This is a genomic window from Acidovorax sp. MR-S7 (genome assembly GCF_000400995.2).
Classification (GTDB): Bacteria; Pseudomonadota; Gammaproteobacteria; order Burkholderiales; family Burkholderiaceae_C; genus MR-S7.
In genome coordinates, this window is sequence record NZ_DF238900.1 from 55915 (window position 1) to 112501 (window position 56587).

The window sequence follows — 56587 nt, forward strand, 5'->3', positions numbered from 1 at the left end:
GTCAATCCAGCTCGCGCGCGAGGCGCTGCGCGACCTGCTCTCCATCCAGAACCGCCAGATCAGCGTGGAGAACATCCAGAAGACCGTCGCCGACTACTACAAGATCAAGGTGGCAGACATGTACAGCAAGAAGCGCCCGGCCAGCATCGCGCGGCCGCGCCAGATCGCCATGTACCTGGCCAAGGAGCTGACGCAGAAGAGCCTGCCCGAGATCGGCGAGCTGTTCGGCGGGCGCGACCACACCACCGTGCTGCACGCGGTGCGCAAGATCGCCGGCGAGCGCCAGCAGTTGACCGAACTCAACCAGCAGCTGCACGTGCTGGAGCAGACGCTGAAAGGTTGACGCCCGGTGAGCCGCCACCCCAGCAGGAGCCGCCCCTTTCAAAGGCAAAATGGCGTGTTGGACGGCTCGCAGAGGGCGCCGTCTGCGCACTCCTCCCAAAACCACCAAAGGTTGACGACATGATTGTCCTGAAGGCCACACAAGACAAGGTTCTCGCGGTTTTGCAATCGGTGTCCGGCATCGTCGAACGCCGGCACACGCTGCCCATCCTCGCCAACGTGCTGATCCGCAAGACGGGCAACGCGATCCAGCTCACCACGAGCGACCTGGAGATCCAGATCCGCACCACGGCCGAGCTGGGCGGCGACACGGGCGACTTCACCACCACGGTGGGCGCGCGCAAGCTCATCGACATCCTGAAGACCATGCCCGCCGACCAGACGGTGAGCCTGGAGTCGAGCCAGTCCAAGCTGATCCTGAAAGGCGGCAAGAGCCGCTTCACGCTGCAGAGCCTGCCGGCCGAGGACTTCCCGCTGGTGCAGGAGTCGGCCGCGTTCGGCCCCGCGTTCAGCGTGCCGCAGAAGGTGCTCAAGGCGCTGATGGGCCAGGTGTCGTTCGCCATGGCGGTGCAGGACATCCGCTACTATCTGAACGGCATCCTCTTCGTGGCCGAAGGCAACACGCTCTCGCTGGTCGCCACCGACGGCCACCGCCTGGCCTTCGCCAGCGCCACCCTCGAAGTCGAGGTGCCCAAGCAGGAGGTGATCCTGCCGCGCAAGACGGTGCTGGAGCTGCAGCGCCTGCTGTCGGACGCCGAAGGCGCCATCGAGATGCAGTTCGCCAACAACCAGGCCAAGTTCAGCTTCGGCGGCATGGAGTTCGTCACCAAGCTGGTCGAGGGCAAGTTCCCCGACTACAACCGCGTGATCCCCAAGAACCACCACAACAGCGTGACCCTGGGCCGCGCGCCGCTGCTGGCCAGCCTGCAGCGCACGGCCATCATGACCAGCGACAAGTTCAAGGGCGTGCGCCTGAACATCGAACCCGGCCTGCTGCGTGTGGCGTCGAACAACGCCGAGCAGGAAGAGGCCGTGGACGAGCTCGACATCGACTACGGCGGCGACGCCATCGAGATCGGCTTCAACGTCACCTATCTCATCGACGCCCTGGCCAACATGGGCCAGGACATGGTGAAGGTCGAACTGGCCGACGGCAACAGCTCCGCGCTGATGACCATCCCCGACAACGAGCACTTCAAGTACGTCGTGATGCCCATGCGCATCTGACCAATTTTTGTTTTGATAGCTGCCCGCGCTTGCTGGACAAGCGCTAGCGGCCCATTTGGCTATATACCGCCATCCGCCCATCCGGCGGATGCGCCCGGATCGAAGGCGACCCTTTCATGACCGCAGAGCACACGCAGCCCGCACCCGACGCGCCCATCCCCGCACCCGCCGACCAGCCCACCGCATCGGTCGCCGGCAGCGACGGCTACGGCGAAGGCGCCATCCAGATCCTGGAGGGCCTGGAGGCCGTGCGCAAGCGCCCGGGCATGTACATCGGCGACACGTCGGACGGCACGGGCCTGCACCACCTCGTGTTCGAGGTGGTGGACAACTCCATCGACGAGGCCCTGGCCGGGCACTGCGACGACATCGTCGTCACCATCCACACCGACAACTCCATCAGCGTGACCGACAACGGCCGCGGCATCCCCACCGGCGTGAAGATGGACGACAAGCACGAGCCCAAGCGCAGCGCTGCCGAGATCGCGCTGACTGAGCTGCACGCGGGCGGCAAGTTCAACCAGAACAGCTACAAGGTCTCGGGCGGCCTGCACGGCGTGGGCGTCTCGTGCGTGAACGCACTCTCCAAGACGCTGCGCCTCACGGTGCGCCGCGACGGGCAGACGCACCAGCTCGACTTCTCCAAGGGCGTGGTGCAGCACCGGCTGATCGAGGTGGTGGACGGCTTCGAGGTCTCGCCCATGAAGGTCGTCGGCCCCACGGAAAAGCGTGGCACCGAAGTGCGCTTCCTGCCCGACACCGAGATCTTCAAGGAGAACAGCGACTTCCACTACGAGATCCTCGCCAAGCGCCTGCGCGAGCTCTCGTTCCTGAACAACGGCGTGCGCATCCGCCTGATCGACGAGCGCACGGGCAAGGAAGACGACTTCTCCGGCGCCGGCGGCGTCAAGGGCTTCGTGGAATTCATCAACGGCACCAAGAAAGTGCTGCACCCCACGGCCTTCCACGCCACGGGCACGCGCCCGGCCGAGACCTATGGCGGCATCCCCGGCACCGAGATCGGCGTGGAAGTCGCCATGCAGTGGAACGACGGCTACAACGAGCAGGTGCTCTGCTTCACCAACAACATCCCGCAGCGCGACGGCGGTACGCACCTGACCGGCCTGCGCGCGGCGATGACGCGCGTGATCGGCAAGTACATCGAGAGCAACGAGCTGGCCAAGAAGGCCAAGGTGGAAGTCAGCGGCGACGACATGCGCGAGGGCCTGTGCGCCGTGCTGTCGGTGAAGGTGCCCGAACCCAAGTTCAGCAGCCAGACCAAGGACAAGCTGGTCTCCAGCGAAGTGCGCGCGCCGGTGGAAGACATCGTCGCCAAGGCGCTCACCGAATACCTCGAAGAAAAGCCCCAGGACGCCAAGATCCTTTGCGGCAAGATCGTCGAGGCCGCGCGCGCCCGCGAGGCCGCGCGAAAAGCCCGTGAAATGACACGCAGAAAAGGGGTTCTCGACGGCATGGGCCTGCCCGGCAAGCTGGCCGACTGCCAGGAGAAAGACCCGGCGCTGTGCGAGATCTACATCGTCGAGGGCGACTCCGCCGGCGGCTCCGCCAAGCAGGGGCGCGACCGCAAGTTCCAGGCCATCCTGCCGCTGCGCGGCAAGATCCTGAACGTGGAGAAGGCGCGCTACGAGAAGCTGCTGTCCAGCAACGAAATCGTCACGCTCATCACGGCCCTGGGCACCGGCATCGGCAAGGCCGCCGTCGAATCGGGCAAGAGCGGCGCGGACGATTTCGACGCCGCCAAGCTGCGCTACCACCGCATCATCATCATGACCGACGCCGACGTGGACGGCGCGCACATCCGCACGCTGCTGCTCACCTTCTTCTACCGCCAGATGCCCGAGCTGGTCGAGCGCGGTCACATCTACATTGCCCAGCCGCCGCTCTACAAGGTCAAGAACGGCAAGGAAGAGCTGTACCTGAAGGACGGCGCCGCGCTCGACAGCTTCCTGCTGCGCGTGGCGCTCAAGGACGCGGCCGTCCACACCGGCAGCGGCGCCGAGCCCCTGGCCGGCGACGCGCTGGCCGACCTGGCGCGCAAGCACCAGCAGGCCGAGCGCGTGATCGACTGCCTGTCCGCCTTCATGGACGCCGAGGCCCTGCGCGCCATCGCCGACGGCGTGGCCGTCAACCTCGACACCGTGCAGGACGCCGAAGCCAGCGCCGTGCAGCTGCAGGCCAAGCTGCGCGAGCTGAACGTGAACGGCGTGCCCGCCGACGTGGCCGGCGAAGTCGACGCCCGCACCGACAAGCCCATCCTGCGCATCAGCCGCCACCACCACGGCAACGTCAAGAGCAGCATCATCACGCAGGACTTCGTGGCAGGCGCCGACTACGCCGCTCTGGCCGACGCGGCCAACACCTTCCGCGGCCTGATCCAAGAAGGCGCCAGGGCCACGCGCGGCGAGGGCGAGCGCCAGAAGGAAGAAAAGGTGGGCGACTTCCGCCAGGCCATGCAATGGCTCATCAGCGAAGCCGAGCGCACCACCGCCCGCCAGCGCTACAAGGGCCTGGGCGAGATGAACCCCGAGCAGCTGTGGGAAACCACGATGGACCCCGAGGTGCGCCGCCTGCTGCGCGTGCAGATCGACGACGCCATCGAGGCCGACCGCGTGTTCACCATGCTCATGGGCGACGAGGTGGAGCCGCGCCGGGACTTCATCGAGACCAACGCCCTGCGCGCAGGCAATATCGACGTGTAATCACCCGCCCCTTTGCGCCCGAACGCCCAACCCCGGTTGGGCGTTTTCATTGCAGCCCGGCCATCCATGCGCTCCCCCATTGCCATCGTCGACGTCGACCGCCCCGACACCTGGACCCGCTACCGCGCGGGCCTGTGCGCTGGCTGCGCGGCCAACTGCTGCACGATGCCGCTCGAAGTGCGCCTGCCCGACTTGGTGCGCCTCGGCCTGGTGGACGCTTTCGAAGCCGAGCACAACGAGCCCCGGCACATCGCCAAGCGGCTGCAGAAGGCACGGTTGATCGACCACTTCAACCACAAGCACGCGGTTTTCACCATCGCGCGGCGGGCTAGCGGGGACTGCCACTTCCTGGACCCCAGGACGCGGCTGTGCACGGTGTACGACCAGCGGCCCGAGACCTGCCGACTGCACCCGCTGCAGAAAAGCCCCCGGCCCGGCTGGTGCGCCTACGGCGCGCGCCGCGCGTAGGACGCGACCCACACCGCAAGGCCGCCGCGGCCCACCTCGGATGCGCGCGGGGCGTGGTGTCATGGGCGCTTTCCTTGCACACCGTGGAGATTTCGCATGCCTGAAAAGAAAGCCAGCGTTCACTGGGAAGGTGCCGGCAAGGCCGGCCAGGGCCAGATCAGCACCGAAACGGGTGCGCTGGAGAAGTACCCCTACGGCTTTACCAGCCGCTTCGGCGACGACCGCAAGGGCACCAACCCCGAGGAGATCCTGGGCGCGGCGCATGCGGCCTGTTTCACCATGGCATTCTCGTTCGCGGCGGACAAGGCCGGCATCGCCACCGAGCGCCTCGACACCACCGCCAGCGTGCGCCTGGCCAAGGACGGCGACGGTTTCGTCATCGACCGCATCGCGCTCACGCTGAAGGCCAAGGTGCCGGGCATGGACGAGGCCGCCTTCCAGAAGATGGCGCAGGAGGCCAAGGCCAACTGCCCGCTGTCGAAGGCCCTGGCGTCCGTGCCCGAGATCACGCTTGAGGCCACGCTGGTGCAGTAGCGGCCCGGCCGTGGCAACCACTGCAGACGTTCGCGTCGGCATTGGCGGCTGGACCTTCGCGCCCTGGCGCGGCAGCTTCTACCCCGAGGGCCTGGCGCACAGCCAAGAGCTGCACTACGCCAGCCGCCGGCTCACGTCCATCGAGGTCAACGGCACGTTCTACAGCACCTTCCGGCCGGCCACCTTCGCCAAGTGGCATGGCGAGACGCCCGACGGCTTCCTGTTCTCGCTCAAGGCCCACCGCCTGGCGACGCACCGCCGGGTACTGGCGGAGGCGGGCGATTCGGTCACGCGCTTCGTGGAGAGCGGCATCGCGGAGCTGAAGGACAAGCTGGGCCCCATCGTCTGGCAGTTCATGCCCGCCAAGCTGTTCGAGCCGGGGGACTTCGAGGCCTTCCTGGCGCCGCCTGCGCCATGCGCTGGACGTGCGGCACGCGAGTTTCGCCACGCCAGCGTTCCTGGCGCTGGCGCGGCGCTACGGCTGCGTGCCGGTGTGCACCGACTCGGAGAAATTCCCCGCCATCGCCGATGCGCAGGCCGGCTTCGCCTACCTGCGACTGATGCGCGGCCAGGCCGATGTGTCTACGGGCTATACGCCCGAGGCCATCGCACGGTGGGCCGAGGGCGTGCGCGCCTGGACCGGCGGCGCGCGGCCGCGCGACGTGTTCGTGTATTTCATCAATGGCGCCAAGGAGCGGGCGCCGGCCGGCGCCATGGAATTGCTCCGGCAGCTCGCGTGAGCCAATAGCTCCTGTTTCAATAGCTGCTTGCGCTTTCTGGATAAGCGCTGGAGGCCGATCTGGCTTAAACCGTCTCGCGCTGCACGAAGCCCTGCGACTCGCCGGCGGGCGCCTCGGCGACCTCCACCCGCTCCACGCGCGCGGCGGGCGGGCCCTGGCGGGCCCAATCCATGAGCGCCTGCACGGCGGAGGCGGGGCCGGTGGCCAGGGCTTCGACGCTGCCGTCGTGCCGGTTACGCACCCAGCCGTGCACGCCCAGGCGCTGCGCGGCTTCGATCATGGATTGGCGGTAGTAGACGCCCTGCACGCGGCCGTGGACGCGCAGGTGGCGGGTGATGGAAGCATCGGAATCGGGCATAGGCCCCGCACTGTAGCGCCCGCCATGGCATGCTGCGGCCATGACCGCCCCGCGCAAGGCCCTGCCCGTGATCGACCCGCAGCGCTGCACCGGCTGCGGCTGGTGCGTGGGCGTGTGCCCTCCGCACGTGCTGTCGCTGCAGGTGAAGGCAGGGGCGCGCTTCGGCCCCAAGCGCTCAGTGCTGCACGATGCGCCGGGCTGCACGGGGTGCGCGCTGTGCGCGGTGCGCTGCCCGTTCGACGCCATCCGCATGGTGCGCACCGCCACCTGATTCATGCAGGCGGCGGGGCCGGCAGCCAGATGCGCGCCTGCATGCCGGGGTGGGTGTTGGCGAATTCCAGGCGGCCGCCGTGCAACTCCACGATGGCCCGCACGCTCGACAGCCCCAGGCCGTAGCCCTGCCCGTCGGTGCAGGCGCGGAAGAAGCGCGTGCCCAGCTGCTCCAGCGCCTGGGGCTCCACGCCGCGGCCGTGGTCGCGCACGGTGACGGCGATGCCCGGGGCGCCGCCCGGGCCCTGGGCGGGAGCGGCGTGCAGGACGATGTCGGCGCCGCGGCCGCCCTGCGGCGCGCGGCCGTACTTGATAGCGTTGTCGATCAGGTTGGCAATGGCGCTGGCCAGCAGGTCCGCGTCGCCCAGGGCGGCGGGCGCGTCCTGCACCTGGGCGCGCAGGCTGCCGCCGCTGTCTTCGAGCACGGGGGCGTAGAGGTCGGCCACGTCCAGCAGCAGATCGCGCACCTCCACGCGGGCGAAGCGGGTGCGGCTGGTGCCGCTCTCCACTTCGGCGATCTGCAGCAGCTTGTCGAACACCACGCCCAGCTCCTCCACCTCGCGCGCCACGCGCGCGAGCGTGGCCGCCTGCTCCGCGGCCGGGGCCTGCTCGGCGCCGCGCAGCTGCAGCAGCATGCGCGTGAGCGGGGTGCGCAGGTTGTGCGCGATGGTGTTGGAGACGTGGCGTATGCCCTCCATCAGGTGCTCCAGCCGGTCGAGCATGCCGTTGATGTCGCGGCCCAGCAGGGTGAATTCGTCGTCGCGGCCGGCCACGGGGATGCGCTGGCGCAGGTCGCCCGCGGCGACGCGCGCCATGGTGCTGCGGATGTCGGCGGCGCGGTCGTCCACCACGCGGCGAAAGACCAGCGCGCCGACCACGGCCATGACCAGCGCGATGAAGGCCGCCATGAGGCTGGCGCGGCCGATCAGCTCCTCCATGTGGCGCTGGGCCTGCAGGTCGCTGCCCACGGCCAGCAGACGGCCGCCGGGCAGCTCGGCCACGGCCACGCGGCCGGCGACGAGCGCGCCGGCGCGCCGCACCTTCACGTCGCGCACGCCCACGGTGCTCAGGCGGCGCGGCGGCCAGGGCGCGGCGTTGCCCAGCAGCACGTGGCCCTGGGCGTCGGTGAGCATGAGGATCTCGGTATCGGTGTTCACGCCGTCCTGCAGCATCCAGCGGATCTCGCCCTCCAGCGCCTCCTGGCCGTACTTGGCGCCGTGCTCCACCAGGCGGCGCAGGTGGTTCTCGGCCTGCCGGTCCATGCGCGCGCCGAGCACCCCCACGGTCTGCACGTAGAACACCGAGAGCACGATGGCCATGGTGAGCACCAGCAGGCCGCCGTAGTACAGGGCCAGGCGGAAGGCGACGGAGCTCCAGGGACGGGCGGCAGCCATCACGCGCCCTGGGGCAATGCCTGCGGCCGGTCGGTCAGGCTGTAGCCCACGCCGCGCACGGTGTGGATGAGCGGGGGCTCGAAGCCCTTGTCCACCTTGCCGCGCAGGCGGCTGATGTGCACGTCGATCACGTTGGTCTGCGGGTCGAACCGGTAGTCCCACACGGATTCGAGCAGCATGGTGCGCGTGACGATCTGGTGCGCGTGCTGCGCCAGGAAGGCCAGCAGGCGGAACTCGCGCGGCTGCAGCGCCAGCGGCTGGCCGGCGCGCTCGGCGCTGCGGCTCATGAGGTTCAGGCGCAGGTCGGCCACGCGCATCTCGCGCTCGGGCGCGGGGATGCGCGCGCGGCGCACCAGCGCCTCCAGCCGGGCGGAGAGTTCGGAGAAGGCGAAGGGCTTGGTCAGGTAGTCGTCGCAGCCGGCCTTGAGGCCGCGCACGCGCTCGTCGGTGGCCGACAGCGCGCTGAGCACCAGCACCGGCGTCTGCCGGCCCATCGCGCGCAGGGTCTGCAGAATCTGCAGGCCGTCGAAGCCGCCTTCGAGCATGCGGTCGAGGATGATCACGTCCCACTGCTCGCCCACGGCCAGGGCGATGCCCTGCACGCCGTCGCCGCACACCGCCACCTGCGCGCCCTGCTGGCGCAGGCCGTCGGCGATGTAGCGCGCGTTGAGCGCGTCGTCTTCGATGATGAGGTAGCGGTACATGCCCCCGCAAGTATCAGGGATCGACGGCCGGCAAATTCCCCGTGGCCACGCGCAGCTGCCATTCGGCGTCGAGCATGTCCTTGACCAGCTCCAGGTGCTCCAGCCGGTGCTCGGCAATCGACCCGAGCGCGTCGATCAGCTCCAGGATGCCGCCCTGGCCCAGCTTGTAGGCGTCCTGCGCCATCTGGTGCAGCGGGGCGACGCGGGACAGGCCTTCCTTTTCGTAGGCGAGCACGCTGGCGCGCTTGAGCTGCACCTGCTGCAGGGCCAGGCGCAGGCTGGATTGCGCGGCAAGCACGGCGGCATCGAGGCGCAGCGCGGCCTGGTCGGCCTCGACCAGCGCGCGGTCGATGGCGCCCTGGTGGCGGTCGAACAGCGGTATTTCCACCGACACGCCCCACTGGGTGTAGTTGCCGTCGTTGCGGTTGCGCACGCGCGCCACGCCCACGCTGGGCGTGGGCAGGGCCTCGCGGCGCGCCAGCGCGACCTTCTGGCGCGCCTGGTCCAGGTCGGCCTGGGCGGCGCGCACGGCGGACAGGCGCGCGCTGGCCTCGTGCCAGAGCAGTTCGAAGTCCTGCGCCTGCGCGGCGGGGCCCGCCTGCAGGCTGCCCTCGGCGCGCGGCGCCCAGGCGGGCAGCGCGGCCAGGGCGGCGGCGCGGGCGGCGGCCTCCTGCGCGGCGGCGTCGGCCTTGGCGACCTGCATGGCCATCTGGGCCTGGCGCAGGTCCAGGCGCGCGCCGTCATAGCGGCTGCGCGCGCCGGCCTCGATCTGCCCGCGCACGATGCGGCCGGCACGCTCCAGCTCCTGCGACGCCTCCTGCCACACCTGCAGGCGGCGCTGGGCCACGAGCAGCTCGTTGAAGGCGTGGGCGGCCTCATCGAGCGCGGAGGTGACGGCCGCCTGCGCATGGGCCGCCGCGGCCGCCTCGCCCCGGCGCGCGTTCTCGATGCGCGCGCCGCGCTGGCCGAAGATCGGCAGCGGCTGGTCGATGCTCCACTGCCGCTCGCTGGGCTGGCGCGAATAGCCCACGGTGGGGTTGGGGAAGGCGCGCGCGCCGCGCGTGTCGGCGCGGGCCGCCTCCACCTGGAGCTGCTCGGCCGCCAGCGCAGGCTGGTTGCGCGCCACCAGGCGCAGGTATTCCTCCAGCGTCACGGGCTGCGCGGGCGCAGGCGCGGCAGGGGCGGCGGCCACGGCCTGCGCGCAGCACAGCAGCGCGGCGCCTGACAAATGAAGCCAAATCATCCTCCAGCGCTTACCAGACAAGCGCAAGCAGCTATCAAAACAGGAGTTTTCGTGCCGCATGTCAGGCCTCTCCATCGGGGAGTTCATCGAGTTCTTCCTGGGTCTTCATGGTCTTGGGGCCCAGCAGCACGTAGAGCACCGGCAGCAGCACCAGGGCCACGAGCGGCAGCACGACCATGCCGCCGACGATGACCGAGGCGAAGGGCCGCTGCGTCTCGCTGCCCACGCCGGTGGACAGGGCCATGGGCAGCAGCCCCAGCAGGGCCAGCAGCGCCACGAGCACGATGGAGCGCATGCGCTCGGCCGTGCCGGCCACCAGCGCCTGCAGCATCGGCATGCCCTGGCGGCGCAGTTCCTCGACGGCCGACACCACCAGCAGCCCCGCCAGCGCCACCTGCCCCAGCAGGGCGATGAAGCCGATGGCCGCGCTGATGGACAGCTCGATGTGCGCCAGGTGCAGCGCGGCGATGCCGCCCACCATGGTGAACGGCGCGCACAGCAGGATGACGCCGGCGCTGCGCGCCTGGCCCAGAGCGCCGAACAGCAGCGCGTAGACCACCAGCAGCGACAGCGGCACCACCACCTTCAGCCGCGCGGCGGCGCGCTGCTGGTTCTCCCACTCGCCGCCCCAGATGGCCTGGTAGCCGTCGGGCACCTGCACCTTGTCCTTGAAGGCGGCCAGCGTGTCCTTGACCACGGAGCCGATGTCGCGCCCTTCCACGTTGAACTTGAGCGCCATGTAGCGCGCGTTGCCCTCGCGGAAGATGGAGGAGTTGCCGATCTGGATGCCCACGCTGCCCACGGCGTGCAGCGGCACCGAGCCGCCCGAGGGCAGCGGGATGGCGATCTGGCGCACCTGCTCCTCGTCCATCCGGTCGGCGTAGGGCAGGCGCACGCGCACGGGCACGGGGTATTCGCCCTCCCACAGCGTGGTGGCCACGTCGCCGGCCAGCGCGCCGGCCAGGGTCTTCTGCGCGGTTTCCATGGCGATGCCGTGGCGCGCCAGGGCCTGGCGGTCGAACTCCACGTGCACCTGCGGCGCGGGCGCGTCGCGGTACAGGCCCAGGTCCACCACGCCGTCGATGTCCTTCACCGCGGCCACGGTCTGCTCCAGCACGGCGCGCAGCTGCGGGATCTCGGGGCCGAAGACCTTGAGCACCACCTGACCGCGCGCGCCGGAGGTGGACTCCTCCACGCTGTCGCGGATGGGCTGGGCGAAGTTGAAGGACACGCCGGGGATCTCGCCCAGCGTGGCGCGCATCTGCTCGATGAGGCCGGGCTTGTCCAGCCCCGCGCGCCACTGGCCGTGGGGCTTGAGGCGCACCAGCACCTTGGCCAGGTTCAGCGTCTCGTTGTCGGTGCCCGACTCGGGGCGGCCCTGCTCGGAGGTGACGGAGATCACCTCGGGGAACACCTTGAGCCGCGCGCGCACGTCGCGCAGCACCTCCTGGCCCTTTTCCAGCGAGATGGAGGCGGGCATCTGCACCAGCACGTAGGCGTCGCCCTCGTCGAGCTCGGGCAGGAACTCGGTGCCGAGGAACCTGGCGGACACGCCGCCCACCGCCAGCACGGCCAGCGCGGCCAGCAGCACCAGCAGGCGCTTGCGGCCCGCCCCCAGCACGGCGCCGATCCAGTGCTGGTAGCCGTGCTCGGCGCGCTCGAACACCTTGGGCTCTTCCACCATCACGTGCCTGGGCTTGAGCAGCAGCGCGCACAGCGCGGGCACCAGGCCCATGGCGAACACCAGCGCGCCCAGTAGCGCGAAGCTGTAGGTCATGGCCAGGGGCCGGAAGATGCGGCCCTCGATGCTCTGCAGCGAGAACACCGGGATCAGCGCCGCGATCACGATGGCCATGGCGAACAGCGTCGGCTTGGCCACGGCCACGGCCGAGTCCACGATGATGTGGCGCATGTCCACCGCGTTCTGGGGCTTGCGCAGGCGCGCGTTGCGGATGATGTTCTCGGCCAGCACCACGGCGCCGTCCACCATGATGCCGAAGTCGATCGCGCCCATCGAGATGAGGTTGGCCGGCATGCCCAGCCAGTGCAGCCCGATGAAGGCCGCCAGCAGCGACAGCGGGATCACCGTGGCCACGATCAGCGAGCCGCGCAGGCTGCGCAGGAACAGCCACAGCACCGCCACGATGAGCGTGGCGCCGAACAGCAGGTTGTGCTGCACCGTGGCCAGCGTGTGGCCCACGAGGTCGGAGCGGTCGTAGTTGGTGGTCATGCGCATGCCCTCGGGCAGGCCGCCGCCGTTGAGCGCGTCCACCTTCTCGTGGATCGCGTCCAGCACCACCGAGGGGTTCTCGCCGCGCTTGAGCAGCACGATGCCCTGCACCACGTCGTCGTGCTCGTCCATGCCCACCGAGCCCTGGCGCGGCGTGTGCGACTGCAGCACGCGCGCCACGTCGCCCACGGTGACGGGCGCGCCGCCGCGCATGGCCACCACCACGCCCTGGATGTCCTGCGGCGAGCGCAGCAGGCCGATGCCGCGGATGATGAGCGACTGCTCGCCCCGGCGCATCAGGCCGCCGCCCACGTTGCGGTTGGACTGGGCGATGGCCTGGCTCACGTCCTCCAGCGTCAGGCCCATGGCGTAGAGCTTGTCGGGGTCGGCCTCGATGTGGAATTCCTTCACGAAGCCGCCGATGCTCACCACGTCGGCCACGCCCTGCACCTGCTTGAGCACGCGCACCACGCGCCACTCCTGCGCGGTGCGCAGCTCGGCCAGCGTGTGGCGGTCGCTGTGCAGGCGGTAGTAGAAGATCTTGCCCAGCGGCGTGTAGTCGGGCGCCATCTCGGGCGTCACGCCGGGCGGCAGGTCGGCCTGGGGCAGGCGCTGCGAGACCTCGGCACGCGCCTTGAAGCTCTGCGCGTCGTCGTTGAAGACGAGGTTGACCATCGACAGGCCGAAGTAGCTCTCCGAGCGCAGCGAGACCAGGCCCGGCGTGCCGTTGAGCTCGCGCTCCAGCGGCTGGGTGATCTGGCGCTCGACTTCCTCGGGCGCGAGGCCGGGCGCCTGGGCGATCACGCCCACCTGCACGTTGGTCACGTCCGGGTAGGCCTCGATGGCCGTGTGCAGATACGAATACACGCCGTACAGCGCGATGCCCAGCGTGGCGCACAGCGCCAGCAGGCGCCGGTGCACCACGAACGAAATCATGGAATGCAGCATGGGAGGCTCACAGAAGCTGGCTGGCGGCGCCGTCGAGCAGCAGCCCGCCGCGCACCACGATCTTCTCGCCCGGCTGCAGGCCGGAGACCACGGGCACCAGGCCGCGCACGGGGCGGCCCAGCGTGACGGCGCGCGCCTCGAACGCGGCATCGCCCGCACCTTCGCTCTTTTGCACGAAGACCACGCTGCGGCTCTCGTCCTTGATGAGCACCGCCGTGATGGGGATCAGCATCTCGCCCTGGCCGGACACCTGCACGCCCACGCGCGCCTGCATGCCGGGGCGCAGCAGCGGGTGCTGCGCATCGAGCGCCACCACCACGCTGGCGCGGCGCGACTCCTTGTCGAGCGTGGCGCCCAGGTACTGCACCTTGCCCTTGAGCGGCTGCGGCAGCTGCGGCACCACCACCTGCACGGGGTTGCCCTTGCGGATGCCGGGCAGCTCGGACTCGAACACCTCGGCCACCACACCCAGGCCCTGCGGGTCGCCCACCGAGAACAGCTCCGCGCCCGCCTCCACCGTAGCGCCGGGAACGGCCTTGCGCTCGGCCACCACGCCGGCGCGCGGCGCGCGCACCACCACGCGGTCGCCGTCGCCGCCACCCAACAGCTGCGCCGCGCCCTGCGCGCGCGCCAGCTCCTGCGCGGCCTCGCGCAGCTTGGCCTGGGCGGCGCGCAGCTCCACGTCCACGCCCACGCCCTTGTCCACCATGGTCTGCTGGCGCTGCGCCTCCGCGGCCGCCACGTCGCGCGCCGAGCGGGCGGCAGCCACCTCGTGGCGCACGCGCAGCGCGTCGGCGCTGACCAGCACGGCCAGCACGTCGCCGGCCTTCACCTCGTCGCCCACGTGGGCCTGCACGGTCTGCACGCGCGCCGCCACGGGCACGGACACGGCCGCCATGCGGTCTTCCATGAACGCCACGCGCGCCGGCGCCCAGGCCGTCTGCGCGCCCTGGGGGTCCGCCACGGGCTGGATGTCCAGCATCTTCAGCGACGCGCCCTGCAGCCGCACCAGGCCGTCGGCCGGCGGCGCGCTGGCCGGAGGGGCCACGGCCTCGTTCGCGCCGGACAGCCCGCACCCGGCCGCCACCACCGCCGCGGCCACGGCCGCCACGGCACCCATCCATCGCCCGGCAGCCCGGGGCTGCAGCTTGCGCGCGTTCATCGCGTTCCCTTTCGACATTCGACGCGCGCATCCTAGGAACGCGTGCCCTGCCTGCGGGTGACGCTTTCATTACCATTCGGTAAGCCTGGACCGGAAGGCCTGCAGCGCTTTAACAGCAAGCGCAGGCAGCTATTGAAACAGGAGCGCTATGGCCTGCGCTACACTGCAGCCCATGTCGCGCCTGTCCCCCTGCCGCACCGCCACCGCCGCCCGCCCGGGCCGCGCACCGGCCTGCGTGCGGCGGCTGCCAGGCGCATCCATGATTACCACCATGACCACCGCGGCTACCTAGCGCACGCGGGGTGGCCGTACCGGCGGCCACCTGGTGTCTCTTCCCTCCGAACGAAACCCAGCCCAGGCCGCTGGGTTTTTTTCATTGGCTTGACCGCCTTGTTTGGAGAGTGAACCATGTTCGTAGAACCCCCGCCGGCCCTTTCGCCCACCGCGTGCGCGCACGCCCCGGCCCAGCCCCCTGCCCTGCGCGTGGGCCTCATCGGCACCGGTACCGTGGGCGGCGGCGTGTGGCGGCTGCTGCGGCGCAACCAGGCGCTGATCGCCGCGCGCGCGGGGCGCGGCATCGAGATCGTGGCCGTGGCCGCGCGCAGCCCGGCCCGCGCCGCCGCGCTGCTGGGCGACGCGTCCGGCGTGCGCCTGCTGGCCGACCCGCTGCAGCTCGCCGCCGACCCCGGCGTGGACGTGCTGCTGGAGCTGGCGGGCGGCACCGAGGCCCCGCGCGCCTGGGCGCTGGCCGCACTGGCCCACGGCAAGCATGTGGTGACCGCCAACAAGGCCCTGCTGGCCGAGCACGGCGAGGCGCTGGCCGCCGCCGCCGCGCGCCACGGCCGCGTGCTGGCCTACGAGGCGGCGGTGGCGGGCGGCCTGCCCGTCGTGAAGGCACTGCGCGAGGGCTTGGCAGCCAACCGGGTCGAGGCGCTGGCCGGCATCCTGAACGGCACCAGCAACTACATCCTCACGCGCATGCAAGCCGACGGCCTGGGCTTCGCCGCCGCGCTGACCGAGGCCCAGGCCCTGGGCTATGCCGAGGCCGATCCGGCCTTCGACGTGGACGGCGTGGACGCCGCCCACAAGCTCGCCCTGCTGGCCGCCAACGCCTTCGGCCTGCCCGTGCAGCCCGGCGCGGTGCACGTGGAGGGCATCCGCGCGCTGCAGCACGGCGACGTGGCCGCCGCCGCGCAGTGGGGCTATGCCGTGAAGCTGCTGGCGCTGGCACGCCGCGGGCCCACCGAGGACGGCGCCGCCGTGGAGCTGCGCGTGCACCCTGCCCTGCTGCCGGCCGGCCACCCGCTGGCCCAGGTGCACGGCGTGTCGAACGGCCTGCTGGTGCACGGCGATGCCACCGGCCCCCTCTTCTTCAGCGGCGCAGGCGCGGGTGCGCAGCCCACGGCCAGCGCCGTGGTGGCCGACCTGGTGGACCTGGCGCGGCGGCCCGAGGGCATGGCCTGCCTGCCCGCACTGGGCCCCCGCGCCGCCACGCCGCCCCGGGTGCTGCCCCTGGCACAGGTGCGCACACGGCACTTCCTGCGCCTGCTGCCGGGCACGGCGCTCTGCGAGGCCCAGGTGCTGCGCGCGCTCGCGCGAGAAGGGCTCGCCGTGCAGCGCCGCGCCTGGGGCCCCGCCCAGGCGCCGGGCGGCGCACCCACGCTGGCGCTGCTCACCGCCCCGGCGCCCGACGGCGTGGCCGCGCGCGCGGCCGAGCGGCTTCAGCAGCACACGGGCGCACTGGTGCGGCGCCTGCGGGTAGAAGAATGAGAGCCCAAAACACCTCCAGCGCTTGTCCGATAAGCGCCAGCAGCTCCTGCTTTGATAGCTTAGCGCTTGAGCTTGCGGTAGGCCTCGCCCGCGGGAGGCCCGCGGTCTGTGTCCTGCAGGCCGCGCTCCAGGTCGTCGTAGGCCTGCTTCACGACCGGGTCGCGTTTCTCGTCCGTCATGTCCACCGACTGGTCGCGCTCATGGGGCAGCAGCGGGGCCGGGGGCTCGGCGGCCTGGGCGGGCTGCCCGGGCGGATGGCGCAGGTCCACGCCGCGCTGGCGCGTGCGCTCGGAAGACGGGGAAGGTGCTGGCATGGCGGTACCTCGTGCAACGGTATGGCCCCATGCTAGGCCGGCACCCGCGGGCACCGCGTAGGCCGGAGCCGCCGGCCGCCATCGGACGCGCGGCGCGGCGATCCGTTACCATGGCTGGATGAAAGCACAGTGCTCCGCCCCCCGTTCCTGAATTCCATGTCCGCGCAAGAATGGGCCGCACAGGCCCTGCAATCGTTCGAGGCGGCGGTGCAGTCCACCGCCGGCTTCCGCCCGCGCGAGGGCCAGCGGCGCATGGCCGAGCAGGTGGCGCAGACCTTCGCCCAGGCGCAGCTCGGCAAGCTTCAAGATGAGGACGACGAGCCCCAGCGCGCCATTGCCGTGGTGCAGGCCGGCACGGGCGTGGGCAAGTCGCTGGCCTACAGCGCTCCGGCCATCGCCATGGCGCTGGCGCGCGGCACGCGGGTGCTGATCTCCACCGCCACGGTGGCGCTGCAGGAGCAGCTGGTGCACAAGGACCTGCCGCAGCTCGCCGCACGCATGGAGCAGCCCCTGCGCTTCGCACTGGCCAAGGGGCGCGGGCGCTACGTGTGCAAGCTCAAGCTGGAGCGCCTGGCCGGCGGCGCGGCAGCCGGCGAGGACGGCGTGGAGGACGACGACCTGTTCCCCGACGAAGAGGCCGAGCGGCGCAGCCAGCGCCCGCGCCACGAATCCGAGGCGCGCATGAAGTTCTACGCCACCATGGCCGACGCGCTGGCCACCGGCGGCTGGGACGGCGACCGCGACACGCTGGCGACGCCCCCCGAGCCCGAGGCCTGGGGCCCCGTGGCGGCCGAGGCCAACTCCTGCACCGGCAAGCACTGTCCCCTGTTCAGCCGCTGCACCTACTACGACCGCCGCAAGGAGCTGGTGGCGGCGCAGGTCATCGTGGCCAACCACGACCTGCTGCTGTCGTCCATCGGCGCGCGGCTGCTGCCCGAGCTGGACAACTGCCTGCTGGTCATCGACGAGGCCCACCATCTGCCCGCCACGGCGCTCGACCAGTTCGCCTGCGAGGCCGACCTGTCGCGCCTGACCTGGATCGACCGCCTGGCCAGCCGCGCGCTGCGCATCGGCCAGCTGGTGGAGGTGGAGGAGATCGCCGACATCCCCAACCACGCCGCGCGCCTGCGCGCCGCGCTGCAGGACGCGGCCCGGCTGGTGATGGACGTGTACGGCGAGCAGCTGCGCGCGCCCGCGCGCCGCGCGTTCAACGCCGCCGCGCCCACGCGCGCCCGCGTGCCCGGCGGCGTGCTGCCCGAGGCGCTGACCGAGCCCTTCGCCCAGGCCGCCCACCATGCCGACGGCTTTCTGGCCGCGCTGCGCGCCATCTCCAAGGCGCTGCGCAGCGAGATGCGCGACAAGCCCGACGAGGCGCGCCGCCTGTCCCAGCTCTACGCGCAGATCGGCGCGCTGGCCCCACGCCTGGAGGGCCTGCACGCCGCCGCGCAGCTGCTGCTGCAGGACACGCCCGAAGGCGCGGCGCCCGCCGCCAAGTGGTTCACGCTGGAGGCGGACGGCGACTTCATCGCCCTGCGCGCGCACGCCAGCCCGGTGCTGCCCGGCAGCGCGCTGCGCCACCACCTGTGGTCGGCCGTGCGCGGCGCGGTGCTCACCTCGGCCACGCTCACGAGCTGCGGGCAGTTCGACTTCTTCCTGCGCGAAAGCGGCCTGTGGGACGACGAGGCCGTCGCCACGCTGGCAGTTCCCAGCCCGTTCGACTACGCGCTGCAGGGCACGCTGGTGGCCAGCGAAACCCGCGCTGAGCCGCGCGACGCCCAGGCCTTCACGGCCGAGATGGTCGATGCGCTGCTGTGCGACCTGGCCCAGGTGGAAGCCGGCGCGCTGGTGCTCTTCACCTCGCGCGAGCAGATGCGCCAGGCCGTGGACCTGCTGCCCACCGCCATGCGCGCCAGCGTGCTGGTGCAGGGCACCCTGCCCCGCCCGCAGCTGCTGGCGCGCCACCGCGAGCGCGTGGCCGAAGGGCTGCCGTCCATCATCTTCGGCATGCAGTCCTTCGGCGAGGGACTGGACCTGCCGGGCGCGCTGTGCGAGTCGCTCTTCGTCACCAAGCTGCCCTTCGCCCCGCCCGACGACCCCGTGGGCGAGGCCCGCGCCGAATGGCTGCGCGGCGCGGGGCGCGACCCGTTCAGCGAACTCGTCGTGCCCGCCACCGCCATCCGCCTCGCCCAATGGGTGGGCCGCGCCATCCGCACCGAGGAAGACCGGGCGCGCGTTTATTGCTACGACAAGCGCCTAGTGCGCACGGGCTACGGCCAGCGGCTGCTCAAGGGCCTGCCGCCGTTCACGCTGGAGCAGCGCGCGGCCTTGTAGGGCCGCCTGGGCTGTGGGACAAACGCCACGCTCCCATGGGTCCCGGGCCGACACGGCGCACGCGGCAGGCTGCCTAGAGTGAAGGCAACCCCTTCCTTCGGAGAGACCGCCCATGCCCGACCACACCCCCGCCCACGAAACCCTGTGGAAACTCATCAAGGACATCCGCTTCGGCATGCTCGTGCACCGCACGGCTTCCGGCATGCTGCACGCGCACCCGCTGACCACGCAGAACCGCGGCATCGACGAGGGTGCGGATCTGTATTTCTTCATCTCCCAATCCAGCGAGCTACATGAACGCCTGCTGGCCGATGGCGAGGTGAACGTGTCCTATGCCGATCCGGGCGACGACAGCTATGTCTCGCTCTCCGGCCAGGCACGGTTCCTGGACGAGCCTGCACGCAAGGAGGCCCTGTGGTCTTCCATGGCCAAGGCCTGGTTTCCCGGCGGCCCCACCGACCCCGATCTGGCGCTGCTGGCCGTGCGCATCCGCCACGCCGAGTACTGGGACGTGAAGGAAAGCAAGATGGTGCAGCTGTTCAAGATGGCCAAGGCCGCCGTCACCGGCGAGCCTCCGCGCCAGCTGGGCGAGCACCAGGAACTGACGCTGCCGTGACCGGCGGCATTCCCCAACCCAACGCACAGGAGGCTTCCATGAACCGCAAGGACCAGCACAGCGACAGGGACGACAGCCAGAACGACGCCAGCGCCCAGGGCTCGGGCAAGGTCGCCCAGGCCCACAACAGCGCAGGCGACAAGCCTGCCACCCAGCTCCACCAGGGCCGCCGCACGCCCGAAAGCCGCGGCGACCGCGATGCGCACGTGGGCAGCGGCAACCAGATGCAGTCCCGGCAAGGGGCTGCCGGTAGCAGCAGCGGAGGCGGAAGCCGGGGCGCCGGATAACCGGCAAGCGAAGGCAGGCGGTGGCGTGGGGAGACAATCCCCGCTTGCTACTCTTTCCTGCCTCCATGCCTCCCATTGCCGTCATCGACTTCGAAACCACCGGCATGGCCCCTGCCCAGGGGTCGCGCGCCACCGAAGTGGCCATCGTGCTGATCGAGGGCGAGCGCGTGGTGGACCGCTTTTCCAGCCTCATGAAGACGGGCGCGTGGATACCGCCCTTTATCACTCAGCTCACCGGCATCACCAACGCCATGGTGGCCGCCGCCCCGCCCGCCGACGAAGTGATGCGCGAGGCCGCGCGCTTCGTGGGCAACGCCCCCATGGTGGCGCACAACGCCGCGTTCGATAGCAAGTTCTGGCAGTCCGAGCTGCACCACGCGGGGCTGGAGGCCACCCAGCCTCACGCGGCCCGGCCCTTCGCCTGCACCGTGCTGCTCTCGCGCCGCGTCTACCCCGATGCGCCCAGCCACAAGCTGGGTAACCTGATCGACCACCTGGGCCTGCCACGCGCGGGCCGCGCCCACCGCGCACTGGCCGACGCCGAGATGGCCGCCGCCCTGCTCGCGCGCCTGCAGCACGACCTGGGCCAGCGCTTCGGCCTGGGCTGGCCCGGCCATGCGTTGCTCATGCAGTTGCAGCGCTGTCCGCGCCCGGCCGTGGAGCGCCTGCTGCGCCAGCACGCGCTGGCTGTCGCGCCGGCGGGGTGATTCCTGAATTGATAGCTGCTTGCGCTTGCTGCACAAGCGCTGGAGGCTAATTCTTCTCAAAACACCGCCCGGGCCGTGTGCCGCAGCGCCGCCGCCAGGTCGCGCGCCAGCCGGGCCATGTCGCGCGGCCCCACCGTGCCGATGCTGACGCGGATGGCCGGGCCGGCCTGCAGGCGCAGGGGCGCCCCCACCTGCACGGCCCAGCCCCTCGCGGCCATGAACTGCGCCACGGCCGCCTCGTGCGGCACGGGAAGCCACAGGTGCAGGCCCTCGCCGCGTTCACCGCACGCGATCTCCACGCCCTCGTCGCGCAGTGCCCGGACCAGCACGGTACGGCGTGCCCCATAGCGGGCCGCCATGTGCCGCAGCGAGCCAGGCTCCCTGCCCTTGCGCGTCTGGCTCCACAGCCGCGCTACCCAGGCCTGCAGCCAGCGGCTGACCCAGCGCGGCCCCAGCGTCTGGTGGGCACACATGCCCTGCACCAGGTGCGGCGTGCCCGCCACCAGCGCTACGCGGCAGTCCGGCCCCAGCGCCTTGCTGACGGACAGCACATGCAGCCACAGGGGAGGCAATGCACCGGCCACGGCCAGGGGCGCCTGGCTCAGCAAGCCCCAGTGGTCGTCCAGGATGAGCAGCGTGTGCGGGCTGGCCTGCAGCTGCCGGCGCAGCGTCCTCCAGCGCGTGGTGCCCAGAGCCGCGCCCGTGGGGTTGTGCGCACGCGGCGTGATCACCAGCGCCACGCAGCCCGCGAGCAGCCCCGGCGGCGGCACGCACACACCCTGCGCGTCCACCGGTAGCCCCACGGGCACGAGGCGCAGGCTGTGCAGCAGCGCCAGCAGAGGCGGCCAGCACGGGTCCTCGATCGCCACGCGGTCACCGGGGCGCGCATGCTGGCGCAGAGCGCGCTCCACGGCGTCGAGCGTTCCGGAAAAGACGCCCATTGCGTCCTGCGGAAGCCCCTGCGCTTGCAGCCAGCCGCATCCGAGCGACTGCAGTTCAGCGTTCCACATGGTGTCGTTATGCGGCGCACTAGGCAACTGCGAGGCCGTCGGCAGCAGCGCGGCGTCGACGTGGCCGCTGGCCAGGTCACGCAACCCGGGCGGCACGGCGAAGACCGGGGCAGGGCGGGGTGGCTCATCCGCCACGCGCGTGCCGTGGCGGCCTGCGGTCGTCAGGCGACCGGCATTGCGCAGCCGCGCATAGGCGGCCGCCACGGTGTTGGGATTGACGCCCAGATCGGACGCCAGGCGGCGCACGGCGGGCAGGGGATCGCCCGGCTGCAGAGCGCCGGAACGCATGGCATATTCAAGACTTTCGGCAATGTCTCTGGCATTGCTTCCTCGGGCAAACAACGATGGCATCCATGCATTGTATTGTTTGTACTAGTACAAAATTTTGTATGGCTTTGCAAAAGAAAGCGCCAAATTCCGAAAATGATTTCGGCGGTTTCGGAAAAGCGCGAAAACAGGCCGAAAACGCCCGGAAAAAGTACGAGAAAGCCGATGGAGCTGCCGCACGGCTGCTACGCTCGGGTGCCATGCGTGCTTTTTTCCTTCCCGGCCTGGCCCTGGCCGCCGCGCTGCTGGCGGCCGGCTGCGGCACGTCCCCGCCCGCGGGGCCGCGCTCCCCTGCCTACTCCCGCCTGTCGGCCGAGCAGTCGAGCGATATCGCCATACACGCGCTGGGGCTGGTCGGTACGCCCTACCGCTACGGCGGCAATACGCCCGAGGGCGGTTTCGACTGCAGCGGCCTGATCGGCTACGTGTACAGCAGCCGCGCCGGCGTGGCGCCGCCGCGTACGGTGGCACAGCTCAGCGGCTTCGGGCAGGCGATAGGGGCGAGCGATCTGCGCACCGGCGACCTCGTGGTGTTCGGCCGTGGACGGCCTACCCATGCAGGCATCTACGTGGGGCAGGGGCGCTTCGTACATGCGCCCTCTACGGGCGGCACGGTGCGGCTGGACAGCCTGCAAGCTGGCTACTGGGCCAAGCAGAGCCAGAGCTTCCGGCGGCCCTGAGACGCGACAATCGGGGCACCATGATCCACACCGACCGCCCCACGCCCACGCCTTCCACTCTGGACACCACGCGCATCGACGACCTGCGCATCAAGGCGGTGCGCCCGCTCATCACGCCCGCCATCCTGGAGGAATGGCTGCCCGCGCCCGAGGCCGCGCAGCAGCTCGTGGAAAGCAGCCGCGCCGCCATCTCGCGCGTGCTGCATGGGCGGGACGACCGGCTGGTCGTGGTCGTGGGACCGTGTTCCATCCACGACCACGACCAGGCCATGGAATACGCGCGGCAGCTTTTGGCGCAGGCCGACGTGCTGTCGCAGGATCTGATCGTCGTGATGCGCGTCTATTTCGAGAAGCCCCGCACCACCGTGGGCTGGAAGGGCTACATCAACGACCCGCACCTGGACGGCAGCTTCGCCATCAACGAGGGCCTGGAGCGCGCCCGCGCCCTGCTGCTCGACGTCCTGGCGCTGGGCCTGCCGGTGGGCACGGAGTTCCTGGACCTGCTGAGCCCGCAGTTCATCAGCGACCTGGTGAGCTGGGGCGCCATCGGCGCGCGCACCACCGAGAGCCAGAGCCACCGCCAGCTGGCCAGCGGCCTGAGCTGCCCCGTGGGCTTCAAGAACGGCACCGACGGCGGCGTGAAGGTGGCAAGCGACGCCATCCTCGCGGCCAGTGCGCCGCATGCCTTCATGGGCATGACCAAGATGGGCCAGTCGGCCATCTTCGAGACGCGCGGCAATGACGACTGCCACGTGATCCTGCGCGGCGGCAAGCAGCCCAACTATGGCGCGGCCGACGTGGAGGCCGCCTGTGCGCTGCTGCGCGCGGCGGGGCTGCGCGAGCAGGTGATGATCGACCTCTCGCACGCCAACAGCAGCAAGCAGCACGCGCGCCAGATCGTGGTGGCCGGGGACGTGGCCGCCCAGGTCGCGGCTGGCGACGCGCGCATCACGGGCGTGATGATCGAAAGCCACCTGGAGGAGGGTCGCCAGGACATCGTGCCCGGCCAATCGCTGCAGCCCGGGGTTTCGGTGACGGACGCCTGCATCAGCTTCGCGCAGACGGTGCCCGTGCTGGAGCAGCTCGCCGCCGCCGTGCGGGCGCGGCGCGCGGTTGCTCCTTGAACAATAGCTGCTTGCGCTTGCTGGATAAGCGCTGAAGGCCATTCAGGCTTGCAATCTTCCTGGCCTAGCCTGCACGCCGCTGGCCCTGCGCCAGGGCGATTTCAGCGCATGCCGTACCGGGTGTAACATGGCGTAAACCCCCGCCGATGATTCCACCCGAGGACCCCGCCATGCGGCTGCCCCGCCGTGCTCCGTCTTGCGAACGCGCACCTGCCTGCGCGAGAGCCGCAACGCCCTGACCACGAAACCGCCGTGACCACCGCTCCCCCCACGCCTTCACGCCAGCCGGCCTCCAGTCCGACGGACGCGCAGACGGACCTTCTGGACACGGTGGCGCGCGTGGCCCGCACGGGCGGCTGGCATCTGGACGTAGAACAGGGCCGGCTCTGGTGGTCGCCGCAGGCGGCCGCGCTGTTCGGCTGGGAGCAGGGCGGGCATTCTCTGGAAGAAGCCGCCCTGCGGTTCGCGCCCGAGGCGCGCGCGCAGGTGCAGGGCGCGCTGCGCGAGGCAACGCTCCACGGCACGCCGCTGGACCTGCTGTGCCAGGCGCTGCTGCCGTGCGGCGCGGCCGTGTCGGTGCGGCTCGCGGGACAGGCGGTGCGCGACGGGGAGGGGCGCATCACCGCCCTGCACGGCGCGGTGCGCGACATGCGCGAGAGCGACGAGCGCTTCCACCTCGTGGCCCGCGCCACGGCCGACGCCATCTGGGACTGGAACCTGGTGGACGACACCATGTGGTGGAACGAAGGCATGGAGACGCTGTTCGGCGTGCCGCTGGAGAGTCTGCCGCCCGACAGCCGTTCCTGGACCGAGCGGCTGCACCTCGAGGACGCGCAGCGCGTGCTCGCGGGCCTGGACGGCGTGATCCAGGGCACGGGCGAGCACTGGAGCGACGAATACCGCTTCCGCCGCCAGGACGGCAGCTACGCCTGGGTGCGCGACCGCGGCTTCGTGCTGCGCGACGCCCAGGGGCGCGGCTGGCGCATGGTCGGCGGCATGACCGATATCGGCGCACGCAAGCAGGTCGAGCTGCAGACGCAGCAGGAGGCCCAGGCCCATGCCCGCCTGCTGCGCGTGCAGCAGCAGATCACACGCCTGGAGCAGCCGCTGGCGCAGGTGCTGCAGGAAGCTGCGCAGACCGCCTGCGACCTGGCGGGCGCCGAGTCCGCGGTGATCGAGCTGCGCGAAGGCGATGCGCTGCGCGTGCACGCCCGCGTGGGCGCGGACGGGGGGCCGCTGCCGGCGCTGCACAGCGTCCGCGCGCTGGGCGAGCACCCGCTGTGGCAACGGCTGACCCAGCCGGCCCCGCAGGGCAGCGACGGGCTGCCGGACGACCATGTGGCCTGCGTGCAGGACGGTCGGCGCTTCATCGCCGCGCCCTTGCGCGGCCACGCCGCGCTGGCGGGCCTGCTGCACGTGACGGCGGCACCGGGGCAGGAATTTTCGCCGCGCCACCTGGCACATCTGCGCATCCTGGCCGAATCGCTGGGCGCCCTGGTCCAGCTGCGGCACGCGGATGCGCAGCTGCGCGCGTCCGAGCTGCAATACCGCGCACTGTTCGCCGAGCACCCGCAGCCCATGTGGGTCTGCGAGCGCAGCAGCCTGCGCCTGCTGGCCGCGAACCGCGCCATGGCCCAGCACTACGGCTACGGCGAAGACGAGCTGTGCGGCATGGACCTGCGCGGCTTCTGGCCCGCGCACGAGCGCGGCCAGGCCGCCGCGGCCATGCAGGCGGCAGCCGCCTCGCCCTCCGGGCCCATCCTGGCCGAACACGTGCGCAAGGACGGCACGCCCATCGAGATGGAGCTGTTCGTGGGCAGCACCACCTTCGGCGGCCACGATGCCTGGCAGGTGCTGGCCAACGACGTGACCGGGCGCCGCCGCATCGAGCGCGAGCTGGCCCGCCTGAACCGCACGCAGCGCATGCGCAGCGCCTGCAGCGAAACCCTGGTACGCGCGGGCTCCGAGGCCGAGCTGCTGCACGCCGTGTGCCGCGTGGCCGCGGAGATCGGCGGCTATTCGCTGTGCTGGGTGGGCATGGTGCGCGACGACGAGCGCAAGAGCATCGAGCCCGTGGCCCACGCTGGCGCCGACGAGGCGTATCTGGAAGACCTGCGACGCCTGAGCTGGTCTGCGGACGACCCCCACGGCAATGGCCCCGCCGGCGTGACCGTGCGCAGCGGCCAGACGATGATCGTGCGCGACATCCGCACCAACCCGTCCTTCCGCAGCGTCGCCGGGCAGATGGCCCGCATGGGCTTCCACGCCGTGGTGTGCCTGCCGCTGCGCAACGCGCAGCGCACCTTCGGCCTGCTGCAGCTGTATGCGCCCGAGGTGCTGCATGTCGGCGAGGAAGAGACCCAGCTGCTCGAGGCCATGGCGGCCGACCTGGCCTTCGGCATCGGCAACCTGCGCGCCCGCGCCGAGCAGCAGCGCCTGCAGGGCGCGATGCTCAAGGTGGCCACGGCTGTGTCGGCGGGCATCGGCACGGAGTTCTTCGAGCGCCTGGCGCACAACATGGCCCAGGCCCTGGACGCGCAGATCGCCTGCGTGGCCCGCCTGCTGCCGCCCGCGGAGGGCCAGCCCCCGCGCGCAATCACCCTGTCGCACGTCACGCAGGGCGTGGTGCAGCCCAACGCCGAGTATTCGCTGGACGGTACGCCCAGCCGGCAGCTGCTGACACACCGCCAGTTCGTGATCGTGGACCATGCTGCCACGCTGTACCCGCACGCGCCGGTGCTGACGCGCGCGGGCGCGCGCAGCTATGTGGGCCAGCAGCTCACCGCCAGCGACGGCACGCCCGTGGGGCTGATCTTCGTGATGTTCGCGCAGCCGCTGGAGCACGCCGACTTCGTCGAGAACACGCTGCGCATCTTCGCCGCGCGCGCCTCGGCCGAGCTGGAGCGCCAGACGGCGGACGCGCGCATCCGCCACCAGGCCTCGCTGCTGGACAAGGCCCGCGACGCCATCATCGTGCGCGACCTGGACCACCGCATCACCTTCTGGAACGAAGGCGCGGAGCGCATGTACGGCTGGACGCGCGAGGAGGTGCTGGGACGCTCCATCGCCACGCTGCTATACAAGGACACGCGCGACTTCGAGCGCGCCACGGCCGCGGTGATGCAGCAGGGCGACTGGAGCGGGGAAATCCTGCAGTACGACCGCAACGGCCGCGCCATCGAGGCCGAGGGCCGCTGGACCCTGGTGCGCAACGACCGCGGCGAGCCCGAATCGGTGCTCGCCATCAACGCCGACATCGGCCAGCGCAAAGAAAGCGAGCGCGAGATCCAGCGCCTGGCCTTCTTCGACCCGCTCACCGGCCTGCCCAACCGCATCCGGCTCATGGAGCGCATCGGCCAGGCCCTGCGCAAGGCCCAGCACCAGCGCCAGGGCGGAGCACTGCTGTTCATCGACCTGGACAACTTCAAGACCCTCAACGACACCCTGGGCCACGACAAGGGCGACCAGCTGCTGCAGCTCGTGGCCCAGCGCCTGACCACCTGCGTGCGCGGCGTGGACACGGTGGCGCGGCTGGGCGGCGACGAGTTCGTGGTGATGGTCGAGGACCTCAGCGCCGAGGCCGAGGCGCTGGCCCTGCATGCCCGCGGCGTGGGCGAGAAGATCCTGTCCGTGCTCTCCACGCCCTACGTGCTGACCGGCTACCAGTACCGCAGCACACCGAGCATCGGCATCGCGCTGTTCAACGATGCGCCGACCACCGTGGGCGAGCTGCTGCAGCAGGCCGACCTGGCCATGTACCAGGCCAAGACGGCAGGTCGCAGCACGCTGCGTTTCTTCAACCCCGGCATGCAGCTGGCCGTGGCGGAGCGCGCATCGCTGGAGGCCGACCTGCGCAATGCCCTGTCGCAGCAGGAATTCCTGCTGCACTACCAGCCCCAGATCGACGCCCAGGAGCGCATCGTGGGCGTGGAGGCCCTGCTGCGCTGGGCCCACCCGCAGCGCGGCATGGTGTCGCCGGCGCAGTTCATCCCGCTGGCCGAGGAAACGGGGCTGATCCTGCCGCTGGGCCGCTGGGTGCTGCACACGGCCTGCTCCATGCTGGCCGCGTGGCAGCACGACCCGGCGCTGGCCCCCCTGACCATGGCGGTGAACGTGAGCTCGCGCCAGTTCCGCAACGACGGCTTCGTGGACGATGTGGCGCGCGTGCTGGCCGTCACCGGCGCACCGCCGGGCCAGCTCAAGCTGGAACTCACCGAAAGCCTGCTGGTGGAAGACATGGAGGCCACTATCGCCACCATGGAGGCGCTGCGCGCCCACGGCGTGGGCTTCTCGCTCGACGACTTCGGCACCGGGTATTCGTCCCTGGCCTACCTCAAGCGCATGCCGCTGGAGCAGCTCAAGATCGACCAGAGCTTCGTGCGCGATCTGCTCACCGACCCGAACGACGCGGCCATCGTGCGCACCATCATCGCCCTGGCCGACAGCCTGGGCCTGGAGGCGATCGCCGAGGGCGTGGAAACCGTGCAGCAGCGGGACTGGCTGGCCCAGGCCGGCTGCCAGTGCTACCAGGGCTATTTCTTCAGCCGCCCGCTGCCGTCGGACCGTCTGGAACACCTGCTGAGCACCCGCTGCCGGGCCTGAAAACAGGAGCGGGGCGATGCCTAGGGGTAGCCGTTCCGCTCCCTGTTGTTATTCCTTTCATTCTTTATCTATACATGGTGGTAGTAGTAGAGCCACCGCCTGCACTGTGGACAAGCCCGGTTTTCCTAATGCCGGCGCGCACTTGCATGCAGGCCAACCCTGTGCCCCGTGGCGGGTGGAACAGCGTGCGCGGATTGGAACAAGTCCGGCGCGCCGCGCCGCCCTGTGGACAAGCGGGCACTTGCCAGAAAACCATCCCCAGGCCTGTCCACACCCGGCGATCAGAAGTGCAGGGCGTAGCGCAGCTGGACGAAGTTCTCGCCCGGGTTGGGGTGCTTGATGCCGGCGTTGGAGACGTGCTGCACGCGCAGCAGCAGTTCGTGCTGGCGCTGGGCGCCCAGGTTGATGCCCACGCCCACGTGCGAGGCGAAGTTGAAGCGCGTGCTGAATTCGTGGTGAGCCGCGACGTAGCGGCGGCTGGCCAGGGTGGCGCCGATGCCCGCCTCCCAGAACCAGGCGGAGCGCCCTTCGTCGGGACGCAGGCGGAAGGTGGGCGTGACGCCCAGCAGCGTCAGGTTGTCGCTGCGGCCGGGCGCGGCATCGAAGGACCAGCGGCTCAGGTAGATGTCCCAGTGGCCGCGCAGCTCGCCGCCCCACAGGGACTTGCTCCACCCACTCCAGGGCAGCGTGGTGCCCAGGGTGAGGGCGTCCGTGCCGCGCTCGGCCCAGTTGCCCTGCACGTAGAGCGAGGGCCCGTGGGAGGCGTCTTGCGCGAGGGCGGGGCTCATGGCGCATGCGGACAGTAGCAAGGCGAGGAGGGTGCGTGGCAGGGGAGTGGTGCGCATGGTTCTCTCTGGTGTGTCGTTTGATTGTGTAACGACACTGTAGAAAACCTTGCCCCTGCCACGCTGTAGGCCTTCACCGCGAGGGGATGTTGGCCAGAGTCACTGTGCGGGCGCTGCGCCGTGGCGCGGCCCCTTGTGGCCATGCATGTGCTTGCCCTTGGGGCCGTGGCGGAACATGCGGGCGCTCTCGGCGTCGAAGACCTTCTGCTGCGCCGGCGTCAGCGCGGCGTAGAAGGTCTTGGCGGCTTCGCCGCGGCGGTCGGCCTCGGCCGCGCGCTGGGTGCGCACGGCGCGCATGTGGTCGATGCGCTCGGGCGTGGTGAGCTGCGCCATGTCCTGGCGCCCCAGGCGGGCATGCTGGCCGGGCTGCATGCTCTGCGTGAACGCGGTCCAGGCAGGCTCCTGGTCCGGCGTGAGCTGCAGCTTCTGCTTGAACGCCTCGGCATGCCGGGCCATGGCTTGCTGGCGCTGCTCCGGGGTGCGGTGGTGGCGCGGACCGTCGGCGCGCTGGCCCTGGACGGCGGCCGCAGGGGCGGGCTGGGCCACCACGGGCAGAGTGGCGGCACCCAGCAGGGCGGCGGCCAGGGCGGTGGCGGCAAGGTGGGGAGAGAAACGGATGCGGGTCATGGTGGCTTCCTTTCGGGTGGTCGATGGAAGGCAGTGTGCGCGGCCCGTGTATCGCCGCCATGAGCGAACCCTGCACGTGTGTAAAGTTGCGTCAAGCAATGCCCGGCTGCCGGGCATTTTTTGAATGAAATCCGCCTCCAGCGCTTGACTGGCAAGCACTGGCAGCTACCAAATCTGACAAGGAATCTCCCTGTGTTCAAGAACATGATCGTGTACCGCATCGCGCCCGGGTGGCAGGCGGAGCTGGCCGCGCTGGAAGAAGCGCTGGCCAAGGCCCCCTTCCAGGAGTGCGGCGCCACGCAGGAAAAGTCCAGCGGCTGGGTGCCGCCGCGCGGCGAGGCCCACGGCCTGCTGGCCGAGAGCGTGGGCGGGCAGTGGGTGCTGCGCTTCATGACCGAGGCCAAGATGCTCCCCGGCACGGTGCTGGCGCGCAAGGTGAAGGAAAAGGCCGCGCAGATCGAGCAGCAGACCGGCCGCAAGCCCGGCAAGAAGGAAACCAAGGAGCTCAAGGACGAGGCCAAGCTGGACCTGCTGCCCATGGCCTTCACCAAGCAGGGCTCCACCTGGGTGTGGATCGACCGCGAAGCGCGCATGCTGGTGCTGGACACGGGCGCGCAGGGACGCGCCGATGAGATCGTCACCGTACTGGTCGAGGCGCTGCCCGGCCTGTCGGTGGCGCTGCTGGACACCCAGACCTCCGCGCAGGCCGCCATGGCCCATTGGCTCAAGGAGCAGGAGCCGCCTGCGGGCTTCTCCATCGACCGCGAATGCGAGCTGAAGGCGGCCGACGAGAGCAAGGCGGTGGTGCGCTACGCCCGCCACCCGCTGGACATCGAGGAAGTGCAGGCCCACATCCAGGCCGGCAAGCTGCCCACCAAGCTGGCCATGACCTGGGACGACCGCGTGAGCTTCGTGCTCACCGAGGGCCTGCAGCTCAAGAAAGTGGCCTTCCTCGACACGGTGTTCGAGGGGCAGGGCCAGGACGATGGCGGCTTCGATGCCGACGTGGCCATCGCCACGGGCGAGCTGTCCAAGCTCATCCCCGACCTGATCGAGGCGCTGGGCGGCGAGGGCCGCACGGAGCTGAGCGCCGCTGCGGCGCCTGCCGCACCTGCGCAGGACGACGACGCGCCTTTCTAGACTGAACCATGGCGCTCAACCGGGTCTGGACCGCCTTCTTCCTCGTCGCCTTCGCCACTGCCGTCGTGCGCTGGCTGCTGGGCGAGGCGGGCATTTTCCAGGCCCTGCTGGCGGCGATGTTCGACGCCGCGCGCTCCGGCTTCGAGATCTCGCTGGGCCTGGCGGGCGTGATGGCGCTCTGGCTGGGCCTGATGCGCGTGGGCGAGCGCGCGGGCATGGTGGAGCTGCTGGCGCGCCTGGCCGGCCCGCTGCTCGCGCGGCTGTTCCCCGGCGTGCCGCCCGGCCACCCGGCCCGGGGCGCGATGACGCTGAACATCTCCGCCAACCTGCTGGGTCTGGACAACGCCGCCACGCCGCTGGGCCTGAAGGCCATGCGCGAGCTGCAGGCGCTCAACCGCGAACCGGAGGGCACGGCCAGCAACGCGCAGATCATGTTCGTGGTGATGAACACCGCCGGGCTCACGCTGATCCCCACCTCGGTCATCGCCATCCGCCAAAGCGTCGCGCTCCAGCAGGGGCTGGGCGCGGGGTTCAACGCGGCGGACATCTTCCTGCCGACGCTGCTGGTCACCTTCGCCTCGCTGCTGGCCGGGGTGCTCGCCGTGGCCTGGTGCCAGCGCCTGCCGCTGTGGCGCGCGCGCCTGGCGGTGCCGGTGCTGGCGGTGGGCGGCCTGCTGGCGGCGGCCGTGGCGCTGCTGGCCCAGCTGCCGGCCGAGCGCGCCGCACGGATCGCGGGCACCACGGGCGCGGCGGTCATCCTGGGCGTGGTGGCGCTGTTCCTCGTCGCCGGCGCGTGGCGTCGCGTCAACGCCTACGACGCCTTCGTCGAAGGCGCCAAGGAAGGCTTCGGGGTGGCCATCCAGATCGTGCCCTACCTCATCGCCATCCTGGTGGCCATCGGCGTGTTCCGCGCCGCCGGCTGCATGGACGCGCTGCTCGGCGCCATCGGCGCGGGCGTGGCCGCGCTGGGCTGGGACACCGGCTTCCTGCCAGCGCTGCCCGTGGGACTGATGAAGGTGCTCTCCGGCGCGGGCGCGCGGGGCTTGATGATCGACGTGCTGCAGACGCACGGCGTCGATTCGTTCGCCGGTCGCCTGGCCGCCATCGTCCAGGGCTCCACCGAAACCACCTTCTACGTGCTGGCGGTCTACTTCGGCAGCGTGGGCGTCAAACACAGCCGCCATGCTCTGGGCTGCGCGCTGTTCGCCGATGCCGTGGGGCTTGTGGCGGCCATCGGCGTGGGTTATGCGCTGCTGAGATAAGCCCCTGGCACCGCACCCGGCGCCCCGAAGGGGCTTTTTTTCGCCCGCCGCAGTTCGCTTGCCTGTTATTCATTGAATGTCTTATTAAGAAATAGTGGTAGTAGTAGAGGCCGATTCCGGAAGTGGACAAGTGCTTTTTTCCCCACTGCATCAAGCACTTGCGGGGCGCCAAAGCATGGGGATGGCAATGCCGCGCCGATGTACCCGCAATGGGGACAAGCGCGCCGTGTAGGCTGCCGCTGTGGACAACAGCCCGGTTGTGCCGGAATGCTCCTCAGACTTGTCCACAGAACTGCTTTTTGGATGAAATCGGGCTCTAGTGCTTGATATGAAAGCGCAAGCAGCTCTCATTTCAGGAGTGCGGGATAATCCAGCCATGACCGATTCCACCCGCCTTCCCCTGCCCGACCGCCTCGCCATCGACCCGCGCAGCCCGCACCATGTGGCGGCCGTGTTCCAGCAGGAGGCGGACATCGGCATCCGTTTCAACGGCAAGGAGCGGATGGATGTGGAGGAGTACTGCGTCAGCGAGGGCTGGATCAAGGTGCCCGCTGGCAAGACGCTGGACCGGCGCGGGCGGCCTCTGCTGATCACGCTCAAGGGCGTGGTGGAGGCGTTCTACAAGTAGCCTGAACGCATTCACTCATACCCTGTAGCAGCCTCCAGAGTTTTATGACTGCTTCTTCGCCTCGCCTCGGGTCACATCTTTCCTACCGCGCCGATATTGATGGCTTGCGGTGTATTGCTGTTCTGTCGGTGGTGATTTTTCATGCTGCCCCTGAATGGATTCGCGGTGGCTTCATCGGAGTGGATATTTTCTTTGTCATTTCTGGATTTCTCATCTCCTCGATTATTTTTAGTAATCTGGAGAATGATTCTTTCAGTTTGCGGGAGTTTTATGCACGGCGCGTCAAAAGAATTTTTCCTGCGCTCCTCGTAGTGCTCGTGGCAACGTTCGCCATGGGGTGGTACGTTCTTTTGTCGGACGAATTCGCGCAATTGGGAAAGCACCTGTCGGCAGGCGCTTTGTTCATTTCCAATCTGGCACTATGGAGCGAGGCCGGGTACTTTGATGCCGCAGCCGAAATCAAGCCCCTGCTCCATTTGTGGAGCCTTGGAATCGAAGAGCAGTTCTATATCGTCTGGCCTGTATTGCTGATACTGGCGTGGAAGCGCGCATACAACGTGCTGAGTTTGACGGTACTGTTTGCTGTAATTTCACTGGCTTTGAACCTCCGTGGGATTACCCGAGATGCCACAGCTACGTTCTATTCGCCCCAAACCCGATTCTGGGAGTTGCTGTGCGGTAGCCTCCTCGCCTGGGCATCGCTGCACCCCCATGCCAAGGTGGTTGCGCTGAAAAGCAGGCTATCCCGTTGGCTTCATGGTGTCTGCTTTCGCTCACCCTCCAGAAGCAACGAAAAGGCCTTGGCCAATACACTGGCAATGATGGGGGCATTGCTGCTGGTTTATGGTTTTTTCAGAATTCACGCCGGGCTGCGGTTTCCTGGGAAATGGGCCGGGGTTCCTGTGCTTGGGGCCGCGCTCATCATCATGGCAGGCCCAGGTGCCTGGTTCAACCGTGCCATACTTTCCAACCGCGTGGCCGTCTGGTTCGGGGCGATTAGCTTTCCCTTGTACCTATGGCATTGGCCGTTGCTGGCATTTACCCGCATCATGGAGGGCGAATTGCCGCGCTGGGATATTCGTCTCATGGCAGTCATCATGGCAGTGGCGCTGGCTTGGTTGACCTATCGGTTTATCGAACGCCCTGTTCGATTTGGAAACAGTGGGCGCTTCACAGTGGTTGTGCTGTGCGCTTTGATGGGGATTATTGGTTTGCTGGGGTATATAACCTACCGGCAAAAAGGTTTCCCTGAGCGCCTGGAATTTTTGGCTAATAAGGTGTTGATTGATGATACAACTTCGTTGGATAGAGTATTTTTTTCAGATGGGTCTTGTGAAAAAATACTTCAGTTGGATACGCGAGGAAATCCCGTTTGCCATACCACCACGAATCACCCTGAGGTGCTAGTGGTTGGCGACAGCCACGCCATGGTGCTGAACAGCGCAGCACAACTTGGCAAGGTACCCGTGAATTCTTTATTGCTGGGTATGCATGGATGCCTGCCTTTGGTGGGGTACGCCGTCCATGATGGCACCATGAACAAGAATTGTGCCGCGCTGATTGACAGCGTGTGGGGCGTGTTGCCACGGTTTCCATCCATCCGTACTGTGGTTGTTGCCACGCGCGGCCCTTTTTATTTTTCGGGGCATGGCTATGGCATCGAGGGTGTCAGTAATTTCTCGATTTCTTCGCTCGACGGATCGGCGGCCAGCCAAGTTGATATGTTTTACAGAGGCTACTCTTTATTTATCAAAAAACTCCTGGAACAGGGCAAGCGCGTGGTTTTCGTCATTGATCCACCTGAGCTGGGAGAAAATCCACGGTATTGCTTTTCCATGCGACCTGTCTCCATCACGGAACGATCATTCTCCAGCTGCAGCCATGACAGATCGAAAGTGATGGAGCACCAGGCGCAATACCGTAGCCTCGTTCAAAAAATACAGGAAGATAATCCGCTAATGGATACATACGATCCAATAGCGTTATTCTGTGACGAAATGCGTTGCTATGGTCTGCGTGAAGGCCGGATGTTGTATCTTGATGATGACCATATTTCCGTCAGAGGCAGTGAATTGCTTCTTGGGGATATGCGAGAACGCGGGTTTCTACCTTGAACGACAAGCGTTGATTGCGGTGCAAGGCACGGCGTTGGCGATCTCGCGAACGAAAATCTTCTTCCAAAGATCCTGTGTGGCATCGTCCACCAGTTGCGGCGTAAAACCGAATGCCAGCGTGCGTTCGCCGCGCACCATGATGCCCTGGTGTTTGTTGACAATGTCGGTGGCCAATAGGCGGTAGCCGGGGCGCGGTGTCATGGCCGCGTAGCCCGTGTACAGCTTGCGCGAGGACTTCAAGCGCAGGATTTCACCATCGCCCGTCATGAATATGCCGCCGCGCGGCTTCCAGTGCAGGGCTTCGATGCCGAAAAGCTCGTGCATCCAGTCGAAAACGGGTTTGCCGTTTTCGTCGAATTCGCCCAGGCGCATGTCCTGGATCAGCGTGCCACCTTGTTTCCAGAAGGCTGCGAGCTGCTGCTTCACGGATGCGGGCAGCGCGGCCTGGTGCGGTACCACGATGGCGTCCAGGGTTTGCAGCAGCGGATCGTCTCCGCGCAGGTTTTTCTCTCCGATGACGTGGACTTTGAAGCCCGGCTGAGTGCTCAGCAGGTCGTAGGCGGCGAGCAGCGCCTCGCGGTGGACATTGACGCCGCCACTGCGGTCACCGTGCCATACATAGTAGTTGGTGGTGGAGGCAAGAATGCCGATGGTGAGCGTCGCCTTTGTGTCCGACGTGGCCGGGGTGGGCCGCACGTTCAGCGTTTGCAGCTTTTTCAGGTCGATGGTGCCGGCCAGGTGCGGGTCGAGCTGGCGTTGCAAGCCCCCCACTTCGTAGCCGATCACATTCGGCAGTGCCAGTGCGGTGGACAAGGTGCGGTTGATGACGGGCAACAGTTCGGCGGACTTCTTCACCCGCTCCCACTGCTCGGCATAAGCTCCCACCATGATTTGCTTGTAGCCTACTGACGCCATGTAGTTGGCGAGCATGGGCAGAACGCGCGCGTCACCAGACAGGGCCCATCCGTCGTAGAAGTTGTAGTCGATGACGGCGACGTCCAGACAGTCGGCCAGTTGCTCGGCTACGCTGGTGGCGTAAATGGCGTCGTGCGCGGTAAAGAGTTCACCGAAATAGCTCATGGCGCGGCCGCCCTGGCTACGGATGGTGTTGGCATAGAAGCAGGTGGCCTCCTTCAGGCGCGCTTCACGGAATTGCTTGTGCGCGTGCAGCAGTGGCTCCGTGCGTGGCAGACCCAGGGCGATGTCGCTGGTGTAGTTGATGACGGGCAGCGGCGCGCCATTCTGGGCGCGGAAGGCGGCCTGTGCAGCGTCGGCGTAGTCGCGCCACTGGTAGCCGGTTTGGCCGTACTTGATTTCGTGCTCCTCCTGCAGTCCGATCGAGTAACCCAGGACCTTGCCAGGGTAGCGCTGCTGCATGTGTGCCACGGCATGGCGCACGAACTTGGCTGAGAGCTCGCGCACCGTGGGATTCGCGAAATCAGGCTGCGGCGTGATCTGGCCGGAGAAGTTTTTCATGATCCCGTCGGGCAACTGCTTGTACAGCCAGGTGGGCACGGTAGTGCGGTCGGGGTGCATCTTGCCGTTGGCGTCAAAGTACGTGCGGCCTCCCATGTCGAGCACGACCACCAGCGACAGCCCGCCCTGGGTGAGCTGGTCAAAGTACGGGTTGTAGGCCGAGAAGTCGAAGCTGCCCGGCTGGGCTTCGACGTCGGACCAGTTCAGGTACACGGTTGCGTGGTTGATGCCAACGCGTTGCAGGTCGCCGATGATCTGCGGGTTCTGGCGCAGATCCTGGGGCATGACGATAAGGGTGGCTACCTGCGGCTTGGCGACCGCCGCACTGGTAAAAAATAGGGCGTACAGCAATGCTGTGGCTGAACGAAGAAGGAAGTTCATGTACGTTGTAGACGTGTTGCCGGAAACGTACATTCTCTTATAGTCATACCCGTTCGAAGATGGCCGCGATGCCCTGGCCGCCGCCGATGCACATGGTCACCAGCGCGTAGCGCCCGCCCGTGCGGTGCAGCTCGGCGATGGCCTTGGTGGTGATGATGGCGCCGGTGGCGCCCACCGGGTGGCCCAGGGAGATGCCTGAGCCGTGGGGGTTGACCTTGGCGGGGTCCAGGCCCAGCTCCTGGATGACGGCGCAGGCCTGGGCGGCGAAGGCCTCGTTGGCCTCGATCACATCCATGTCCTGCACCGTGAGGCCCGTGCGTGCCAGCACCTTGCGCGTGGCGGGCACGGGGCCGATGCCCATGTAGGCGGGCTCCACGCCCGCGTGCGCGTAGCCCACGAGGCGCGCCAGGGGCTTCAGGCCCAGGGCGGCCATACGGTCGCCGGCGGCGAGCACCACGGCGGCCGCGCCGTCGTTGATGCCCGAGGCGTTGCCGGCGGTCACCGTGCCGCCGTCCTTCCTGAACGCGGGCTTCATGCCGGCCAGCACTTCCAGCGTGGTGGCGGCGCGCACGTGCTCGTCTTCCTGGAACAGGGCCGTGCCCTTGCGGGTGGCGATCTCGACGGGGACGATCTGTTCCTTGAAGCAGCCCGCCGCGATGGCGGCGGCGGCGCGGCGCTGGCTTTCCAGCGCGAGCTGGTCCTGCATTTCACGCGAAATACGGTAACGCTCGGCCACGTTCTCGGCGGTGATGCCCATGTGCATCTTCTGCCACGGGTCGTGCAGGATGCCGAGCATGTAGTCGATGCTCCTGCTGTCGCCCATGCGCTGGCCCCAGCGCGCGCCCTGGTCGAAGTACGGGCCGCGGCTCATGGACTCGGAGCCGCCGGCCACGGCCACGTCGCAGTCGCCGTAGCCGATGGCCTGCGCGGCGCTGACGATGGCCTGCAGGCCCGAGCCGCACAGGCGGTTGACGTTGAACGCGGGCGTCTCGATGGGGCAGCCGGCGTCGATGGCGGCCACGCGCGCGAGGTAGGCGTCCTTGGTGTCGGTGGGGATCACGTTGCCCATGACGACGTGGCCCACGGCGTCGGGCGCGATGCCGGCGCGCTGGATGGCGGCCTGGACGGCGATGGTGGCGAGCCGGCTGTTGGGCACGTCCTTCAAGCTGCCGCCGAAGGTGCCGATGGCGGTGCGGGCAGTGCTGGCGACGAAGACTTCGCGGTGGGTCATGAAGGTTTCCTTTACTGGCCTTTGAATTCCGGCTTGCGCTTGGCGAAGAAGGCCTCGATGCCTTCGCGCAGGTCGGCCGTGTGGGCGCAGGCATCGAACGAGGCGGCCTCGGCCGCGAGCTGCGTGGGCAGGTCGCGGTCGAAACCGGCGCGCATCAGGCGGCGCATGTGGCCGTAGGCCACCGTGGGACCGGCGGCTAGGCGTTGGGCCAGGGCCTGCGCGGCCGCTTCCAGGTCGGCGGCGGGCAGCACGCGGTTGACCAGGCCCAGGCGCAGCGCGTCGGCGGTGGTGAAGGTGTCGCCCAGCAGGGCGATCTCCAGCGCGTGGCGCAGGCCCACGAGGCGCGGCAGTGCCCAGGAGGCACCCACGTCGCAGCTCGTGCCCAGGTTGATGTAGGCGAGGTTGAATTGGGTGCCTTCGGCCGCGAGCACGAAGTCGCACATCAGCATGAGCGAGAGGCCCGCGCCGGCCGCCGCGCCGTGCACCTGGGCGATGACGGGCGCGTTCAGTCCCTGCAGCAGCGTGAGGGTTTCGTTGAGCGGCGCCAGCAGATCCCTGGCGCCCTGGGCCGGATCGGCGCGCAGGGTGGCCAGGTCGCCGCCGGCCACGAAGGCGCGGCCGGCGCCCTTGAGCAGCACGGCGCGCACGCCGGGGTCCTGCGCGATGGCTTTCACGGCGGCCAGCAGCGCCTGCGCGGTGGGCAGGTCCAGCGCGTTCATGGCCTCGGGGCGGTTGAACTGCAGCGTGGCCACCGCGCCCTGGCGGGTGAGGAGGAGGGGGGATGCGTCGGTCATGGTGTGCTATCTAAAAAAGAGCTGCTCGCGCTTTTACATCAAGCGCTGGAGGCCAATTGGGCTATGAATACAGCGCCTCGATCTCGGCGGCGTAGGTCTTGTAGATGCTGGCGCGGCGCACCTTCATGGTGGCGGTGACCTCGCCGTCGTCGTGGTCCAGTTCCTTGGCGAGCAGGTGGAAGCGGCGGATCTGGGAGACCTGGGCCAGCCGCGCGTTGCCCTGGCCGATTTCCAGGTCGATGAGCTCGCGTACCTGCGGCGTCTCGACGAGCGAGCGGAAATGCGTGAACGGCAGGCGTCGTGCCTCGGCCCACTTGGCCACGGTCTCGTAGTCGATCTGCACCAGCGCGCCGACGAACTTGCGGCCCTCGGCGACGATGATGCATTCCTTGATGTAGGGGCTGGCCTTCATCGTGTTCTCGATCTCCGAGGGTGTGAGGTTCTTGCCGCCGGCGGTGATCATGATGTCCTTGAGCCGGTCCACGATGCGGATCTGGCCGCGCTCCTCGCGCACCACGTCGCCCGTGTGCAGCCAGCCGTCCACGATGGTCTGGGCGGTAGCCTCGGGGTTCTTGTAGTAGCCGCAGAAGACCATGTCGCCGCGGATTTGCAGCTCGCCCATGTCTTCCCCGGTTGTGGCGATGCGGTACTGCACGCCCTCGGTCACCGGGCCCACGGTGCCCACGGCCACGTCGTCCAGCGCGTGGCCGGTCACCATGCCGGTGGATTCGGTCAGGCCGTAGACCTCGATCAGCGGCACGCCCAGCGTGCGGAAGAACCGCACCACGTCGGGCGGTATGGGCGCCGCGCCGGTGAGTGCGACCCGGGCCTCGCGCAGGCCGATGAAGTTCTGCAGCGCGCGCAGCACGGTCCAGTAGCTCAGCCCATAGTGCAGGCGCTCGGCCAGGGACCATTGGCCGCGGGGCTTTTCCGCCAGCGGCGCGCAGGCGGCCAGGGCGCGCGCGTACAGCGCGCGGCGCAGCGGGCCGGTTTCCTGCATCTTGATGGTGATGGCCGAGTGCAGCTTCTCCCAGATGCGCGGCACGCCCAGGAACATGCTGGGCGCCACTTCGCGCAGGTCTTCCTGCACGGTGCGGATGGATTCGCCGAAGTTCACCTGCGAGCCCATGTAGACCGGGCAGAAGGTAGTGAGCATCTGCTCGGCCACGTGGCACAGCGGCAGGTACGACAGGTGGGTGGTCGCCGCGTCCAGCCGCAGCCGCTCCACGATGCCGGGCACCACGCCGCGCATGTTGCGCCAGGAGATCATGGCGCCCTTGGGCTTGCCGGTGGAGCCGGAGGTGTAGATCATCAGGCCGATGTCGTCCAGCCGCTGGCGCGCGAGGGCCTCGTCGATCGCCGCGCCCTGGCCGGCCCGCGCGCCGAGCTGCTCCACCTCGGCGAAGGTGGCGATGAGCTGGCGCACCTCGGGCGCGAAGCTGCGCAGGCCCTTGGTTTCCATGACGATGATCTTCTTCAGGCGCGGCAGCTGCTCCAGCGCCTGCAGCACCTTGTCGGTCTGCTCCTGGTCTTCGCAGACCATGACCTCGATGTCGGCATGGCCCACCACGTAGGCCACTTCCGCCGTGGGGCTGGTGGGGTACACGCCCACGGTGATGGCGCCGACCAGGCCCGCGCCCATCTGCGCCAGTACCCATTCGATGCGGTTCTCGGCGATCACGCCCACGTGCCCGCCCGCGCCCAGACCGAGCTGCAGCAGGCCCTGGCCGAAGTGCGCCGCGCGTTCGTGGTACTGCGCCCAGGTGAAGGGCTTCCAGATGCCGAAGTCCTTTTGCCGGATGGCGACGCGCTGCGCGTCGGTGCGCGCGCGTTCGCGCAGCATCTGCGGCAGGGTGAGGTCGGGGAGGGTCATGACAGCCAGCGTTTCCGACGTTTGTAGTGCTTGATTTCTTTGAAGCTTTTCGCCTCCCCGCTGCCGCCCGTGCCGAGGTAGAACTCGCGCACGTCGGGGTCGCTGGCCAGGCGCTCGGCCGTGCCGTCAATGACGATCTTGCCGTTCTCCATGATGTAGCCGCCATGCGCCACGGCCAGGGCCACGGTGGCGTTCTGCTCCACCAGCAGCATGGAGGTGCCGCGCTCGGCGTTGATGCGGGCGATGATGGTGAAGATATCCTCCACCAGCTTCGGCGACAGGCCCAGCGAGGGCTCGTCCAGCAGTATGAGCTGGGGCTGCGCGATGAGCGCACGGCCGATGGCCAGCATCTGCTGCTCGCCGCCCGACAGGTAGCCCGCCAGGCCCTTGCGCCGCTCGTGCAGGCGCGGGAAATAGGTGTAGACGAGGTCGAAGTCCGGCCGCGCCGCGCCCGCGCGCCCGCTGAGCGCGTAGGTGGAGGCGACGAGGTTCTCCTCGATGGTGAGGTCCTCGAACACGCGGCGGCCTTCCATCACGTGCGACAGCCCGCCGCGCACCAGCTCCTGCGGCGCGCGGCCGGCCGTGCTGTGGCCGTTGAAGTGCACGCTGCCCGATGCGAGTTCGCCGTTCTCCAGCGCGAGCAGGCCCGAGACGGCCTTGAGCGTGGTGCTCTTGCCCGCGCCGTTGCTGCCCAGCAGCGCCACGATCTGGCCGCGCGGCACGGCCAGCGACAGGCCGCGCAGGGCCTGCACCGTCTTGTGGTAGATGACCTCGATGTTGTTGACTTCGAGGACGTTGTCCGTGGCCTGCGGGTTCATGCCGTCTTAGAGCTTGATCCAGTCAGAGACGGGCACCATCTTCTGCGCCTTCATGTCGGCCTTGTAGACGCGGCCCACGGGCAGGGAATTGCCCGTGATGGTGAGCGGCACGCCGATGAGGCCGCCGGTGTCGAAGTCCTTGATGGAGTTGAGCGCGGCTTTCAGGTGGGTGCCCGTGAGCGGCTTGCCCGCGTCGAGGCAGCGCTTGGCCGCCTCGAGGAACAGCATGGCCGCGAGGAAGCCCTGCGTGTAGGCCGTGCTCTGGTATTCCGGGCGCATGGCGCGGATCTTCTCCAGCATGGGCGCCTTCTCGGTGTCGTAGTAGTAGCGGTAGGGCATCACGCCCATGAAGCCGTCGCCGGCCTCGCCCATCTTCATGACGGTGGAGCTGTCCATGGTCCAGAACGTGCCCATCCACTTCGACTTCATGCCCTGCTGCTTGCCCTGGTTGATGAACTCGGGGATGGGCGCGAGGATGTAGCCGTGGAAGATGGTGTAGTCGGGCGCGGCGCGGCGCAGCTTGATGACCTCGGTGGACACGTCCACGCTGCCCGCGGGGGTCATGATCTTGATGGGCACGGACAGGCCCAGCTTCTTGGCCTCGGCCTCGCTGCGCTCGATGGGGTCGCGGCCGAATTCGGAGTCCGAATAGACGAAGGCCACCTTGGCGCCCGGCTTTTCCTTGGCGATGTGCTTGAGCAGGATGCTGAACATCTCCGTGTAGTCCGGGCCCACGAGGAACTGGTGGGGGTACTTCTTGGGGTCGTTCAGCTCGCTGGCGAACGAGGCGCCGGCCATGAGGATGTTGCCGTTGCGCTCCAGCTCGGGGTTGATGGTCTTGGAGAAGCCCGTGGAGTCGCCGTAGTAGAGGTTGACCTTGTTCTGGCTGGTAATCTTCTTGAACGCGGCCACCGACACGTCGACCTTGTAGCCCGTATCTTCGGGCACGTACTTCACCTTGCGGCCCTTGATGCCGCCCGCGTCGTTGACGATCTTCACGTAGTCCTGGATGCCGGCGTTGATGCCCACGCCCGCGAAGGCGAACACGCCCGTCATGGGAATGGAGCCGCCGATGACGATGTCCTCCGTGCCCTGCGCCAGCACCGAGAGTGGGTGCGCGAGCGTGGCGGCGGCCGCGCCCAGCATGAGGCGGCGGCGTTTCTGGGAAATGCGTTGCATGTCTGTCTCCTTGGTCGATGGGTCTAGTTGCGGAAGGGCCACAGGTGGAAGAACCGGCGCACGCGGCGCCATATTTCTGCGAGCCCCAGCGGCTCGAAGACCAGAAAACCGATGATCAGCGCGCCGAACACCACCAGGCGCACGGGCGAGAGGAACACGGCCAGCCCTGCCCCGCCGGGCAGCAGGTCCACGGCGAACTTGAGCAGCTCGGGCACCATGGTCATGAAGGCCGCGCCGAGGATGCCGCCCAGGATGGAGCCCATGCCGCCGACGATGATGGCCGCCAGGAAGAAGATCGACATGGACAGCGGAAAGCTCTCGGGCGTGACCACGCGGAAGAAATACGCCCACAGGCCCCCGGCCACGCCCGCGTAGAACGACGACAGGCCGAAGCTCAGCAGCTTATAGCGCAGCAGCGGAATGCCCAGCACCTCGGCCGAAATGTCGCGGTCGCGGATGGCGATGAAGGCGCGCCCGATGCGCGTGCGAAACAGGTTGGCCGCGCCCAGCAGCAGGAGCACCGTGACCGGCACGATCAGCCAGTAGAGGCGAAACGACGTGTCCAGGTCGGTGCCCAGCAGGCGTGCGGGCTGCATGGAGATGCCCGCCGTGCCGCCCGTGATCTGCAGGTTGGCAAACAGGAAGTGCGCGATGAACGACGCGGCGATGGTTGCGATCGCCAGGTACAGCCCCTTCACGCGCAGCGAGGGAATGCCCACGACGATGCCGCCCACCATGGCCACCACGCCGCCCGCGGCCAGGTTCAGCAGGAAGGGCGTGCCCCAGCGCGCCTGCAGGATGGCCACCGTGTATGCGCCCAGGCCCATGAACGCGGCCTGCCCCAGGCTCACCAGGCCCGTATAGCCCGTGAGGATGTTGAGGCCCGTGGCGCTGGCGATGTTGATGGCCACCAGGCAGGCCATGTAGAGCCAGTAGTCGCTGGCGACGAAGGGGAACAGCGCGAGCAGCGCGGCGGCGATGGCGAGCCACGCCTTCTGCGTGCGTGAATCGAACAGCGCGGCGTCGGCGACGTAGCTTTCCTTGAGGGTTCCGATGCGCATCAGAGTCTCTCGATCTCGTGGGTGCCGAACAGGCCGTAGGGCCGCAGCATGAGGATGGCGACCAGCACCACGAAGGTGGCCAGCAGCTTGTATTCGCCGCCCAGGTAGGCGCCCGCGAGCGCCTCCACCAGGCCGATGATCAGCCCGCCCAGCAGCGCGCCGAGCACGCTGTCGAGCCCGCCCACGATGACGACGACCAGCACCGAGAGGCCGAACACGCCCATGCTCGACGAGATGCCGCCGATGGAGCCCACGATGATCCCGGAGATGGCCGCGAGCATGGCCGAGGCCACCCACGCCAGCGAGAACACGCGCGGCACGTTGATGCCCACCGAGTAGGCGGCGGCCTGGTCGCTGGCCGTGGCGCGCAGGGCCACGCCGCCGCGCCAGAAGCGGAACACCAGCAGAACGGCCGCGATGAACACGGCGGCGGTCACCGCGCCCCAGAACACCTTGGGCGCGAGAAAGGCGTCGCCGACCATGATCGGGTCGCTGGGCATGAACTCGGGCAGGCGGCGCTGGTCGGCCGTCCAGACCATCTCCACCAGGCCCACCAGCACCGAGCCCAGGCCCACGGTGACCATGAAGACGGAGATGGGCGGCTCGCCCAGCAGCGGGCGGATCATGGTGCGCTCGATCACCGCGCCCAGCAGGCCGCAGGCCAGCACGGCAGCGAGGATGGCCAGCCACAGCGGCATGGCCCACATGGCGGCGAAAGTGAAGAACAGGTAGCCGCCGGCCATGAGCATCTCGCCGATGGCGATGTTCACCACGCGCGTGGCCTTGTAGACCATCACGAAGGCCAGCGCCGCGAGCGCGTAGAGGCCGCCGCTGGCGATGCCGGTGAGGCTGATCTCGAACAGGTAGGCCCAGTCCATCATGCAGTCTCCCGCGCGCCGGCATGCAGCTTGCGGCGCAGCGCGCCCACGTCGCCCGAGCCGAGGTAGGCGCGGTTCACCTCCGGGTCGGCCTGCACCACGGCGGGCGTGCCCTGGGCGATGATCTGGCCGAAGTTGAGCACCACGACGTGGTCCGACAGGTCCATGACCATGCCCATGTCGTGCTCCACCATGAGCACTGTCACGCCCCATTCGGCACGCACGTCGAGGATGAAGCGCGCCATGTCCTCCGTTTCCTCGCGGTTCATGCCGGCCACGGGCTCGTCGAGCATGAGGATCTCGGGCTGCATGGCCAGGGCACGGGCCATCTCCACGCGCTTCTGCAGCCCGTAGGACAGGGCCGAGACGGGCGCGTGGCGGATGTGGTCGATCTCGAGGAAGTCGATGATGCGCTCCTCGATGTCGCGGCGCAGCTCGGCCTCCTCGCGGCGTGCGCGGCCCAGGTAGAGCAGGGCGTCGAACACGTTGGTCTTCAGGTGCGCATGGCGGCCGAGCTTGATGTTGTCCAGCACCGTCATGCCGCGAAAGAGGGCGATGTTCTGGAAGCTGCGGCCCAGGCCCATGCGGGCGCGCTGCGGCGCGGGCACGTGCGTGATGTCCTGGCCCTTGAACCGGATGCTGCCGCCCGTGGGCCGGTAGAAGCCCGAGATGGTGTTGAAGAGCGAGGTCTTGCCCGCCCCGTTGGGCCCGATCACGGCCGTGATGGAGCCCGGCTGCACGCCGAAGCCCACGCCCGACAGCGCCCGCACGCCGCCGAAGGCCAGCGTGACACTGTCCACCTGCAGCAGGGGCGGGGCGGCGGCGGGCGCGCCGCGCGCAAGCGTTGTCTCCATCGGTTTCCTCTACGGGTTTTTTCGCACCGGGGATGAGCCTACTTTTACGTAGACTCGTTACTCGTGAGTAGATTTTTGGAGAGTCGGCCTTTCGGGGCATCAGGACTTTCCCGGTACGCAAAGGGCCATCAGCATGGGTACGTCCTCCAAAGCCGCCACCCCTTCCCCCGCCGCGCGCGCGCGCAAGCAGGCCGACGCCTCGCCCTGGGCCCGGGCGCCGGAGCGCGAACGCCAGCGCGAGGCCAAGCGCAACGCGGTGCTGTCCACGGCCGCGCAGATGTTCAACGAACGGGGCTTCCACGCCACGTCGCTCGACGACATCGCTGCCCGCCTGCACGTGACCAAGCCCACGCTGTACTACTACGTGAAGAACAAGGACGAGATCCTGCTGGAGTGCGTGCGCAAGGGCCTGCACATGACGCTGGACGGCATCGAGGCCTCGCGCCAGGCCGGCGGCAACGCGGTGGATCAGCTGCGTGCGTGCATGGAGGTGTATGCGGACATCGTCGCCCAGCCTTTCGGCATGTGCCTGATCCGCGTGGGCGACGAAGAGGTGCCCGAGCCCAGCCGCACCGAGCTGCGCCGCATGAAGTCGGAGATCGACCACGCGTTCCGCCGCCTGGTGGCGCAGGGCGTGGAGGAGGGCTCGCTCGCCGCCTGCGATCCGAAGATGACGGCCTTCGTGATCGCGGGCGCGTTGAGCTGGATCGGACGCTGGTACCAGCCTGGAGGGGAATACTCCGCCGCCGAGGTGGCGCGGCAGTGCATCGCCACGCTCATGGATGGCGTATTGCGGCGGCCATAGCGCTTCGGCTCAGGAGTCCGGCGTGATCTTCGCGTCCTGGATGAGCTTGACCCAGCGCCGCCGTTCGGCTTTCATGAAGTCGTCGAGCGCTTTCGCGCTGCCGCCCCCGTCCTCGGCGCCGTATTCGGCCAGCTTGACCTCGATTTCGTGCCGTGCGAGCACCTTGTTCACATCCGCGTTCATGCGCTCCACCAGGACCTGCGGCAATTGCGCAGGGGCTACCAGGGCGAACCAGATGCCCGCGTCGAAGCCCGGATAGCCCTGCTCGGCAACGGTGGGGACCGATGGATAGCTTGCGGATCGCTTGGCCCGTGTCTGCGCCACGGCGATCAGGCGGCCGCCCTTGAGGTGCGGCGTCGAGCCTGTCATGCCCTCGAAAGCGTATTGGATCTGGCCGCCCATCAGGTCGGTCAGCATGGGAGACGAGCCCTTATAGGGAACGTGCAGCACTTCGATCCTGGCGCGGGCTTTGAGCTCCTCCAGCGCCAGGTGCTGTGCGGACCCCGTGCCGGCCGATCCGAAGGTCACCTTGCCGGGGTTCTGTCGACACAGCTCGATGATGGCGGACAGCGTCCTGGCCTTCTGCGTCGGGGTGCACAGCAGCATCATCGGCGTCTGGCCGATCATGGCGATGGGGGTGAAATCACGGTCCGCGGAATAGCCGAGCTGCGGGAAAAGGCCTGGTGCGATGCCATGGCTGTTGATGTGGGCCAGCAGCAGCGTTCTGCCATCCGCGGGCTGGCGCGCAACCTGGCTGGCGGCGATGGTGCTGGCGGCGCCCGCGCGGTTCTCGATGACGATGGGTGTGTTCCACACCCCCGTGAGTTCGCGCGCGAGCAGGCGTGCGATGAGGTCGGTGCCCCCGCCGGGCGGAAAGCCCACCACGATGGTGATGGGTTCGGGCTTGCCGAGCAGGCTTTGGGCGCCTGCGCCGCAGGCCGCGAGCGCGCCGGCTGCGCCGAGGAAATGTCTCCGGTCCATGCTTGTCTCCTTCTGTCGTTGTCGATGAAAGTCGGTGCGCCTCAGGGCTGGACTGCCAGTGCTGCGGCGCCTGGCATGCCGAAGTCCAGTGCATCCAGTGCGTGCAGCAGGATGCGCAACGGCTCCGGGCCCAGCTCCACCAGCGGCGGGCGCACGGCAGCCCATGCGCCGTCGCCGGTATGCCGTGCGATCACGGCCTTCATGGCGGGGATGATGGGGTGGGCCTGGAACGCGGCGCGCACTGCGTTCAGGTGCTGCTGGCGGGCGTCGGCATCGGGCTCCTGCCAGTGCCGGTACAGCGCGGCGATGGCGGCGGGGTTCACGTTGCCGGTGGCGGTGATGCAGCCTGCGCCGCCGGCACGCATGGTATCCAGCAGGAGCGTCTCGTTGCCTGCGAACACGTCGAGCCCGGCAGGCTGGTATTCGCGCAGCAGAAGCGCGGTGTGCTGCCAGTCGCCTCCGCTGTCCTTGATGCCCGCGATGGTGCCGGGGTAGCGTGCCATCAACCGTTCGATCAGCGCGGGGCTGATGCCGACCTGCGCCACGGGCGGGATGTGGTACAGGTAGATGCGCAGCCGCTCGTCGGCCACGGCGTCGATCACCTGCGCGAAGCCGCGGAACAGGCCCTCGTCGCTCACGCCCTTGTAGAAGAAGGGCGGCAGCATCAGCACGCCGGCGCAACCCAGCTGCACGGCGTGGCGCGTGAGCTCGACCGCGTCGGGCAGCGCGCAGGCGCCGGTGCCGGGCATGAGACGCGCGCCGGGAATGCCGCTGGCCGCGAGGTGGTCGAGCAGGGCGCGCTTCTCGCCCACGGTCAGGGAATTGGCCTCCGAGTTGGTGCCGAACACCGCCAGGCCTACCTGCTGCTCCAGCAGCCACCGGCAGTGGCGCAGGAAGCGGCTGGCGGAAGGGGTTCCGTCGGCCTCGAAAGGTGTCAGCACGGGCGACAGCACGCCCCGCAACCGCTTTGCAGCGGCGGGCATCATGCCGCGCTCCCGTCCACGCGTGTCCAGCTCGCCAGCTTGCCGACGGCCTGCTCGTCGAAGCGGAACCCCAGGCCTGGGTCCTGGTGCAGGACGACGCGGCCGCCTCGGTGCTGCAACTGCCGGTCCACGAGCCTGCGGAAGTTGAGCACCTGGTCGTCCCAGAAGAATTCGACGTAGCGCGCATTCGGCGTGGCGGCCACCAGCGGGGCGTGCAGGTCGTGGAACCAGTGCGGGCACATCACCGCGCCGTGCCCCGCAGCCATCGCGGCGATGCGGCGCCATTCGGTGATGCCGCCGCACACCGCCGCGTCGGTCTGCAGGATGGCCGCGCCTTGCTTGCCCAGCAGTTCCTGGTGGTGCCAGCGGCCGTAGCCGATCTCGCCGGTGGCGACGGGCACGCGCGTGAGCTTGGCGAGCCTGGCGTGGCTGTCCACGTCGTCGGGCGAGAACGGCTCCTCGATGAAGTACGGGTCATAGCGTTCGAAGCGGCGCATGTACTGCAGGGCCTGCGTCACGTCGGCCCAGCCGTTGTTGCAGTCGAGCATCAGCTCCACGTCGGGACCCACGGCGTCGCGCGCGGCGCGCAGGCGCTCCTCCTCGGCGGCGGGCGAGAGGCGGCCGGTCTTCATCTTGACGGCCTTGAAACCCATGGCCACGTAGCTGGCCATTTCCTCGCCCAGCATGGCCGGCGTCTTGCCGTCGAGGTAATAGCCGCCGCTGGCATAGGCAGGCACGCTTTCCAGTTCGTAGGCGCCGAGGTACCTGTGCAGCGGCAGGCCGGCGCTGCGGGCGTTGAGGTCCCACAGCGCCGTGTCCAGCGCGCTGATGGCGCGCATCACCGTGCCGGCGCGGCCCTGCAGCAGGGCTTCCTGGTACATGCGCGCCCAGAGTCCCTCCACGGCATGCGAGTCCTGCCCCAGCAGCACGAGCGCGAGCAGCTGTTCGACGGCGGCCGTGAACAGGCCGCCCGCGCTGCTGCCGACGTAGCAAAAGCCGATGCCGGTCTGGCCGTCGGCCGAATGCACCTTGACCAGGCCGTAATGGCGGTGGGTGACGGTGCGGTTGGAAAACGAGGTCACGCGGTCCAGCGGCACGGCGACGGAACAGACCTCGATGGATTGGATGAGGGGCATGAAGGACTCCGGGGTTTGGGGGATCGATGGGGCGGAGTCTAGGAATGCGTAAACAGCAGAACAACCATTCTTGGATAACATCAAAAGATGGAAAAAACATCTTTTTAGGGAGATGCCGTGGACGTTCGCTTTCTCGACACCCTGGTGTGCGTGGCGGAGGTCGGGTCGATCGCCGAGGCGGCGCGCAGGCTCGATCTGACGCCTGCGTCGGTCGCCCAGCGGCTGCGTGCGCTGGAAGCCGACCTGGGCAGCCGCCTGGTGGTGCGGTCCGGGCGCACCGTGCAGGCCACGGCGGCAGGCCAGCGCGTGGTCGAGCATGCATATGCCGTGCTGCGCGAGGTGCGAAACCTGCGCTCGGCCGCCGCCGACACAGGGCTGCCCGCCGGCCCGCTGCGCCTGGGCACGACGCCCACGGGCATGACGGGCATGCTGCCGCCGGTGTTGCGCGAATGGGTGGCGTGCTACCCGCGGATCGACGTGTACATGGAGCCTGCCTCCACTGCGCTGCTGCATGCCCGGGTGCTGGCCGGGGAACTGGACGTGGCGCTGCTGGTGCACCCGCTGTTCGAACTGCCCAAGGCGTGCGTCTGGACGCCGCTGCGCAGCGAGCGGCTGGTGCTGATCACGCCGTCGGACATGCGCGTGAAGGACCCGCTGGCGGTGATACGGCGTGAGCCGTTCATTCTCTACGACCGCAAGGTGGTGGGAGGGCGCCTGGCCGACGGCTACCTGCGCTCGCGCGGCATCCGGCCTGCGGTGCGCTTCGAGCTGGACGGCATCGAATCGGTCGCCAAGCTGGTCGCTGAAGGCTTCGGCGTCTCAGTGCTGCCCGACTGGGCGGTTCTGCGTGCCGATGCCGGCGTGCGGCGCTGGGCGTTGCCCGAGCCGTGCCCCTCGCGCATCGTTGGCCTGCTGTCGCAGCGCTCGTCGGTGCGCGCCCCGCTGGTGGCAGCGTTCTCCGCGATCGCCCGCAAGCACTTTCCCTGGAGTGATGCGCTATGAAATAAGGAGCTGGTTGCGCTTGATATCTCTGGAGTTCAAATAGATAGAAACCGGAATTCAAGGCATAACAAGCGCGGGAAGCTATCGAAAATATAGCTATGGATGCCTTGGCCCCGCCAGATCGTCGAGGATGGGGCAATCCGGCCGGTCATCGCCCTGGCAGCACGACACCAGCGACTGCAGGCTGCGCTGCATGGCCTGCATGGCCGCGATGCGCTCGGCGAGGTTGGCGATGTGCTTCTGGGCGATGCGCTTCACGTGGCTGCTGGCGCGCTGCTTGTCCTGCCACAGGCCGAGCAGGGTGGCGATCTCGTCCATCGAAAAGCCCAGGTCGCGCGCGCGACGGATGAAGCGCAGGGTGTGCACGTCCGCCTCGGTGTACTGGCGGTAGCCGCTGTCGGTGCGCGCTACCTGGGCCAGCAGGCCCAGCGACTCGTAGTGGCGCACCATGCGCGCGGACACGCCCGCGCGATCGGCCGCCGTGCCGATGGGCACCGGCCAGCCCTCGGCAGGGCGGGGGCTCATGCGGCGACCTTGTAGCCTTCTTCCTGGATGGCATTGGCGATCGCGTCGCGCGGCTGGTCGCTCTCGACGACGACCTGGCCGGTGGGCAGGTCGACCTTGACGACGGCGTCGGTATCGACCTCGCGCACGGCGTGGACGACGGCGCGCTCGCAGTGGCCGCAGGTCATGCCCTGGACTTGGAAGGTGTGTTGCATAGGATGCTCCTTGGGTTGGTTGACGGCGTCATCATGAAGTCTGACATGGTGGCAGAGTCAAGGGCTATATGACCCTGTTCAGGGCAGGAATGCGGTGCACGATCCAAGCGAAAGCGAGCGACCCAGCGCAGACCGCTACCGTGATGAGCGGGACTGTGGCGAATGCCTGGTGGTTCTCGGGTTTCACGACATATTCGCGGATGGTTTCCAGCAGGATGGGGTGTACCAAGTAGATGCCCATGGAAAGTGCTGCGAGTGCCCCGATGAATCGGTCGTCGGAAGTTGGCGGAGTCCAAGCCTTGAAGAGCAGCATGGCGCTGACTGACATGGGAATCACGAAGGGGCTCAGGTAGCCGTAGAAATAAAGTCCCTTGTCGATGCCCTCGGACAAGCCCAGCCAATAGCATCCCATGGCGGTGAGGAAGACCGTTGCGGCGAACGTGCATGCCGATGCGAAGGGGTGAGGCAGGCGGGTGCTGGTATTGATCAGATGCCCGCAGAGGAAGTAGGGCAGGTATTGCAGGAACCAGTTGATGAAGAGGCCAGCCTGGTTCCCAGTGAAGACCCGGTTGAACTCGTTGATGCCGGCGAACAGGAACAGGATGCCGACCAGCCACCAGAGGTCGCGCCGGCGGGTGTGCCAGACCACTGGGCGCAGATAAGGCACGAAGATGTACAGGCACACGATCATGAACATGAACCAAAGGTGGTAGTGCGGCCACCCTCTGGCGATGGCCTCGCGGAAGTCGGCCACCCGTAGCGCGCCAATGGCAGCCCTGTGGTTCCATGCGACGTAGACGACGGTCCAGAAACAGAGGGGGATGAAAATGCGCGCGAGCCGTTTACGGTAGAAGGCCGCTATACCCTCCCGCTTGGCTGGATCCAGCAGCAGTGCGCCGCTGACCATCACGAAGACCGGAACACACCATCGCACCATCGAGGCATAGAGGTTGCCAAACCACCAGTCCAGGCTGCCGATCGGGGTTTGTGCGACGACGCTGCCAGCGACGTGAAGCAGCACGACCGCCAGTACCGAAAATCCTCTTGCTGCATCCATCCATGCCATTTCCATGCTTTCCGATCAATCCAAGGCGGTCATCATATGGACTGCGCGGAGGCGCTTGACCTTGCCATGTTGTCAGGGTTTAACGTACGCGGCATGACTACTTCAACGGCTTCTTCCTCGCTCGACCTGGGCATTGGCGGCATGACCTGTGCGAGCTGCGTGGCGCGCGTGGAGCGGGCGCTGCGCAAGGTGCCCGGTGTGCACGATGCAACGGTCAATCTGGCCACCGAGTCGGCGCGCATCACCTACGACGCCGCGGGCGGCGACGTGGAGGCGCTGGCGCGCCGCGCGGTGCGCAACGCGGGCTACGAGCCGCGCGCGCTCGCGGCGCAGGAGGCCGAGGCCGACCTGTCTCCCTGGGCGGGCTTCGCGTCGGTGGCGCTGGGGCTGCTGCTGTCGGCGCCGCTGGTGCTGCCCATGGTCGGCGACCTGTTCGGCAGGCACTGGATGCTGCCCGCCTGGGTGCAGTTCCTGCTGGCCACGCCGGTGCAGTTCATCCTGGGCGCGCGCTTCTACAAGGCGGGATGGCATGCGGCGAAGGCGCTCACCGGCAACATGGACCTGCTGGTGGCGCTGGGCACCAGCGCGGGCTACGGCCTGTCGCTGTGGCTCTGGGCCACGGCCCATCCGGGGCACACGCCGCACCTGTACTTCGAGGCCTCGGCCGTGGTGATCACGCTGGTGCTGCTGGGCAAGTGGCTGGAGGCGCGCGCCAAGCGCCAGACCACGGCGGCCATCCGTGCGCTGCATGCGCTGCGGCCCGAGGTGGCGCACCTGCTGGGGCGCGATGGCGAGGTGGACGTGCCCATCGCCGAGGTGATGGCCGGCGACCGCATTGTGGTGCGTCCCGGCGAGCGCATCCCGGTGGACGGCACGGTGCTCGAAGGCCGCACGCAGGTGGACGAATCCATGCTGACAGGCGAGCCGCTGCCGGTGACGCGGGAGGAGGGCGCGTTGCTGACGGGCGGCGCGATCAACGGCGACGGCCGCATCGTCATGCAGGTGACGGCCGTGGGCAGCGAGACGGTGCTCGCGCGCATCATCCGCCTGGTGGAGGATGCGCAGGCCGCCAAGGCGCCCATCCAGCGGCTGGTGGACAAGGTGTCGGCCGTCTTCGTGCCCACGGTGCTGGGCATCGCACTGGTCACGCTGGCGGGCTGGCTGTGGGCGGGCGCGGGTGTGGAGCAGGCGCTGATCCATGCCGTGGCGGTGCTGGTCATCGCCTGCCCCTGCGCGCTGGGGCTGGCCACGCCGGCCGCCATCATGGCCGGCACGGGCGTGGCTGCGCGCCACGGCATCCTGATCAAGGACGCGGAGGCGCTGGAGACGGCGCACCGCGTCGACACGGTGGCCTTCGACAAGACTGGCACGCTCACCGTGGGCCGGCCCCGGCTCACCGCGTTTCACGTGGAACCAGGTGCCGAAGAGGCGGCGCTGCTGGCCGTGGTGGCCGGCGTGCAGAGCGGCAGCGAGCACCCACTGGCGCGCGCCGTGCTGGCCGCAGCGCAGGAGCGCGGCCTGGCCGTGCCCGCGCCCGAGGGCGTGCGCGCGGTGCCCGGGCGCGGCACCGAGGGCGAGGTGGCGGGCCGCAGCTACCTGGTGGGCAGCCTGCGCTGGATGCAGGAGCTGGGCGTGGATCTGGGCGCGCTGGCCGACCAGGCCGCGGCGCTGCAGGCGCAGGGCGCCACCGTGTCGGCCGTGGCGGAGCGGGCGGAGAATGGCTTGGCGGCGTGTGCGCTGATGGGTTTCGGCGATGAGCCCAAGCCCGGTGCGCGCGAGGCGCTGGCGGCGTTGCGCGCCAAGGGCGTGCGCTGCGTGATGATCTCCGGCGACAACCGCGGCGCGGCCGAGGCCATGGCCCGCCGCCTGGGCCTGGACCCGGAAGCGGGCGAGGTGATGGCCGAGGTGCTGCCCGGCGACAAGGCCGCCGCCGTGGCCGCCCTCAAGGGCGAGGGGCGGGTGGTCGCCATGGTGGGCGATGGCGTGAACGACGCGCCCGCCCTGGCCGCCGCCGATGTGGGCATGGCCATGGGCAATGGCACCGACGTGGCCATGCACGCCGCCGGCGTGACGCTGATGCGCGGCGACCCGGCCCTGGTGGCCGCGGCGCTGGACATCTCGCACCGCACGGTGGCCAAGATCCGCCAGAACCTGTTCTGGGCCTTCGCGTACAACGTGGCCGGCATCCCGCTGGCCGCGCTGGGCTACCTGAGCCCGGTGGTGGCGGGCGCGGCCATGGCGCTGAGCTCGGTGAGCGTGATGACCAATGCCTTGCTATTGAAGCGCTGGCGCGGTTGATAAATACCGCGGCAGGTCTTTCCCATGTCTGGCAAACTGCAACGTTTTGTTGCAGTTGGTCGGGCCATGGGCCGGACACGTCGAGGAATACGCCAATGAACTTCTACGCACTCATGCGGCTTTTTACCATTCGTGTGCGCATGATCGGCGCCATTGCGGTGGTGCTGGGGCTGCTGGGCCTGTTGGGCGGGGCGGGCATGCTGGGCATGTTCCGCATCCATGGGCTGAGCCAGGACTTCATCCACCAGTCCCACGCGGCGGTGAAGCTGCTGGGCGACCTGCGCGGCCAGATGGGCCAGGTCCGCCAGTTCGAGAAGGACATGATCATCCACTACGAGAAGCCCGACGCGGTGCGCGCCTCCCACGGCCAGTGGCAGGCGGCGCTGGACCGCGCCAAGGCGCTGACCGAGAAGTTCGCCAGCGTCTGGCAGGGCGAGGAACTGGCCGAGGTCAAGGGCATCGCCCAGAAGCTGGAGGCCTACCGCACGCAGTTCGCCCACGTGGCGCGCCAGCTGGAAGAGGGCGGCTACGACACCGCCACCATCGCCAACCGCATGAGCGGCCGGGCCGTGGAGCAGTTCGCGGGCGCCGCCGAGACGCTGGAGGCGCTGGACAAGCGCCTGGCCGGTGAGGTGGACAGCGCCATCGCGCGCGCCGACGGCATCACCGAGCAGACCAAGTGGCTGTTCGGCCTGGCGGTGCTGATCACCGTGGTGGTGGTGGTGCCGCTCACGCTGCTGAACATGGTGTCCATCTGCCGCCCGCTGGAGGTGGCGCGCGCGCTGGCGCAGTCGATCGCGGGCGGCGACCTGTCGCAGCGCATCCGCGTGGACGGCCGCGATGAGGTGGCCGACCTGCAGCGCGCACTGCTGGAGATGCAGGGCGGCCTGGGCGCGCTGGTCTCGCAGGTGCGCGACGCCAGCGGCAGCATCGCCACGGCCAGCCAGGAGATCGCCTCGGGCAACCAGGACCTGTCCGCGCGCACCGAGCAGACCGCCAGCAATGCGCAGGAGGCCGTGGCCTCGCTCGCCCAGCTCACGGCCACGGTGCAGCAGACGGCCTCGTCCTCGCAGGTGGCCAACCAGCTCGTGGCCTCGGCCTCGGGCATCGCCACGCGCGGCGGCCAGGTGGTGGAGCAGGCGGTGACCAGCATGCACGAGATCTCCACCTCCAGCCGCAAGATCGGCGACATCATCGGCCTGATCGATTCCATCGCCTTCCAGACCAACATCCTGGCGCTCAACGCCGCCGTGGAGGCGGCGCGCGCGGGCGAGCAGGGCCGTGGGTTCGCCGTGGTGGCCAGCGAGGTGCGCAGCCTGGCGCAGCGCAGCGCGCAGGCGGCCAGCGAGATCAAGGGTCTGATCAGCGCCAGCGTGTCCGCCGTGGACGGCGGCGTGCGCCACGTGGAAGACGCGGGCAAGGCCATGCAGGAGATCGTGGCCAGCGTGCAGCGCGTGACCGACATCATCGGCGAGATCAACTCCGCGGCCTCCGAGCAGGCCGGCGGCATCGGCCAGGTGAACGAATCGGTGGGCGAGATCGACCGCATGACCCAGCAGAACGCCGCGCTGGTGGAAGAGTCCGCCGCCGCCGCCGAGTCGCTGCGCGAGCAGGCCGCGCGCCTGTCGCAGGTGGTGCAGCAGTTCCACCTGGAAGACGAAGGCATGCCGCTCCTGAAAGCGTAGCTGCCAGCGCCTGTCTGGCAAGCGCTGGAGCCCGATTCGGCTTAAATCTCCGCCAGGGTCGGATAGTCGGTGTAGCCCTTCTCCCCGCCGCCGTAGAAGGTCTTGCTGTCCCAGGCGTTGAAATCCGCGCCGCGCCGCAGGCGCTCCACCAGATCGGGCGTGGAGATGAAGGCGCGGCCGAAGGCCACCATGTCGGCGCGGCCGCTGGCCACGGCCTCCTGCGCCGTGGCGGCGTCGTAGCCGTTGTTCACCATCCACGCACCCTTGCCCCCCGCGTTGCGGTAAGCGGCCTTGAACGCGGCGTAGTCGAACGGGCGGCCCTCCACATCGCGCGGCCCGCCCGTGGCGCCCTCGATCACATGGATGTAGGCCAGGCCCAGCGGGGCGAGCTGGCGCGCCAGGTAGTCGAACAGCGGCTGCGGATCGTCGTCCACGATGTCGTTGGCGGGCGTGACGGGCGACAGGCGGATGCCTACGCGGCCCGGGCCCACGGCGTCGGCCACGGCGCGCGTCACCTCCAGCATCAGGCGGGCGCGGTTCTCGATGCTGCCGCCGTAGTCGTCCGTGCGCTGGTTGGCGCCGGTCTTGAGGAACTGGTCCAGCAGGTAGCCGTTGGCGCCGTGGATCTCCACGCCATCGAAGC

The 56587-nt window shown here is 68.9% G+C and carries 48 protein-coding genes and 1 pseudogene (2 of these 49 running past the window's edge); 23 read left to right on the forward strand and 26 right to left on the reverse strand.

The annotated features are described in order from the left end of the window. The 6 genes and pseudogenes from dnaA to AVS7_RS04770 form a co-directional block, all read left to right on the forward strand. Window positions 1–343, forward strand: the final stretch of a protein-coding gene (gene dnaA / locus AVS7_RS04745) for a chromosomal replication initiator protein DnaA (RefSeq protein WP_020227271.1). The gene continues 1079 nt to the left of window position 1, outside the view; 343 of the gene's 1422 nt are visible here — the last part of the coding sequence; the start codon falls outside the window, past its left edge; it ends in the stop codon at window positions 341–343. Window positions 344–462: 119 nt separating this feature from the next. After that, window positions 463–1569: a DNA polymerase III subunit beta gene (dnaN, locus tag AVS7_RS04750; RefSeq protein WP_024000962.1), complete on the forward strand. Its 1107-nt coding sequence runs from the start codon at window positions 463–465 to the stop codon at window positions 1567–1569. Window positions 1570–1685: 116 nt separating this feature from the next. Beyond that, window positions 1686–4289 carry a DNA topoisomerase (ATP-hydrolyzing) subunit B gene (gene gyrB / locus AVS7_RS04755; protein WP_020227273.1) on the forward strand — a complete coding sequence of 868 codons (2604 nt, stop codon included), beginning with the start codon at window positions 1686–1688 and terminating at the stop codon, window positions 4287–4289. Window positions 4290–4355: 66 nt separating this feature from the next. Beyond that, complete coding sequence (locus AVS7_RS04760; protein WP_020227274.1) at window positions 4356–4757, forward strand: YkgJ family cysteine cluster protein; 402 nt, start codon at window positions 4356–4358, stop codon at window positions 4755–4757. Window positions 4758–4853: 96 nt separating this feature from the next. Beyond that, entirely contained in the window at window positions 4854–5291 is a 438-nt protein-coding gene (locus tag AVS7_RS04765; protein WP_020227275.1) for an OsmC family protein, read from the forward strand. After that, window positions 5269–6031 (forward strand): annotated as a pseudogene (locus AVS7_RS04770) (DUF72 domain-containing protein). The gene AVS7_RS04765 and the pseudogene AVS7_RS04770 overlap by 23 nt, the downstream one beginning before the upstream one ends. A gap of 64 nt (window positions 6032–6095) precedes the next feature. Here AVS7_RS04770 and AVS7_RS04775 read toward each other — a convergent pair. Further along, complete coding sequence (locus AVS7_RS04775; RefSeq protein ID WP_020227278.1) at window positions 6096–6389, reverse strand: acylphosphatase; 294 nt, start codon at window positions 6387–6389, stop codon at window positions 6096–6098. A gap of 40 nt (window positions 6390–6429) precedes the next feature. On the opposite strand from AVS7_RS04775, the gene AVS7_RS04780 reads away from it, so the two are divergent. Continuing rightward, complete coding sequence (locus AVS7_RS04780) at window positions 6430–6660, forward strand: ATP-binding protein (protein ID WP_020227279.1); 231 nt, start codon at window positions 6430–6432, stop codon at window positions 6658–6660. A gap of 1 nt (window position 6661) precedes the next feature. On the opposite strand, the gene AVS7_RS04785 is transcribed toward AVS7_RS04780, so the two are convergent. From AVS7_RS04785 to AVS7_RS04805, 5 genes are all read right to left on the reverse strand, one after another. Beyond that, window positions 6662–8053, reverse strand: a complete 1392-nt coding sequence (locus tag AVS7_RS04785; RefSeq protein ID WP_020227280.1) for a HAMP domain-containing sensor histidine kinase — start codon at window positions 8051–8053, stop codon at window positions 6662–6664. Next, complete coding sequence (locus AVS7_RS04790) at window positions 8053–8757, reverse strand: response regulator transcription factor (protein ID WP_020227281.1); 705 nt, start codon at window positions 8755–8757, stop codon at window positions 8053–8055. Before AVS7_RS04790 ends, AVS7_RS04785 begins: the two co-directional genes overlap by 1 nt. A gap of 13 nt (window positions 8758–8770) precedes the next feature. Further along, window positions 8771–10000 (reverse strand): TolC family protein, encoded by a 1230-nt coding sequence (locus AVS7_RS04795; protein WP_234449968.1) that lies wholly within the window; start codon window positions 9998–10000, stop codon window positions 8771–8773. 61 nt (window positions 10001–10061) lie between these two features. Then, window positions 10062–13178, reverse strand: coding sequence for an efflux RND transporter permease subunit (locus tag AVS7_RS04800; protein ID WP_020227283.1), 3117 nt, complete (start codon window positions 13176–13178; stop codon window positions 10062–10064). 7 nt (window positions 13179–13185) lie between these two features. Further along, window positions 13186–14340: an efflux RND transporter periplasmic adaptor subunit gene (locus AVS7_RS04805; protein ID WP_020227284.1), complete on the reverse strand. Its 1155-nt coding sequence runs from the start codon at window positions 14338–14340 to the stop codon at window positions 13186–13188. A 408-nt stretch (window positions 14341–14748) separates the two neighbouring features. Between AVS7_RS04805 and AVS7_RS04810 the strand changes: the two genes are divergently transcribed. Beyond that, window positions 14749–16110 carry a homoserine dehydrogenase gene (locus tag AVS7_RS04810; RefSeq protein ID WP_020227286.1) on the forward strand — a complete coding sequence of 454 codons (1362 nt, stop codon included), beginning with the start codon at window positions 14749–14751 and terminating at the stop codon, window positions 16108–16110. A gap of 59 nt (window positions 16111–16169) precedes the next feature. Here the strand turns inward: AVS7_RS04810 and AVS7_RS04815 are convergent, their stop codons facing one another. Further along, the gene (locus AVS7_RS04815; RefSeq protein WP_020227287.1) at window positions 16170–16424 is read right to left on the reverse strand and encodes a hypothetical protein; all 255 of its coding nucleotides are present in this window, start codon (window positions 16422–16424) and stop codon (window positions 16170–16172) included. 156 nt (window positions 16425–16580) lie between these two features. On the opposite strand from AVS7_RS04815, the gene dinG reads away from it, so the two are divergent. The 4 genes from dinG to AVS7_RS04835 all read left to right on the forward strand — a co-directional run bounded on the left by dinG (window position 16581) and on the right by AVS7_RS04835 (window position 20365). Continuing rightward, window positions 16581–18755: an ATP-dependent DNA helicase DinG gene (gene dinG / locus AVS7_RS04820; RefSeq protein ID WP_020227288.1), complete on the forward strand. Its 2175-nt coding sequence runs from the start codon at window positions 16581–16583 to the stop codon at window positions 18753–18755. A 112-nt stretch (window positions 18756–18867) separates the two neighbouring features. Then, window positions 18868–19371 (forward strand): pyridoxamine 5'-phosphate oxidase family protein, encoded by a 504-nt coding sequence (locus AVS7_RS04825; RefSeq protein WP_020227289.1) that lies wholly within the window; start codon window positions 18868–18870, stop codon window positions 19369–19371. Between the two features lie 38 nt (window positions 19372–19409). Continuing rightward, window positions 19410–19658, forward strand: a complete 249-nt coding sequence (locus tag AVS7_RS04830) for a hypothetical protein (RefSeq protein ID WP_034689991.1) — start codon at window positions 19410–19412, stop codon at window positions 19656–19658. A 65-nt stretch (window positions 19659–19723) separates the two neighbouring features. Continuing rightward, complete coding sequence (locus tag AVS7_RS04835; RefSeq protein ID WP_024000964.1) at window positions 19724–20365, forward strand: PolC-type DNA polymerase III; 642 nt, start codon at window positions 19724–19726, stop codon at window positions 20363–20365. Between the two features lie 56 nt (window positions 20366–20421). Here the strand turns inward: AVS7_RS04835 and AVS7_RS04840 are convergent, their stop codons facing one another. After that, window positions 20422–21726, reverse strand: coding sequence for an aminotransferase class I/II-fold pyridoxal phosphate-dependent enzyme (locus AVS7_RS04840; protein WP_034689993.1), 1305 nt, complete (start codon window positions 21724–21726; stop codon window positions 20422–20424). 176 nt (window positions 21727–21902) lie between these two features. On the opposite strand from AVS7_RS04840, the gene AVS7_RS04845 reads away from it, so the two are divergent. The 3 genes from AVS7_RS04845 (at window position 21903) to AVS7_RS04855 (ending at window position 28108) form a co-directional block, all read left to right on the forward strand. Then, entirely contained in the window at window positions 21903–22382 is a 480-nt protein-coding gene (locus tag AVS7_RS04845; RefSeq protein ID WP_020227293.1) for a C40 family peptidase, read from the forward strand. Window positions 22383–22402: 20 nt separating this feature from the next. Then, entirely contained in the window at window positions 22403–23506 is a 1104-nt protein-coding gene (locus AVS7_RS04850) for a 3-deoxy-7-phosphoheptulonate synthase (protein ID WP_020227294.1), read from the forward strand. Between the two features lie 252 nt (window positions 23507–23758). Beyond that, window positions 23759–28108, forward strand: a complete 4350-nt coding sequence (locus AVS7_RS04855) for an EAL domain-containing protein (protein ID WP_020227295.1) — start codon at window positions 23759–23761, stop codon at window positions 28106–28108. Between the two features lie 281 nt (window positions 28109–28389). On the opposite strand, the gene AVS7_RS04860 is transcribed toward AVS7_RS04855, so the two are convergent. Both AVS7_RS04860 and AVS7_RS04865 read right to left on the reverse strand, forming a co-directional pair. Then, window positions 28390–28953: an acyloxyacyl hydrolase gene (locus tag AVS7_RS04860; protein WP_024000966.1), complete on the reverse strand. Its 564-nt coding sequence runs from the start codon at window positions 28951–28953 to the stop codon at window positions 28390–28392. A gap of 99 nt (window positions 28954–29052) precedes the next feature. Further along, window positions 29053–29580: a Spy/CpxP family protein refolding chaperone gene (locus tag AVS7_RS04865; RefSeq protein ID WP_020227297.1), complete on the reverse strand. Its 528-nt coding sequence runs from the start codon at window positions 29578–29580 to the stop codon at window positions 29053–29055. 192 nt (window positions 29581–29772) lie between these two features. On the opposite strand from AVS7_RS04865, the gene AVS7_RS04870 reads away from it, so the two are divergent. The 4 genes from AVS7_RS04870 (at window position 29773) to AVS7_RS23495 (ending at window position 34724) form a co-directional block, all read left to right on the forward strand. Next, entirely contained in the window at window positions 29773–30720 is a 948-nt protein-coding gene (locus AVS7_RS04870; protein ID WP_020227298.1) for a recombination-associated protein RdgC, read from the forward strand. 8 nt (window positions 30721–30728) lie between these two features. Beyond that, on the forward strand, window positions 30729–31982 hold the full coding sequence (locus AVS7_RS04875) for a nucleoside recognition domain-containing protein (protein ID WP_020227299.1): 1254 nt from the start codon (window positions 30729–30731) through the stop codon (window positions 31980–31982). Window positions 31983–32358: 376 nt separating this feature from the next. Beyond that, window positions 32359–32610 (forward strand): DUF3297 family protein, encoded by a 252-nt coding sequence (locus AVS7_RS04880; protein ID WP_020227300.1) that lies wholly within the window; start codon window positions 32359–32361, stop codon window positions 32608–32610. Between the two features lie 44 nt (window positions 32611–32654). Beyond that, window positions 32655–34724, forward strand: a complete 2070-nt coding sequence (locus AVS7_RS23495) for an acyltransferase family protein (protein WP_024000967.1) — start codon at window positions 32655–32657, stop codon at window positions 34722–34724. Here the strand turns inward: AVS7_RS23495 and AVS7_RS04885 are convergent. The 9 genes from AVS7_RS04885 to AVS7_RS04925 form a co-directional block, all read right to left on the reverse strand. Further along, on the reverse strand, window positions 34716–36581 hold the full coding sequence (locus AVS7_RS04885) for a beta-galactosidase (protein WP_034689995.1): 1866 nt from the start codon (window positions 36579–36581) through the stop codon (window positions 34716–34718). The genes AVS7_RS23495 and AVS7_RS04885 overlap by 9 nt on opposite strands. 43 nt (window positions 36582–36624) lie before the next feature. Further along, complete coding sequence (locus AVS7_RS04890) at window positions 36625–37812, reverse strand: acetyl-CoA C-acyltransferase family protein (RefSeq protein WP_020227302.1); 1188 nt, start codon at window positions 37810–37812, stop codon at window positions 36625–36627. Window positions 37813–37823: 11 nt separating this feature from the next. Continuing rightward, the gene (locus AVS7_RS04895; RefSeq protein WP_020227303.1) at window positions 37824–38606 is read right to left on the reverse strand and encodes an enoyl-CoA hydratase/isomerase family protein; all 783 of its coding nucleotides are present in this window, start codon (window positions 38604–38606) and stop codon (window positions 37824–37826) included. 61 nt (window positions 38607–38667) lie between these two features. Beyond that, window positions 38668–40479, reverse strand: coding sequence for a long-chain fatty acid--CoA ligase (locus tag AVS7_RS04900; protein ID WP_020227304.1), 1812 nt, complete (start codon window positions 40477–40479; stop codon window positions 38668–38670). Beyond that, a complete protein-coding gene (locus AVS7_RS04905; protein ID WP_020227305.1) occupies window positions 40476–41297 on the reverse strand; it encodes an ABC transporter ATP-binding protein in 822 nt (273 codons plus the stop codon). The genes AVS7_RS04900 and AVS7_RS04905 overlap by 4 nt, the downstream gene beginning before the upstream one ends. Window positions 41298–41303: 6 nt before the next feature. Beyond that, on the reverse strand, window positions 41304–42476 hold the full coding sequence (locus AVS7_RS04910) for an ABC transporter substrate-binding protein (protein ID WP_020227306.1): 1173 nt from the start codon (window positions 42474–42476) through the stop codon (window positions 41304–41306). A gap of 23 nt (window positions 42477–42499) precedes the next feature. After that, complete coding sequence (locus AVS7_RS04915) at window positions 42500–43537, reverse strand: branched-chain amino acid ABC transporter permease (RefSeq protein ID WP_020227307.1); 1038 nt, start codon at window positions 43535–43537, stop codon at window positions 42500–42502. After that, window positions 43537–44418, reverse strand: coding sequence for a branched-chain amino acid ABC transporter permease (locus AVS7_RS04920; RefSeq protein ID WP_034689998.1), 882 nt, complete (start codon window positions 44416–44418; stop codon window positions 43537–43539). Before AVS7_RS04920 ends, AVS7_RS04915 begins: the two co-directional genes overlap by 1 nt. Next, entirely contained in the window at window positions 44415–45269 is an 855-nt protein-coding gene (locus tag AVS7_RS04925; protein ID WP_020227309.1) for an ABC transporter ATP-binding protein, read from the reverse strand. The genes AVS7_RS04920 and AVS7_RS04925 overlap by 4 nt, the downstream gene beginning before the upstream one ends. Before the next feature lie 133 nt (window positions 45270–45402). Here AVS7_RS04925 and AVS7_RS04930 point away from each other — a divergent pair, with 133 nt between their 5' ends. Continuing rightward, a complete protein-coding gene (locus AVS7_RS04930; RefSeq protein ID WP_020227310.1) occupies window positions 45403–46074 on the forward strand; it encodes a TetR/AcrR family transcriptional regulator in 672 nt (223 codons plus the stop codon). A 9-nt stretch (window positions 46075–46083) separates the two neighbouring features. Here AVS7_RS04930 and AVS7_RS04935 read toward each other — a convergent pair whose 3' ends face one another. The 3 genes from AVS7_RS04935 to AVS7_RS04945 are packed head-to-tail and all read right to left on the reverse strand — an operon-like array spanning window position 46084 to window position 49174. Continuing rightward, the gene (locus AVS7_RS04935; RefSeq protein WP_020227311.1) at window positions 46084–47055 is read right to left on the reverse strand and encodes a tripartite tricarboxylate transporter substrate binding protein; all 972 of its coding nucleotides are present in this window, start codon (window positions 47053–47055) and stop codon (window positions 46084–46086) included. 41 nt (window positions 47056–47096) lie between these two features. Next, a complete protein-coding gene (locus AVS7_RS04940; RefSeq protein WP_020227312.1) occupies window positions 47097–48041 on the reverse strand; it encodes a dihydrodipicolinate synthase family protein in 945 nt (314 codons plus the stop codon). Then, window positions 48038–49174, reverse strand: coding sequence for a mandelate racemase/muconate lactonizing enzyme family protein (locus AVS7_RS04945; RefSeq protein ID WP_020227313.1), 1137 nt, complete (start codon window positions 49172–49174; stop codon window positions 48038–48040). Before AVS7_RS04945 ends, AVS7_RS04940 begins: the two co-directional genes overlap by 4 nt. 117 nt (window positions 49175–49291) lie before the next feature. On the opposite strand from AVS7_RS04945, the gene AVS7_RS04950 reads away from it, so the two are divergent. Continuing rightward, window positions 49292–50176 (forward strand): LysR family transcriptional regulator, encoded by an 885-nt coding sequence (locus tag AVS7_RS04950; RefSeq protein ID WP_020227314.1) that lies wholly within the window; start codon window positions 49292–49294, stop codon window positions 50174–50176. A gap of 96 nt (window positions 50177–50272) precedes the next feature. Here the strand turns inward: AVS7_RS04950 and cueR are convergent, their stop codons facing one another. The 3 genes from cueR to AVS7_RS04965 all read right to left on the reverse strand — a co-directional run bounded on the left by cueR (window position 50273) and on the right by AVS7_RS04965 (window position 51967). Further along, a complete protein-coding gene (cueR, locus tag AVS7_RS04955) occupies window positions 50273–50701 on the reverse strand; it encodes a Cu(I)-responsive transcriptional regulator (protein ID WP_020227315.1) in 429 nt (142 codons plus the stop codon). After that, on the reverse strand, window positions 50698–50895 hold the full coding sequence (locus AVS7_RS04960; protein WP_020227316.1) for a heavy-metal-associated domain-containing protein: 198 nt from the start codon (window positions 50893–50895) through the stop codon (window positions 50698–50700). The genes cueR and AVS7_RS04960 overlap by 4 nt, the downstream gene beginning before the upstream one ends. A 64-nt stretch (window positions 50896–50959) precedes the next feature. Continuing rightward, window positions 50960–51967 (reverse strand): acyltransferase, encoded by a 1008-nt coding sequence (locus AVS7_RS04965; protein ID WP_024000970.1) that lies wholly within the window; start codon window positions 51965–51967, stop codon window positions 50960–50962. An 87-nt stretch (window positions 51968–52054) separates the two neighbouring features. Here AVS7_RS04965 and AVS7_RS04970 point away from each other — a divergent pair, with 87 nt between their 5' ends. Next, window positions 52055–54259: a cation-translocating P-type ATPase gene (locus AVS7_RS04970; RefSeq protein ID WP_034690000.1), complete on the forward strand. Its 2205-nt coding sequence runs from the start codon at window positions 52055–52057 to the stop codon at window positions 54257–54259. Between the two features lie 95 nt (window positions 54260–54354). Further along, window positions 54355–55944, forward strand: coding sequence for a methyl-accepting chemotaxis protein (locus AVS7_RS04975; protein WP_020227319.1), 1590 nt, complete (start codon window positions 54355–54357; stop codon window positions 55942–55944). 41 nt (window positions 55945–55985) lie between these two features. On the opposite strand, the gene AVS7_RS04980 is transcribed toward AVS7_RS04975, so the two are convergent. Next, a protein-coding gene (locus AVS7_RS04980) for an alkene reductase (RefSeq protein ID WP_020227320.1) crosses the window boundary here: on the reverse strand, window positions 55986–56587 show its 3' portion. Its footprint extends 517 nt past the window's final position; the window shows 602 of its 1119 coding nt (coding positions 518–1119); its start codon lies beyond the right edge, outside the window; the stop codon is at window positions 55986–55988.

What these genes read in the sequence shown, in the direction of transcription:
- dnaN (WP_024000962.1), top strand. Translation starts at nt 463, where the DNA reads ATGATTGTCCTGAAGGCCACACAAGACAAGGTTCTCGCGGTTTTGCAA.
- gyrB (WP_020227273.1), top strand. Translation starts at nt 1,686, where the DNA reads ATGACCGCAGAGCACACGCAGCCCGCACCCGACGCGCCCATCCCCGCA.
- AVS7_RS04760 (WP_020227274.1), top strand. Translation starts at nt 4,356, where the DNA reads ATGCGCTCCCCCATTGCCATCGTCGACGTCGACCGCCCCGACACCTGG.
- AVS7_RS04765 (WP_020227275.1), top strand. Translation starts at nt 4,854, where the DNA reads ATGCCTGAAAAGAAAGCCAGCGTTCACTGGGAAGGTGCCGGCAAGGCC.
- AVS7_RS04775 (WP_020227278.1), bottom strand. Translation starts at nt 6,389, where the DNA reads ATGCCCGATTCCGATGCTTCCATCACCCGCCACCTGCGCGTCCACGGC.
- AVS7_RS04780 (WP_020227279.1), top strand. Translation starts at nt 6,430, where the DNA reads ATGACCGCCCCGCGCAAGGCCCTGCCCGTGATCGACCCGCAGCGCTGC.
- AVS7_RS04785 (WP_020227280.1), bottom strand. Translation starts at nt 8,053, where the DNA reads ATGGCTGCCGCCCGTCCCTGGAGCTCCGTCGCCTTCCGCCTGGCCCTG.
- AVS7_RS04790 (WP_020227281.1), bottom strand. Translation starts at nt 8,757, where the DNA reads ATGTACCGCTACCTCATCATCGAAGACGACGCGCTCAACGCGCGCTAC.
- AVS7_RS04795 (WP_234449968.1), bottom strand. Translation starts at nt 10,000, where the DNA reads ATGATTTGGCTTCATTTGTCAGGCGCCGCGCTGCTGTGCTGCGCGCAG.
- AVS7_RS04800 (WP_020227283.1), bottom strand. Translation starts at nt 13,178, where the DNA reads ATGCTGCATTCCATGATTTCGTTCGTGGTGCACCGGCGCCTGCTGGCG.
- AVS7_RS04805 (WP_020227284.1), bottom strand. Translation starts at nt 14,340, where the DNA reads ATGAACGCGCGCAAGCTGCAGCCCCGGGCTGCCGGGCGATGGATGGGT.
- AVS7_RS04810 (WP_020227286.1), top strand. Translation starts at nt 14,749, where the DNA reads ATGTTCGTAGAACCCCCGCCGGCCCTTTCGCCCACCGCGTGCGCGCAC.
- AVS7_RS04815 (WP_020227287.1), bottom strand. Translation starts at nt 16,424, where the DNA reads ATGCCAGCACCTTCCCCGTCTTCCGAGCGCACGCGCCAGCGCGGCGTG.
- dinG (WP_020227288.1), top strand. Translation starts at nt 16,581, where the DNA reads ATGTCCGCGCAAGAATGGGCCGCACAGGCCCTGCAATCGTTCGAGGCG.
- AVS7_RS04825 (WP_020227289.1), top strand. Translation starts at nt 18,868, where the DNA reads ATGCCCGACCACACCCCCGCCCACGAAACCCTGTGGAAACTCATCAAG.
- AVS7_RS04830 (WP_034689991.1), top strand. Translation starts at nt 19,410, where the DNA reads ATGAACCGCAAGGACCAGCACAGCGACAGGGACGACAGCCAGAACGAC.
- AVS7_RS04835 (WP_024000964.1), top strand. Translation starts at nt 19,724, where the DNA reads ATGCCTCCCATTGCCGTCATCGACTTCGAAACCACCGGCATGGCCCCT.
- AVS7_RS04840 (WP_034689993.1), bottom strand. Translation starts at nt 21,726, where the DNA reads ATGCCATCGTTGTTTGCCCGAGGAAGCAATGCCAGAGACATTGCCGAA.
- AVS7_RS04845 (WP_020227293.1), top strand. Translation starts at nt 21,903, where the DNA reads ATGCGTGCTTTTTTCCTTCCCGGCCTGGCCCTGGCCGCCGCGCTGCTG.
- AVS7_RS04850 (WP_020227294.1), top strand. Translation starts at nt 22,403, where the DNA reads ATGATCCACACCGACCGCCCCACGCCCACGCCTTCCACTCTGGACACC.
- AVS7_RS04860 (WP_024000966.1), bottom strand. Translation starts at nt 28,953, where the DNA reads ATGCGCACCACTCCCCTGCCACGCACCCTCCTCGCCTTGCTACTGTCC.
- AVS7_RS04865 (WP_020227297.1), bottom strand. Translation starts at nt 29,580, where the DNA reads ATGACCCGCATCCGTTTCTCTCCCCACCTTGCCGCCACCGCCCTGGCC.
- AVS7_RS04875 (WP_020227299.1), top strand. Translation starts at nt 30,729, where the DNA reads ATGGCGCTCAACCGGGTCTGGACCGCCTTCTTCCTCGTCGCCTTCGCC.
- AVS7_RS04880 (WP_020227300.1), top strand. Translation starts at nt 32,359, where the DNA reads ATGACCGATTCCACCCGCCTTCCCCTGCCCGACCGCCTCGCCATCGAC.
- AVS7_RS23495 (WP_024000967.1), top strand. Translation starts at nt 32,655, where the DNA reads ATGACTGCTTCTTCGCCTCGCCTCGGGTCACATCTTTCCTACCGCGCC.
- AVS7_RS04885 (WP_034689995.1), bottom strand. Translation starts at nt 36,581, where the DNA reads ATGAACTTCCTTCTTCGTTCAGCCACAGCATTGCTGTACGCCCTATTT.
- AVS7_RS04890 (WP_020227302.1), bottom strand. Translation starts at nt 37,812, where the DNA reads ATGACCCACCGCGAAGTCTTCGTCGCCAGCACTGCCCGCACCGCCATC.
- AVS7_RS04895 (WP_020227303.1), bottom strand. Translation starts at nt 38,606, where the DNA reads ATGACCGACGCATCCCCCCTCCTCCTCACCCGCCAGGGCGCGGTGGCC.
- AVS7_RS04900 (WP_020227304.1), bottom strand. Translation starts at nt 40,479, where the DNA reads ATGACCCTCCCCGACCTCACCCTGCCGCAGATGCTGCGCGAACGCGCG.
- AVS7_RS04905 (WP_020227305.1), bottom strand. Translation starts at nt 41,297, where the DNA reads ATGAACCCGCAGGCCACGGACAACGTCCTCGAAGTCAACAACATCGAG.
- AVS7_RS04910 (WP_020227306.1), bottom strand. Translation starts at nt 42,476, where the DNA reads ATGCAACGCATTTCCCAGAAACGCCGCCGCCTCATGCTGGGCGCGGCC.
- AVS7_RS04915 (WP_020227307.1), bottom strand. Translation starts at nt 43,537, where the DNA reads ATGCGCATCGGAACCCTCAAGGAAAGCTACGTCGCCGACGCCGCGCTG.
- AVS7_RS04920 (WP_034689998.1), bottom strand. Translation starts at nt 44,418, where the DNA reads ATGATGGACTGGGCCTACCTGTTCGAGATCAGCCTCACCGGCATCGCC.
- AVS7_RS04925 (WP_020227309.1), bottom strand. Translation starts at nt 45,269, where the DNA reads ATGGAGACAACGCTTGCGCGCGGCGCGCCCGCCGCCGCCCCGCCCCTG.
- AVS7_RS04930 (WP_020227310.1), top strand. Translation starts at nt 45,403, where the DNA reads ATGGGTACGTCCTCCAAAGCCGCCACCCCTTCCCCCGCCGCGCGCGCG.
- AVS7_RS04935 (WP_020227311.1), bottom strand. Translation starts at nt 47,055, where the DNA reads ATGGACCGGAGACATTTCCTCGGCGCAGCCGGCGCGCTCGCGGCCTGC.
- AVS7_RS04940 (WP_020227312.1), bottom strand. Translation starts at nt 48,041, where the DNA reads ATGATGCCCGCCGCTGCAAAGCGGTTGCGGGGCGTGCTGTCGCCCGTG.
- AVS7_RS04945 (WP_020227313.1), bottom strand. Translation starts at nt 49,174, where the DNA reads ATGCCCCTCATCCAATCCATCGAGGTCTGTTCCGTCGCCGTGCCGCTG.
- cueR (WP_020227315.1), bottom strand. Translation starts at nt 50,701, where the DNA reads ATGAGCCCCCGCCCTGCCGAGGGCTGGCCGGTGCCCATCGGCACGGCG.
- AVS7_RS04960 (WP_020227316.1), bottom strand. Translation starts at nt 50,895, where the DNA reads ATGCAACACACCTTCCAAGTCCAGGGCATGACCTGCGGCCACTGCGAG.
- AVS7_RS04965 (WP_024000970.1), bottom strand. Translation starts at nt 51,967, where the DNA reads ATGGAAATGGCATGGATGGATGCAGCAAGAGGATTTTCGGTACTGGCG.
- AVS7_RS04970 (WP_034690000.1), top strand. Translation starts at nt 52,055, where the DNA reads ATGACTACTTCAACGGCTTCTTCCTCGCTCGACCTGGGCATTGGCGGC.
- AVS7_RS04975 (WP_020227319.1), top strand. Translation starts at nt 54,355, where the DNA reads ATGAACTTCTACGCACTCATGCGGCTTTTTACCATTCGTGTGCGCATG.